Origin of the sequence: Duganella aquatilis (assembly GCF_009674565.1) — a bacterium.
In the GTDB taxonomy this organism is placed as follows: Bacteria; Pseudomonadota; Gammaproteobacteria; order Burkholderiales; family Burkholderiaceae_D; genus Rugamonas; species Rugamonas aquatilis.
Genome location: NZ_WKJL01000027.1, coordinates 1 through 57,427 on the forward strand (window position 1 = coordinate 1; position 57,427 = coordinate 57,427).

Here is a 57,427-nt window from a genome sequence, read left to right on the forward strand (position 1 = left end):
TGCAGCGCCAGCGGCGGCATGCTGGCGCCGTAGTCGGCGCGCAGTTCGCGCTCCAGCTGCATCAGCGCCAGGTCGGTGGCGGCGCGGCCGCGTTGCAGGCGCTGGCGCCGCGCCGGATCGGCCGGCGTGGCGTCGCCCAGCATGGCGTTGACCGGGCCGCGTTCGAACGACAGCTTCTCCGCCGCCACCATGGCCGCCTGCGTCAGGCGCAGCGCCTGCAGGCCGGTGCTGGTGGCGTCGTAGCGGCGCCAGGCGTCGTGCGCGATGTGTCCCAGCATGCCGCACACCAGCAGCGCCAGGACGGCGGTGGACAGTGTTAGCAGGCGGGTCAGCTTCATGAAAATAGTTGAATATGTTTACAAGGAAACAATATGCCACAAAGCGGCGAGGAGCGGGGGGAATACGGCGGCGCCAGGCGGCAAATGGTACAATGCCGCCCTCGCGTCGCTGCCTCTGCCTGGACAGGATGCAAAGTTTGAACGATTACTATCGAGGGAAAGAATTCTATGCAACGTATTATGCTGCGCTCCAAGCTGCACCGCGTGACGGTGACCCAGGCCGACCTGAACTACGAAGGTTCCTGCGGTATCGACGTGGACCTGCTGGAAGCCGCCGATATCAAAGTCAACGAACAGATCGAACTGTATAACGTCAACAACGGCGAGCGCTTCGCCACCTACGCCATTCCCGGCAAGCGCGGCAGCGGCGAGATTTCGCTGAACGGCGCCGCCGCCCGCAAGGCGCAGCTGGGCGACCTGCTGATCATCTGCACCTACGGTCCGATGACCGACCAGGAGATCGAGACCCACGTGCCGAAGCTGGTGTTTGTCGATGAAAACAACAAAATCAAAAGCATCAAGAAGTAAATAAAAAGCGCTCCCCGGAGCGCTTTTTTTTATGGCTTGCTGCCGTCCTGCCGCAGCAGCTGCGACATGTACTGCGGCGTGATGCCGAGGAACGACGCCACCACCTTCTGCGAAATGCGCTGCTCCAGTCCCGGATATTCGCGGCGGAAGGCGATCAGCCGGCCCTGCGCCGGCGAGGCGTTCAGGTACAGCCGGCGGCTCTGGTCGATGATGCTGCGCTGGGCGGCGCCCAGGTAGTAATCGCGCAGGTCGTTGTTGCTCTTGTACAGGGCGCTCACTTCCGCCCAATCCAGCCGATAGCCGTGAACGGCGGTTTCGGCCACCACGAAGTTCAGCGCCGGCACAGCGTCGCATGAACGCAACAGATCGTCGTGCGCGCCGACCGGTTCGCCGTCGCTCTGGAAGTGCAGCGTGACCTCGTTGCCGGCGTCCGTGATGAAACCGGTCCGCGTGACGCCGCTGTGCAGCCAGTGAATATAGTGAGCGGGCGTGCCGATGCGTTGCAGGTACTCGCCCTTGCGCATGCTGAAAGGCACCGCCAGCGGCGCCAGCAAACGCGACGCTTCATCGTACAGTTCGGGAGTCACGCCATAGCGGCGGGATACGACTTCGCGGTATTTCGCGCGGTGTTCTTGGAATGCGTTGCTCATCTCAGTTTTTTAGGAGTGGCGGATGGCCGTCCTGCAATGTTGTATTTAAAATCCAGCTATGTAAACGGCCGTACAAAAGGAACTTCAAAGTGTAAACGTTTTCACAGTCTGCGACACAATATTTGTTGCAGATTAGAATGAAAATTAAAATTTATTCCAAACTTCAATCAGTTGAACAAGTTGCTTTCATTCATGGTTTTGGCGTTACTATAGAAACACTATAAGCAACACTATGCGTACCGGAGACCTCGTATGAACATCAGTGACCTCAGCATCGGCAGGCGCCTGGCGTTGGGCTTTGCCATCATTCTTGCCGTCCTCATTCTCAACACCGGCCTCGGCATTTACCGCCTGCAGGGCGTCGCCTCGGCCACGCGCGACATGATGCAGACGCCGCTGGCCAAGGAGCGCCTGATTTCCGACTGGTACCGCACCGTGTTTGCCGGCATCCGCCGCACCACCGCCGTCGCCAAGAGCGCCGACCCGGCGCTGGCCACCTTCTTTGCCGACGAGGCCAAGGAAGGCACCAGCTACGCGCAAAGCCTGATCAAGCAGATCGAAGTGCTGACCAACGACACCGACAAGAAGCTGATGGATGAGCTGGTGGAGACGCGCAAGCTCTACGTCAGCTCGCGCGACAACGTGATGAAGGCCAAGAGCGCCGGCGACGCCGCCGAGGCCACGCGCCTGCTGGACCAGGTCTACCTGCCGGCGGCCAAGACCTATGAAGGCATGCTGCAGAAAATCCTCGACCACCAGCGCAAGGAAATCGACGCCGCCGCCGCCCGCATCGACGAGGTGGCGGCGCAGAGCCGCACCCTGCTGGTGCTGCTGGCGATCCTGGTGGTGGCGTTCGGTGTGGCCTTCGCCTGGTGGCTGACGGCCGGCATCACGCGCCCGATCAACGAGGCGGTGGCGCTGGCCGAGTGCGTGGCCGAGGGCGACCTGGTCGACCGCAGCGGCCGCGCGCACACCGACTACAGCAAGGACGAACCGGGCAAGCTGCTGCATGCCCTGAACCGCATGTCGCAAAGCCTGGTGACCATCGTCAGCGAGGTGCGCAGCGGCACGGATACCATCTCCACCGCCTCGACGGAAATCGCCGCCGGCAACCTGGACCTGTCGTCGCGCACCGAGGAGCAGGCCAGTTCGCTGGAGGAAACCGCGTCGTCGATGGAAGAGCTGACCAGCACCGTCAAGCAGAACGCCGAGAACGCGCGCCAGGCCAACCAGCTGGCGGCCAGCGCGGCCGAGGTGGCGCAGCGCGGCGGCGCCGAAGTGGCGGACGTGGTGCAGACCATGGCCTCGATCGATCAGTCGTCGAAGAAGATCGTCGACATCATCGGTGTGATCGACGGCATCGCCTTCCAGACCAACATCCTGGCCTTGAACGCGGCGGTGGAAGCGGCGCGCGCCGGCGAGCAGGGCCGCGGCTTCGCGGTGGTGGCGTCCGAGGTGCGCAACCTGGCCCAGCGTTCGGCCAGCGCCGCCAAGGAAATCAAGTCGCTGATCGACGATTCGGTCGGCAAGGTGGAAACCGGCACGCGGCTGGTCGGCCAGGCCGGCAGCACCATGGAGGAGGTGGTGCGCAGCATCGAGCGCGTGACCGCCATCATGGCGGAGATCAGCAACGCCAGCGTCGAGCAGACCCACGGCATCGAGCAGATCAACATGGCCATCTCGCAGATGGACCATGTGACGCAGCAGAACGCCGCCCTGGTGGAGCAGGCCGCCGCCGCCGCCGGCTCGATGCAGGAACAGGCCGCGCAGCTGGCCGAAGCGGTCAGCATCTTCAAGCTGGACGATGCGGCGGCGCCGCGCCGAGTCGGCCTGTCGCGCGCGAAGCTGCTGGCTTCATTCAGTTAAGCTGGATCGGCCTTGCCGATGAAGCGGTAGACCGCCGCGCCCAGCAGGGCGCCGGCGATCGGCGCCGCCCAGAACAGCCACAGCTGGCTCACCGCCCAGTCGCCGACGTACAGCGCCACGGCGGTGCTGCGCGCCGGGTTGACCGAGGTGTTGGTGACCGGGATCGAGATCAGGTGGATCAGCGTCAGCGCGAAACCGATCGGCAGCGGCGCGAAGCCTTTCGGCGCGCGGGCGTCGGTGGCGCCCAGGATCACCAGCAGGAACATCATGGTCATCACCACTTCCGACACCAGCGCTGCGGTCAGCGAGTAGCCACCCGGCGAGTGAGCGCCGTAGCCGTTGGCGGCGAAGCCGGCGCTGACATCAAAGCCGGCCTTGCCGCTGGCGATCACATACAGCACGCCGCCGGCGGCGATGCCGCCCAATACCTGCGCCACGATGTACGGCAGCAGCTGATTGGCCGGGAAGCGGCCGCCGGCCCACAGGCCGATCGACACCGCCGGATTCAGGTGGCAACCGGAGATGTGGCCGATGGCGTAGGCCATGGTCAGCACCGTCAGGCCGAAGGCCAGCGCCACGCCGAGCAGGCCGATGCCGACGCCGGGAAACGCCGCCGCCAGCACGGCGCTGCCGCAGCCGCCAAGCACCAGCCAGAAAGTACCAAAGAATTCCGCTCCATACTGCTTCATGTCCGACTCCAAAATGATGTTAAGTAATTTGCAAGCTTGCCAATGTACTAGCAAGCGCGCAAAAAGTCGAGCCCCCGCCGCTGGCGCATATGATGCAGTTGCGCAACAAGCGACTAGCAAGATGGATGCTGTTGCGATTAAAGGAGCCCTTTGCCTGCGAGGCTCCGTGGGCCGTGCCGCCGGGCGCGCCGTCGCTTGCATAATTGCGCGCCGCAGGCGATTTGCGCCGCTGCCGCGTGAAACTCCAGCTACAATGGATTCGCCTGTCGCACTGTGGCGTGGGCTGGGTTTCTGGGATACAGTTGGACTACCGGGGCATGCTGGGACGGCAGACTCCGAGATGACAGCGGGGTGGCGTCTAGTGAAGAACGATACCGGGTTGAACAGCAAAATTCTCGCGCCCTTCGGGCTGGCGATCGCCGGCGCCCTGGGCACCATCGTCGCGGGCTGGAGCGCCTGGGGCTGGTACACGCTGATCTGGGCCGCGCTGCTGCTGGCCGCCGCCGCGTGGCTGACGCGCGATACCGGTTTCGGCGTGGCCAGCGCCGCCGGCGACAATTCCATGATCGACCAGTATCTCGCCGGGCGCGAACGCTTCGGCGACGCCGTGCTGCCCGTGTGGTGCCGGCATATCGAAAACTCCCGCACGCAGATGGAGGAGGCGGTGTCCGACCTGGCGTCGCGCTTCTCCAGCATCGTCGACAAGCTGGATAACGCGGTGCACGTCTCCAGCGCCAACAACCAGAACGGCAGTTCCATGACCGAGGTGTTCGCGCACAGCGAAACCCAGCTTGGCTCGGTGGTGACGTCGATGAAATCGGCGATGTCGTCCAAGCAGGCCATGCTGGCGCAGATCAAGGACCTGGAACGCTTTACGCGCGAGCTGCGCGGCATGGCCGAAGGCGTGGCCAGCATCGCCGCGCAAACCAATCTGCTGGCGCTGAACGCCGCCATCGAAGCGGCGCGCGCCGGTCCGGCCGGCGCCGGCTTCGCGGTGGTGGCGCAGGAGGTGCGCATGCTGTCGATGCGCTCGGCCGAAACCGGCAAGGAGATCACCAACCGCGTGGGCCTGATCAGCAGCGCCATCCTGGCCGCCAGCCAGGCCGCCGAGCAATCGAGCGAATCGGAAGACAAGTCGATGCAGTCGGCCGAAGGCATGATCGATTCCGTGCTGGCCGAGTTCCGCCACATCACCGACGCGCTGGTGCAATCGTCCGAGCTGCTCAAGCAGGAGAGCATCGGCATCCAGGGCGAGGTGGGCCAGGCGCTGGTGCAGCTGCAGTTCCAGGACCGCGTCAGCCAGGTCATGTCGCACGTGCGCGAGAACATGGAAAGCCTGCCGGCGCTGCTGCGCGAGAACCGGGCGCAATACGAGGCCAGCGGCGTGCTGGAAGCGCCCGATCCGGACCGTCTGCTGCACGAGCTGCAGAAGACCTACGCCATGGCCGAGGAACACGCGGTGCACAGCGGCGCGCGCCTGGCCGCGCCGGCCGCTTCCGAAGCCGACGAAATCACTTTTTTCTGAGGGTAGATAAGATATGGGAAAAACCATCATGGTGGTCGATGATTCGGCCTCTCTGCGTCAGGTAGTGGGAATAGCGCTGAAGGGCGCGGGATACGATGTGATCGAGGGACGGGACGGCGTCGATGCGCTGTCCAAATGCACCGGGCAGAAAATCCACCTGGTGGTGTGCGACGTCAACATGCCCAATATGGACGGCATCACCTTCGTCAAGCAGTTCAAGCAGCTGCCCAACTATAAGTTCACGCCGGTGATCATGCTGACCACCGAGTCGCAGGAAAGCAAGAAGGAAGAGGGCAAGGCGGCCGGCGCCAAGGCCTGGGTGGTCAAGCCCTTCAAGCCCGAGGTGCTGCTGGGCGCCGTGGCCAAGCTGGTGCTGCCATAATCGATCGAGAGTGAGCTAATTGAGCGGAGGCTGCGATGGCGGACGACGTTACCCGGATTTCCCTTGACGGCGAAATGACGATCTACCGCGCCGCCGATCTGAAACTCAGCGTGCTGGAAGCGCTGCGCAAGACGCGCGTGCTGGAGATCGACCTGTCCGGCGTGACCGAGCTCGATACCGCCGGCCTGCAGGTGCTGATGCTGGCCAAGCAGGCCGCCGCCGCCGACCAGCGCGAGCTGCGCCTGCTGCAGCACAGCCCCGCCGTGGTGGAAATCTTCGAGATGCTGGACCTGGTCGCCTTCTTCGGCGACGCCGTGCTGATACACGCTTAGGGGGAAGCCATGAACCTGGATGACGCGCTACAGACCTTCATCGCCGAAAGCCGCGAGCTGCTGGAGGAGATGGAGAACGCGCTGCTGAATGTGGACCTGGCCGGCGACCAGGGCGAGGCGATCAACGCCATCTTCCGCGCCGCCCACACCATCAAGGGCTCGGCGGGCCTGTTCAGCCTTGACCACATCGTCGCCTTCACCCACGTGGTGGAAAGCCTGCTGGACAAGGTGCGCGACGGCAGCGTGACGCTCAACGATGAAATGGTGGTGCTGCTGCTGTCCTGCTGCGACTACCTGTCCGGCATGATCGACGCGCTGGCCGCCGGCCGCCACGACCAGGATCCCGACACCGCGCCGGAAGGCGAGATGCTGCAACAGCAGCTGCGCCGCCACATGGACGGCGAGGCCGCGCCGGCGATCGCTTCCGGCCTGGCGGTGCACGCGGAACCGGGCGTGGAGCGCATCGACCAGCAGCATGGTGACAGCGACTACTGGCACATCTCGCTGCGCTTCGGACGCGGCGTGCTGCAGAACGGCATGGACCCGATCGCCTTCCTGCGCTACCTGGGCAAGCTGGGACGCATCGTCGGCATCGCCACCATTCCCGATGCGCTGCCGCCCGCCGACGAAATGGATGCGGAGCTGTGCTACCTCGGTTTTGAAATCGCCTTCGACAGCACGGCCGACCGCGAGGCGATTGCCGGCGTGTTCGAGTTCGTGCAGGACGACTGCGAGATCCGCATCATCCCGCCCAACAGCAAGGTGTCGGAATACGTCAACCTGATCCGCGCCCTGCCGGAACTCGACGCCCGCCTCGGCGAGATCCTGGTCCACTGCGGCAGCGTTACCGCGCACGAGCTGGAAGGCGCCTTGCAGCAGCAGTCCGGCAAGCAGGAAGACGCGCCGCCGCAGCAGCTGGGCAGCATCCTGGTCGGCGCCGGCAACGTGCCGCCGGTGGTGGTGGAAGCCGCGCTGGCCAAGCAGAAGCAGGTCACCGAGCAGAAGGCGCAGGAGAGCCGCTCGATCCGCGTCGACTCCGATAAGCTGGATCGGCTGATCGACCTGGTGGGCGAACTGATTATCGCCGGCGCGCGCGCCAGCATGATCGGCCAGCAGATCCACAACACCGACCTGCTGGAATGCACCTCGACGCTGACCGGCCTGGTGGAGGACGTGCGCGATGCCGCGCTGGAGCTGCGCATGGTGAAGATCGGCGCCACCTTCAACCGCTTCCAGCGCGTGGTGCACGACGTGGCGCGGGAACTGGGCAAGGACATCGGCCTGATTGTCGACGGCGAGGATTCGGAACTGGACAAGACCGTGGTGGAAAAAATCGGCGACCCGCTGATGCACCTGGTGCGCAATGCCATGGACCACGGCATCGAGCCGGCCGACGTGCGCGTGGCGGCCGGCAAGCCGGCCAAGGGCATGATCAAGCTGAACGCCTTCCACGAATCGGGCAGCATCGTCATCGAAGTCAGCGACGACGGCGGCGGCCTGCGCAAGGAAAAGATCCTGGCCAAGGCCATCGAGCGCGGACTGGTGGACCCGGAGCGCAAGCTGACCGACAGCGAAATCTACAACCTGATTTTCGAGGCGGGCTTCTCGACGGCGGAGAAGATCACCAACCTGTCCGGGCGCGGCGTCGGCATGGACGTGGTCAAGCGGAATATCCAGGCGCTGCGCGGCAGCGTGGATGTCGGCAGCCGCGAAGGCCAGGGCACCACGGTCACCGTGCGCCTGCCGCTGACGCTGGCCATCATCGACGGCTTCCTGGTGCAGGTGGGATCGTCGGTGTTCGTCATCCCGCTCGACATGATCGAGGAGTGCATCGAATACGCCACCGAGCCGGGACAGGACTACACCGACCTGCGCGGCCAGGTACTGCCGCTGGTGCGCCTGCGCCAGCTGTTCCGCATCGACGGCGCGGCCACGCGGCGCGAGAGCATCGTGGTGCTCAAGTTCGGCAACCATCGCGCCGGGCTGGTGGTCGATACGCTGCTGGGCGAATTCCAGACCGTGATCAAGCCGCTCAGCCCCATGTTCAGCGAAGTGAAATGCATCAGCGGCTCCACCATCCTGGGCAGCGGCGAGGTGGCGCTGATCCTGGACGTGTCGGCGCTGATGCACACCGTGGCCGGCAAGGGCGCCGTGGCGGCGCTGGCCGCATAGGAGGATAAAACAGATGAGCGCCGCAATCGACAGTTCCAACGTGGTCACCTACGGCAGCAACGCCATCGTCGCGCTGCAAAGCGGCGCCGCGCTGCCCAGCCAGTTCCTGACCTTCATGCTGGGCGAGGAGCAGTTCGCGGTCGGCATCCTGCACATCAAGGAGATCATCGAATACGGCAGCCTGGCCACCGTGCCGATGATGCCGGACTGCGTGCGCGGCGTGATCAACCTGCGCGGCGCGGTGGTGCCGGTGATGGATTTGTCGGCGCGCTTCGGCCGCGCGCAAAGCATCATCGGCAAGCGCAGCTGCATCGTCATCGTGGAGACGGGCGGCGAGGACGGCGAGTGCAAGCAGGTGCTGGGCATGCTGGTGGACGCGGTCAACGCGGTGGTGGAAATCGCCGCCGGCGATATCGAGCCGGCGCCGTCGTTCGGCACGCGCATCCGGCCCGACTTCATCGCCGGCATGGGCAAGCTGACGGACAAAAATCGCGGCCGTTTCGTGATCCTGCTGGACATCGAGCGCGTGCTGTCGAGCGAGGAGATCGTCGAGATGGCACGCGGCACCGCCGCCGCTGTCGCCTGACTGGCGGTGTCCCATGAGCGTGGCGACCATCACCGAGCGCGAGTTCCTGCAGTTCCAGCGCTTCATCTTCGACGCCGCCGGCATCACCATGGCCGACGGCAAACAGGCGCTGGTCAGCGGCCGCCTGGCCAAGCGGCTGGCGCACTACCAGCTCGACAGCTATGGCGACTATCTGCGCCTGCTGGAGAGCCGCGCGCAGCCGGCCGAATTGCAGGTGGCGGTGGACCTGCTGACCACCAACGAGACCTATTTCTTCCGCGAGCCGAAGCACTTCGCGCTGCTGCGCGAGCTGGCGAAGGAGGCGCACGACAGGAACCGCGCGCTGCGCGTGTGGAGCGCCGCCAGCTCCAGCGGAGAGGAACCGTACAGCATCGCCATGGTGCTGGCCGATGTGATGGGCGACGAGGCGTCGTGGGAAGTGCTGGGCACCGACATCAGCACCCGCGTGCTGCAGCGCGCGCGCAGCGGCCACTATCCGATGGAGCGCGCCACGCAGATGCCGCCGGCCTACCTGAAGCGCTTTTGCCTCAAGGGCCAGGGCAGCGAGGCGGGCACCATGCTGATCGAGCGTTCGCTGCGCCAGCGCGTGCAGTTCCAGCACCTGAACCTGAACGCGCCGCTGCCCAGGGTCGGCACCTTCGACGTGATCTTTCTGCGCAACGTGATGATCTACTTCAGCCTGGAGACCAAGCGCCAGGTGGTGGCGCGCCTGCTGGCGCAGCTGCGGCCCGGCGGCTACTTCCTGATCGGCCATTCGGAAACGCTGAACGACATCAACGATACGCTGACCGCGGTCGCGCCCTCGATTTATCGCAAGCCATGAACGACGCCAAGCTGATCGATATCTTCCTGATGCCGGGCGATTATTTCGTCGGCGACGGACGCTATCGCGTGCGCACCTTGCTGGGTTCCTGCGTGTCGGTCACGCTGTGGCACCCGGCGCTGCGCATCGGCGCCATGTCGCACTTCCTGCTGCCGGGCCATGGCCGGCGCAAGGCGGACCGTCCCTCCGACAAGCCGGGCATGTACGGCGCCGACGCCATGCAGCTGCTGGTGGAAGGCATGGCGCAGCATGGCGTGCCGCTGGTGCAGTGCCAGGGCAAGATCTTCGGCGGCGGCGCCATGTTCCCGCGCAGCGACAAGGTGCGCGACATCGGCATGCAGAACGGCGACTATGCGCGCAGCATGTTGCAGCAGCACGGCATACACGTGGTGTCCGAAAGCCTGTTCGGCGAAGGACACCGTCAACTTATCTTCACCATCCGTAATGGCGAGGTGCTGAGCCGCCAGGTTCCGCCGGAGCCGGGATGGAGCAATGCAGGAGCAAGGACCCAGGCATGAGTGGAATAAAGGTCATGATCGTCGACGATTCGGCCGTGGTGCGGCAGGTGCTGAGCGGGCTGCTGAACGCGGCGCCCGGCATCACCGTCACCCATGCGGTGGCCAATCCGCTGCTGGCGATGGAGCGCATGAAGGTGCAATGGCCGGACGTGATCGTGCTCGACGTGGAAATGCCCAAGATGGACGGCATCACCTTCCTGCGCAAGCTGATGACCGAACATCCGACGCCGGTGGTGATCTGCTCGACGCTGACCGAGAAGGGCGCGCAGACTTCGGTGGAGGCGCTGACCGCCGGCGCCGTGGCCATCATCACCAAGCCGCGCCTGGACCTGAAGCAGTTTTTGCACGACAGCGCGGACGAACTGGTGTCCGCCGTGCGCTCGGCCGCCGGCGCGCACGTGGGCAAGCTGGCGGCGCGCGCCGCGATGCCGCCGCCGCCGGTGACCGTCAAGTTGAATGCGGACGCCATCCTGCCGCCGATCGATGCGCGGCCGATGACCGCCACCACCGAGCGCGTGGTGGCGATCGGCACCTCCACCGGCGGCACGCAGGCGCTGGAGGAAGTGCTGACGGCGCTGCCGCGCGTCTCGCCAGGCATTGTGGTGGTGCAGCACATGCCGGAGAAATTCACGGCGGCCTTTGCGGCGCGGCTGGACAGCGTGTGCGCGGTGCGCGTGAAGGAGGCGGAAAACAACGACCGCGTGCTGCAAGGGCAGGTGCTGATCGCGCCCGGCGGCAAGCACATGCTGCTGCGCCGCACCGGCGCGCAGTATTTCGTCGAAGTGGTGGACGGGCCGCTGGTGAACCGCCACCGGCCGTCGGTGGATGTGCTGTTCCGTTCCGCCGCGCGCGCGGCCGGCGCCAACGCGCTGGGCGTGATCATGACCGGCATGGGTGACGACGGCGCGGCCGGCATGCTGGAGATGCTGAAGGCCGGCGCGCGCACCGTGGCGCAGGATGAAGCCAGCTGCGTGGTGTACGGCATGCCGAAAGAGGCGGTCAAGCGCGGCGGGGTGGAGAAGTCGGTGCCGCTGAACGCGATCTATCGCGAAATCCTGCAACAGCTGCAGCACTGATCATGCAGATACCTCCGCCCAGCGCTACCGCTTCCCCGCCATGGGAAGGACGCCGCGTGCTGGTGGTGGAGGACAGCTCGGTGCAGCGCGGCTACCTGGTCGGCCTGCTGCGGCAACTGGCGTTCGGCGAGATCTTCGAAGCGGCCGACGGCAACGAAGCCTTGCAGCTGCTGGAGCGCGAACGGCACGACCGCATCTTCCTGGTGCTGACCGATCTTGAAATGCCGGGCATGGACGGCATCGAGCTGACCTGCCAGCTGCGCGACCGCAACCTGGCCGACAACCTGATCGTGGTCAGCGCGCGGGACCCGCGCCTGCTGGAGATCATCGAGAACATGGCGCGCGAGGACGCCGCCATCGGCCTGCTGGGAACGTTGCTCAAGCCGGTGCAGCTGGAATCGCTGGCGCAGCTGCTGTGCAAGGCCGGCGACCGCGATGGCGGTTGCGCGCCGGCGCCGCCGCCATCGTTGCCGGCCCAGGCTTCGCTGGAAGAACTGGCGCAGGCGCTGGCGCGCAAGGAGTTCCTGCCGCACTTCCAGCCCAAGGTCGCGATGCAGAACGGCCAGCTGAAAGGCGTGGAGGCGCTGGCGCGCTGGCAGCATCCGCAACGCGGCCTGCTATCGCCGGCTCACTTCATCGATACGCTGGAAGGCCAGCCGCTGATGGCCGAGTTCACGCTGGTGCTGGTGCAGCAGGTGCTGGAACACATCCAGCACTGGCAGCAGGCCGGCCTGCCGCCGCTGACGGTGTCGATCAACCTGTCCGCCGACAACCTGGCTGAACGCGCCTTCATCGACCGCCTGACGGCGCTGGTGAACGGTTCCGGCGTGGCGCCGGCGTCGCTGGTGTGGGAGGTCACCGAGACCAGCGTGATGCGCCAGCTGTCGCAGGCGTTGACCAATATGGGCCGCCTGCGGCTGATGGGCTTCGGCCTGGCGATGGACGATTTCGGCATCGGCTATTCGTCGATGCAGCAGTTCGCCCGCTGCCCGTTCACGGAACTGAAGATAGACCGCGCCTTCGTCAACGGCGCCGCGCAATGGCCGAACCGCCTGACCGTGCTGAAAAGCGCGCTCGATCTGGGGCAGAGCCTGGGCGTGGCGACGGTGGCCGAAGGCGTGGAAACGGTGGAGGACTGGAAGCTGTTGCGCGACCTCGGTTGCGACATGGCGCAAGGTTATCTGCTGGCCAAGCCCATGCCGGCCGAAGAACTGGTGGGCTGGATGCGGCAGGACCGGCGCCGCTTGCGCGCGCTGGCGGGATCGGAATAAACAACCATAACCATGCTGGGGGATCGTCATGCTGTCAACATTGCAGGTAAGGACCAAGATTCTGATTTTGCTGGCGGTGGCGGTCATCGCACTGATAACCATCGTGGGCGTCGCCTTCGCCGGACTGAAGACGCAGGGCGAGATGCTGGTGCAGATAGGCCGCAACCGCATGCCGTCGGTGCAGGCGCTGCAGGCCATCAGCGAGGGCCAGACGGCGCTGCGTTCGGCCAGCCGCTCGATCGATTCGACCTCGCAGTATCCCGACGAGTTGGACAACATCCCGCACGAGATCCAGCGCAAGCAGGAGGTCTGGGCCAATATCGACAAGGCCTGGAAAATCTACGACGCCTTGCCGCAGGAGCCGGAAGAGGCAACGCTGTGGAAGACCTTTGTCGCGCAATGGAACGCATGGAAGCAGCGGGATAGCGTCATCAACGACCTGGCCGGCCAGATCGTGCGCGCCGACGCGGCGAAGCGCAAGGAGCTTTACGCGGCGCTGCATAACACCCTCAAGGACAACCGCACGGCCTTCCACGACGCCGAGGAAAGCCTGAACAAGCTGGTGGTGCTGAACGCGGGATACGGCGACAGCGATGTCAGAAACGCGGAGAGCGCGTCGGCCGCCGCGCTCAAGACCATGTACCTGTCGTCCGGCATTGCGCTGGTGCTGCTGGTGGCGATCGGGCTGTTCATCCTGACCGGCATCATGAAGCAGCTGGGCGGCGATCCCGGCTACGCGGCCGACATCGTGCGCCAGGTGGCCGACGGCGACCTGACGGCGGACGTGCAGCTCAAGCCCGGCGACACCAGCAGCCTGCTGGCGGCGATGAAGGGCATGATCGACAAGCTGTCGAACGTGGTGCAGGAGGTGAACAACGGCGCCGAAGCATTGGCGTCGGCGTCGGAGGAAGTCAGCGCCACGGCGCAGTCGCTGTCGCAGGCCGCCAGCGAACAGGCCGCGGGCACGGAGGAAACCAGCGCCTCGGTGGAGCAGATGACGGCGTCGATCTCGCAGAACACCGAGAACGCCAAGGTCACCGACGGCATCGCCAGCAAGGCGGCGCTGGAAGCGGCCGAGGGTGGCGAGGCGGTCAAGTCCACCGTGGCGGCGATGCAGCAGATCGCCAAGAAGATCAGCATCATCGACGACATTGCCTACCAGACCAACCTGCTGGCGTTGAATGCGGCCATCGAGGCGGCGCGCGCGGGCGAACATGGCAAGGGCTTCGCCGTGGTGGCGGCCGAGGTGCGCAAGCTGGCCGAGCGCAGCCAGGTGGCGGCGCAGGAAATCGAGCAGGTCGCGGCCAGCAGCGTGGAGCTGGCCGACAAGGCCGGGCGCCTGCTGGACGAGATGGTGCCGAATATCCGCCGCACCTCGAACCTGGTGCAGGAGATTACAGCAGCGTCGGAAGAGCAGTCGGCCGGCGTGGGCCAGATCAATTCCGCCGTTACGCAACTGAGCCAGACCACGCAGCAGAACGCATCCAGCTCCGAGGAACTGGCGGCGACGGCGGAGGAGATGAGCGGCCAGGCGGAGCAGCTGCAGCACACCATGGCTTTCTTCAAATTGGCCGGCGGCGCGCGCGCGGTGCGCACGCCGGTGATGGCGCGCAAGCCGGCGCGTTCGCCCGGCGGCGTGGCGGCCATGCGCCGCATGAGCGAGATGAGCGAACCGGACGAATCGCACTTCGTCAAATTCTAAGCGAGGCAGCAGATGAATACCTTGGCCGCGGCCGGCACGCCGGCGCAATACCTCAGTTTCATGCTGGGGCAGGATATGTTCGCGATGGGCATATTGGCGGTGCGCGAAATTCTGGAATATGCCGGCGTGACGCCGGTGCCGCAAATGCCGCCGTCGATCTGCGGCGTGATCAACCTGCGCGGCACGGCGGTGCCGGTGCTGGACCTGGCGCGGCGGCTGGACCGGCAGCCTTCTCCCATCGGCAAGCGCACCTGCATCATCGTGGTGGAGGTGGACGGCGATGAAGGCCCGTTCGTGATCGGCATCCTGGTCGATGCGGTCAACGCGGTGATGGAGATTCCCGCCGTCGAGATCGAGCCGGCGCCGCGCTTTGGCGCGGTGAAGGCGGAACTGTTGCACGGCATCGGCAAGGTGAATGGCCGCTTCGTGCTGCTGCTGAACGTGCAGCACGTGGTATCGACCTTGCACTTGCAGGAATTCGTAGCGCACATCCACTAGGAGGCTTCATGTTCGCAAACATTACAGTCAGGACCAAGATCCTGGCGCTGATTGCTGTTGCAGTGCTGGCGTTGTTGCTGGTGGTGGTGATCGCTTTCCAAGGGCTGAAAAAAGAAAGCGAAATGCTGGCCGAAATCGGCAAGAACCGCATGCCTTCCGTGCAGGCGCTGATGACCATCAACGAAGGCAAGACCGGCATCCGTTCCGCCAACCGCGCGGCCGACGCCGGCGCCGGCTATCCCGAGAACATCGAGGAGATCACGCAGCAGATCAAGCGCCGCGCGGAGATCTTCACCCAGATCGACCAGGCCTGGAAAGTGTACGACGCGCTGCCGCAGGCGCCGGAAGAAGCGACGGTGTGGAAGACCTTCACCAAGGCCTGGGACACGTGGAAGCAGAAGGACGCGGAATTCGGCGGCTTGCTGACGCAGATCCAGGGCGCGGAACCGGGCAAGCGCAAGGAGCTGTTCCTCGCGCTGCACGCCAACCTGGCCGACAACCGTAACGCCTTCCACGACCTGGAGACCAATCTGGACAAGCTGGTGGAGCTGAACGTCAAATATGGCGATGACGCCGTGAAGGAAGCCGATGCCGCATCGGCTTCCGCCACATCCAGCATGTACACCGCGTCCGCTGTCGCGCTGGCGCTGCTGGTGGCGTTGGGATTGCTGATCCTGCGCGGCATCATGCAGCAGCTGGGCGGCGATCCCGGCTACGCGGCCGACATCGTGCGCCGCGTGGCCGATGGCGACCTGAGTGCGGAGGTGCAGCTCAAACCCGGCGACACCAGCAGCCTGCTGGCGGCGATGAAGGGCATGATCGAGAAACTGTCCGACGTGGTGCAGGAAGTGAACAACGGCGCCGAGTCGCTGGCGTCGGCGTCGGAGGAAGTCAGCGCGACCGCGCAGGCGTTGTCGCAGGCGGCCAGCGAGCAGGCCGCGGGCACGGAGGAAACCAGCGCCTCGGTCGAGCAGATGACGGCGTCGATTTCGCAGAATACCGAGAACGCCAAGGTCACCGACGGCATCGCCAGCAAGGCGGCGGTGGAGGCGGCCGAGGGCGGCGAGGCGGTCAAGTCCACCGTGGCGGCGATGCAGCAGATCGCCAAGAAGATCAGCATCATCGACGACATCGCCTACCAGACCAATCTGCTGGCGCTGAATGCGGCCATCGAGGCGGCGCGCGCGGGCGAGCATGGCAAGGGCTTCGCCGTGGTGGCGGCAGAGGTGCGCAAGCTGGCGGAGCGCAGCCAGGTGGCGGCGCAGGAAATCGAGCAGGTCGCGGCCAGCAGTGTGGAACTGGCCGACAAGGCAGGACGCCTGCTGGATGAGATGGTGCCGAATATCCGCCGCACCTCGAACCTGGTGCAGGAGATTACGGCGGCGTCGGAAGAGCAGTCGGCCGGCGTGGGCCAGATCAACTCCGCCGTCACGCAGCTGAGCCAGACTACGCAGCAGAACGCGTCCAGCTCCGAGCAGCTGGCGGCGACGGCGGAAGAGATGAGCGCGCAGGCGGAGCAGCTGCAGCAGGCGATGTCCTTCTTCAAGCTGGCCGGCGTGGCGCGCGCGGTGCGGCCGATGGTAGTGACACGCAAGCCACACAAGCCGGCACGGACCGGCGGCGTGCTCTCCAGCCGCCGCATGCCGGAAATGAGCGATCCTGATGAGACAAACTTCGTGAAGTTCTGACGCGTAGACACCGCACAGTTATTTTTGGTGAGAATTGGGGAGAAATATTGGTTCACAATGAAATGTGATCCGTCTCCCCAAGGAGTGTCCGCCCATGTTCAATCAGATGAAAATGGAGACTCGGCTGCACGCCGGGTTTGGCCTTGTTGTGCTGCTGGTGGTGCTGATGGGCGTGATCGCCTTCAGCAAGCTGACGTCCCTGCACGATCATTGGACCGATTTCGAAACCGTCACGCTGGCGCGCAAGAACGCCGTGCTGGAAGCGGTGACGGCGCATGGTCGCGCCGTGCGGCTGTTCAAGAACTACATCCTCCGTGGTCCCGACAGCAATGTGCAGTTCCGCACCGAACTGGCGGTCATCGAAAAAGAGATGACGTCTTATCGCGAGGCGGGAGGCCTTACGCCGGAAGAGCAGGCGTTGCTGGCCGAAGTGCAGGCCGGCGTCAAGGCGTACGACCATAGCATGTCGCAGCTGGAAGCCATGCACGAGAAGGGCATGACGGCGCTGGAGATGGACAAGAACATCAAGGGCGCCGACGAAGCCATTGCCGCCGCCTTCCGCAAGCTGTTGAAGGTGAACGACGCCGAGACCAGGAAGGAATCGGAAGCTATGACCGAGGTGACCAACTCCGCCAAGCAGATGATACTGGCGGCGGACGTGGTGATCGCGATCCTCGGCTGTGCGTTGGCGGTGTGGCTGGGCCGCAGCCTGTCCGGCATCGTGCGCGATGTGCAGATGGTGGTGGCCAGCCTGTCCGGCGCGGCGCAGGAGGTCAGCGCCACCGCGCAGTCCCTGTCGCAGGCGGCCAGCGAGCAGGCGGCGGGCGTGGAGGAAACCAGCGCGTCCATCGAGCAGATGACGGCGTCGATTGCGCAGAACACGGAAAACGCCAAGATCACCGACGGCATCGCCACCCAGGCGGCGGTGGAGGCGGCGCGCGGCGGCGAAGTGGTGAAGGCCACGGCGTCGGCCATGAAGCAGATCGCCGGCAAGATCGGCATCATCGACGATATCGCCTACCAGACCAATCTGCTGGCGCTGAACGCGGCCATCGAGGCGGCGCGCGCGGGCGAGCATGGCAAGGGCTTCGCGGTGGTGGCGGCCGAGGTGCGCAAGCTGGCCGAACGCAGCCAGGTGGCGGCGCAGGAGATCGGCGAGGTGGCGGAGGACAGCGTGAAACTGGCAGAGCAGGCCGGCGCCATGTTCGACCAGCTGGCGCCAAATATCCGCAAGACGTCGGAGCTGGTGCAGGAGATCACGGCGGCTTCGGAAGAGCAGAGTTCCGGTGTGCGGCAGATCAATGGCGCGGTGATTCAGCTGAGCGAGACCACGCAGGTGAATGCGGCCAGTTCGGAGGAACTGGCGGCGACATCGGAAGAAATGAGTGCCCAGGCGGAGCAGCTGCGGCGTTTGATGGCGGTGTTCAAGCAGTATGCTGTGGACGATGCGCCGCGCGTGGCTGCGCGGCGGCCGACAGCGATGAAACCCGCCACCGCAAGCCGCCCCGCGCGCAACATCGGGTTGGCGTCCGACAGCACGCCGGACGAAACCAAATTTACGCGCTTCTGATATAAACCCGCACGGCGGTCCGTCGCGGGGTCTGACCCCATGCGGGGTCAGACCCCTCTCACGTAGTGCGGGTTTAAGGCTTCACGAACTTGAGCGTCATGCGATCGCTTTCGCCGATCGCCTGATACTTCGCCCTATCCTCATCCTTGTTGGTATAAGTCGGCGGCAGCGCCCACACGCCGTTCTTGTGATCGGCCGTATCCTTCGGGTTGGCATTCACCTCCGACTTGCCGGCCAGCTTGAACCCCGCCGCTTCCGCCAGCTTGATCACATACTGCTCATGCATATAGCCGCTGCTGGCCGTCGCATCCTGCGTCTTCGACGCCGGTAGGCGATGCTCTTCCACACCCAGCACGCCGCCCGGCTTCAGCACCGTGTACAGGCTGCCGAACAACTCCTTCATCTTGTCCGGACCGAGCTCGATCCAGTTGTGGATGTTGCGGAAGGTGAGCACCATGTCGACGCTGTTGGCCGGCGCCATCTCGTATTTGCGGCCCGGCGAAAACACGCCGATGGCGACTTTGTTGTACACCTCCGGCTTGGCGTTCAGGCGCGCCAGGAAGCGCTCCGCGCCCTTGCGTTCACCTTCGTTCGGCGAGGCGATGTCATTGCCGCCGGTGATCAGCTTGCCGTGGTCGCGCAGGTAGGGCGCCAGGATCTCGGTGTACCAGCCGCCGCCCGGCGCCAGTTCCACCACCGTCATGTTCGGCTTGATGCCGAAGAAGGCCAGCGTTTCATACGGATGGCGGTAGACGTCGCGTTTGACGTTGTCCGGCGTGCGCGATGGCGCGGCGATCGCCGCCTTCAGCGCATCGTCGGCGTGCGCGGCGCTGGTGGCGCCGAACAGCATCGCAGTGGCCAAGGGGGCCAGGACCGCCAATACAAATGGTTTCATGCACAGTCTCCTCAAGTGTGGAAATTAGGCGACGCATCCGCGCGCCCTGCGCGATCATCGGCCAAGCACGCAAACAGGTCAAGCGAAATGCCATCCCCGCACCGGCTGGGTGCGCGGACAGTCAGCGGACACTTCGCGGACACCGGATCGGACACTCCGGACACCCGAATCAATCACTTGCAGAAGGCTTGTCGATGGCATACATTTTGCCTATTCGCTACGTAATCCGCCGCTAATATTGGCAAATTCACAGAACAGGCGACGGATATTCTGCCAAATGGGCGGCCCGCCCACAACAATGTTGGAGATACTATGGAACGACGTGCTTTCCTCAATATCAGCAGTCTGGCTCTGGGCACGATGCTGCTGCCCGCCTTCGGTCGCGCCATCGCGGCCGAGGAGTTGCTGGCGCCCGTGGATGTGAAATTCAAAAAAGCCCTGGCCGACACCGCGATGACGGCCGCCACCCAGGCCGGCGCTTCCTACTGCGACGTGCGCGTGGGCCGCTACCTGAACCAGTTCATCACCACCCGTGACCTGAACGTGGAAAACGTCACCAACACTGAATCTGCCGGTGTCGGCGTGCGCGTGATCGCCGGCGGCGCCTACGGTTTCGCCGCCACCAACGACATGACGCCGGACGGCGTGGCGGCCGCCGCGCGCCAGGCGGTCGCCATCGCCAAGGCCAATGCCAAGCTGCAGACCGAACCGCTGATCCTGGCGCCGGTCAAGGGCGTGGGCGAAGTGTCCTGGGCCACGCCCATCGTCAAGGACTGGCGCACGGTCGCCATCAAGGACAAGGCCGAGCTGCTGATCGCCGCCAACAAAGCCGGCATGGACGCCGGCGCCAGCTTCATGCAGTCCTTGCTGTTCCAGGTGAACCAGCAGAAGTACTTCGCCTCCACCGATGGTTCCTACATCGATCAGGACGTGCACCGCCTGTGGGTGCCGTTCTTCGCCACCGCCGTCGACAAGAAAGAGAACAAGTTCCGTTCGCGCCAGGGCCTGTCGGCGCCGGTCGGCATGGGCTATGAATACCTCGATGCGCGCCCCGAGCACAAGCTGCAGGCGGCCGGCAACGTGACCACGCTGTACACCAAGTCCTACGACATCATCGAAGACGCGCGCCTGGCCGGCAAGCAGGCCAAGGCCAAGCTGAAAGCCAAGTCGGTCGAACCGGGCAAGTACGACCTGGTGCTGTCGCCGGAACACCTGTGGCTGACGATTCACGAATCGGTGGGTCACCCGACCGAGCTGGATCGCGTGCTGGGCTACGAAGCCAATTACGCCGGCACCAGCTTCGCCACGCTGGACAAATGGCAGTCGAAGAAATTCAAGTACGGCTCGGACCTGGTCAACATCGTCGCCGACAAAACCACGCCAGGTTCGCTGGGCGCGGTCGGCTACGACGACGAAGGCGTCAAGTGCAAGAACTGGGACATCATCAAGGACGGCATCCTGGTCAACTACCAGGCCACGCGCGACCAGGCGCACATCATCGGCGAGAAGGAATCGCACGGCTGCTCGTATGCGGACAACTGGGCCAACGTGCAGTTCCAGCGCATGCCGAACGTCTCGCTCAAGGCCGGCGCCAAGAAGATGACGCCGGACGAAATGATCAAGGACGTCAAGAAGGGCATCTACATCGTCGGCGACGGCTCGTTCTCGATCGACCAGCAGCGCTACAACTTCCAGTTCGGCGGCCAGCTGTTCTACGAAATCAAGAACGGCAAGATCGGCCAGCAGCTGGAGGACGTGGCTTACCAGTCCAACACCCAGGAGTTCTGGAACGCCTGCGTCGGCATCTGCGACGAGCGCGATTGGCGCATGGGCGGTTCCTTCTTCGACGGCAAAGGGCAGCCGCCGCAAGTGTCCATCGTGTCGCACGGCGCGTCGACCACGCGCTTCAACGGCATCAACGTGATCAACACCGCCCGCAAAATCGGCTAAGTCCTGGAGAGAGACAAGATGAAATTCCTGAGTCAAGAAGAGACCAAGCGTATCAGCGACAAGGTGCTGGCGCTGACCAAGGCCGACCAGTGCGAAGTGACCATCAACGGCAGCCGTCGCGGCAACATCCGCTACGCGCGCAACGCCGTGTCGACCGCCGGCCTGATTGAAGACACGCAGATGGTGGTGTCAGTCGCCTTCGGCAAGAAGCAGGGCACGGCGTCGATCAATGAATTCGACGACAAGTCGCTGGAAAAAGCCGTGCGTCGCGCGGAAGACCTGGCGCGCCTGGCGCCGGAAAATCCGGAGTTCATGCCGACGCCGTCGAAGCAGGAGTACAAGGCGTCGCAGACCTTCTTCCAGAAAACCGCCGACATCGATCCTGAATTCCGCGCGCAGGTAGCGGCCTACAGCATCGAGAACTCGCGCAAGAACAAGCTGGTGGCGGCGGGCTTCTTCACCGATGCCACGCAGTTCACCTCCATCGCCAATTCCAACGGCGTGTTCGGCTACCAGCAGGATACGGGCCTGGACTTCACGCTGACCGTGCGTACCGAAGACGGCCGCGGTTCCGGCTGGGTCAAGCGCAGCGTCGGCGACGTCAGCAAGTTCGACGCACGGGCCGCATCGGACGTGGCGATCGAGAAGGCGCTGAAATCGGTGGACGCCAAGGCGCTGGAGCCAGGTCGCTACACGGTGATTCTGGAGCCGGCCGCGACCTCCGACGTGCTGGCGTATATGTTCAATTCCTTCGATGCGCGTTCGGCCGACGAGGGCCGCAGCTTCCTGTCGAAGAAGGGCGGCGGCAACCGCCTGGGCGAGAAGCTGTTCGACGAGCAGGTCAACGTGTGGGCCGACCCATGGGACAAGGACGTCGCCGTGCTGCCATGGGATAACGGCAGCATGCTGGCGCGCGAACGCCAGGACATCATCAAGAACGGCAAGATCGCCAATATGGACTACTCGCAGTACTGGGCCAAGAAGATGGGCAAGCGCGCCATCGGCACGCCGGGCAATATCATCATGGCCGGCACCAGCAAGTCCACCGAGGAGCTGATCGCCAATACCAAGAAGGGCATCCTGGTCACGCGTACCTGGTACATCCGCATGGTGGACCCGCAGTCGCTGCTGCTGACCGGCTTGACGCGTGACGGCACCTTCTACATCGAGAACGGCAAGATCAAGCATCCGATCAAGAACTTCCGCTTCAACGAAAGCCCGGTATCGATGCTGAACAATATCGACGAAATCGGCAGGCCGGAAATCCTGTCGGGAGACGAGTCGCAGTTCCAGTTGCTGATCCCGGCGATGAAGGTCCGCGACTTCAACTTCACGTCGCTGTCGGACGCGGTGTAATCATGGAACGCCGTTCATTCCTGAAAATAGGCGCCGCTGCCGGCGGCAGCCTGCTGGTGCCGGTCTTCGGCAACGCGATTGCCGCCGAAGAGCTGCTCAATCCCATCGCCGTGCAGTTCAAGAAGTCGCTGGCCGACGCCGCGATGAACGCGGCCACCAAGGCCGGCGCGTCGTACTGCGACGTGCGCATCGGCCGCTACCTGAACCAGTTCATCACCACGCGTGACCTGAACGTGGAAAACATCGTCAACACCGAGTCGTCCGGCGTCGGCGTGCGCGTGATCGCCAACGGCGCCTACGGCTTCTGCTCGACCAATGTGATGACGCTGGACTCGGTGGCCGATGCCGCGCGCCAGGCGGTCGCCATCGCCAGGGCCAACGCCAAGCTGCAAACCGAGCCGGTGGTGCTGGCGCCCGTCAAGGGTGTGGGCGAGGTGGCGTGGGCCACGCCGTTCACAAAGGACTGGCGTGCGGTGGCCATCAAGGACAAGGCGGACATGCTGCTGGCGGCGAACAAGGCCGGCCTGGATGCCGGCGCCAGCTTCATGGCGGCCAACCTGTTCCAGGTGAACCAGCAGAAGTACTTCGCCTCCACCGACGGCTCGTACATCGACCAGGACATCCATCGCCTTTGGTCGCCGTTCACCGCCACGGCGGTCGACAAGGCCAGCGGCAAGTTCCGCACGCGCGACGGCCTGTCGTCGCCGGCCAGCATGGGCTTCGAATTCTTCGACTGCAAGCCGGAGAACCGCGTCAAGGCCGCCGGCGGCGTCACCACGCTGTACAAGGGCGCCTATGACCTGATCGAGGATGCGCGCGCGGCGGGCCGCCAGGCGCGCGAGAAGCTGACCGCGAAATCGGTCGAACCGGGCAAGTACGATCTGGTACTGTCGCCGGAACACCTGTTCCTGACCATCCACGAATCGGTCGGTCACGCCACCGAGCTGGATCGCGTGCTGGGTTACGAGGCCAATTACGCCGGCACCAGCTTTGCCACGCTGGACAAGTGGAAGTCGAAGAACTTCAAGTATGGCTCGGAGCTGGTCAACATCGTCGCCGACAAGACCTCGCCGGGATCGCTGGGCCTGGTCGGCTACGACGACGAAGGCGTGGCGTCCAAGCGTTGGGATCTGATCCGCAACGGCATCCTGGTCAACTACCAGGCCACGCGCGACCAGGTGGCCATCATCGGCGAGAAGGAATCGCAGGGTTGTTCGTACGCGGACAGCTGGAGCAGCGTGCAGTTCCAGCGCATGCCCAACGTGTCGCTGGAAGCGGGCAAGAAGCGCATGACGCCGGACGAAATGGTCAAGGATGTCAAGAAGGGCATCTACATCATGGGCCGCGGTTCGTATTCGATTGACCAGCAGCGCTTCAACTTCCAGTTCGGCGGCCAGCTGTATTTCGAGATCAAGAACGGCAAGATCGGCCAGCAGCTGGAAGATGTGGCCTACCAGTCGAACACGCAGGAATTCTGGAACGCCTGCACGGCGCTGTGCGATGAACGCGACTGGCGCATGGGCGGCTCGTTCTTCGACGGCAAAGGCCAGCCTAGCCAGGTCAGCGCCGTGTCGCACGGTTCGCCGACGACGCGCTTCAACGGCGTCAACGTCATCAACACCGCTCGCAAGATAGGATAAGACAGATGAAGATGCTGAATCAGGAAGAAGCAAAACGCATTTGCGACAAGGTCATGTCGCTGTCCAGGGCCGACGAGTGCCGCGTGCAGATCAGCGGCAGCCGTAATGGCAATATCCGCTATGCGCGCAACGCCGTGTCGACCGCCGGCCTGGCGGAGAACACGCAGCTGACCGTGAGCGTCGCCTTCGGCAAGAAGCAGGGCACGGCGTCGATCAATGAATTCGACGACAAGGCGCTGGAGCGAGTGGTGCGCCGTGCGGAAGATGTGGCGCGCCTGGCGCCGGACAATCCGGAGTTCCAGCCGGCGATCAAGAAGCAGGACTACAAGCCGTCCACCACCTTCAGCGACGCCACCGCCGCCATCGATCCCGAGTACCGCGCGGAAGTGGCGGCGCTCAGCATCAACTCGGCGCGCAAGCAGGGACTGGTGGCAGCGGGCTTCTTCAGCGACACCACCGGCTTTGAAACGGTCGCCAATTCGAACGGCGTGTTCGGCTACCAGACCTTGAGCAACCTGGGTTTCACCGTCACCACGCGTACCGAGGATGGCCGTGGTTCCGGCTGGGTGACGCGTTCCGCCAACGACGCACGCAAGTTCGATGCGCGCGAGGCGTCGGAGATCGCTATCGAGAAGGCGTTGAAATCGGTGGACGCCAAGGCGCTGGAGCCGGGCCGCTACACGGTGATCCTGGAGCCGGCGGCGACGTCGGAAATCATCGGCCGCATGTTCGGCGCCTTCGATGCGCGCCAGGCCGACGAAGGCCGCAGCTTCCTCTCGAAGAAAGGCGGCGGCAATCGCCTGGGCGAGAAGCTGTTCGATGAACAGGTCAATATCTGGGCCGATCCGTGGAATCCGGATGTGCCGGTGTTGCCATGGGATGGCCAGGCCATGCTGGCGCGTGAGCGTGCGGACGTGATCAAGGGCGGCAAGGTCGCATCGCTGGACTACACGCGCTACTGGGCCGAGAAGCAGGGGCAGCGCGCCACGGGCCGTCACGGCAACATGATCATGTCCGGCGGCACCAAGTCGACCGAGGAGCTGATCGCGTCGACCAAGAAGGGCATCCTGGTCACGCGCACCTGGTACATCCGCATGGTCGATCCGCAGTCGCTGCTGCTGACCGGCCTGACGCGCGATGGCACCTTCTACATCGAGAACGGCAAGATCAAGCATCCGGTGAAGAACTTCCGCTTCAACGAAAGCCCGGTGTCGATGCTGAACAACATCGATGAACTGGGCAAGCCGGTGGTGATCGGCGGCGACGAAGTGCGCTACCAGATGCTGATCCCGGCGATGAAGGTACGCGACTTTAACTTCACGTCCCTGTCGGACGCGGTGTAAGGACGGCAGTGGCCTCGTACGATTTCTATTTCACGCGCCTGACATACGAGTCGGGTGACTGGGATGTGGACGTCCGCATGCCCAGCAACGTGCTTAACTCGCTGGTGGAATACACCACCTTGCGGGTCGATCCCGTTGAGCGCATCGTCGCGCTGTCCGATCCGAAGATGCTGGAGGCGCCGTTCTGCTATTTCGCCGGCCACAAGCTGGTGCAGTTCACGGCGGCCGAGCGCAAGAACCTGGAGCGCTACATCAAGGGCGGCGGCTTCCTGTTCGTGGACGACTGCAACCACGATATCGACGGGCTGTTCGCGAAATCGTTCGAGGCTGAAATCGGCCGTATCTTCGGGCCGAAGGCGCTGCACAAGATCCCCAACAACCACGCGATCTATTCGAGCTTCTTCAAGTTCGAGGACGGTCCGCCGAATACCGCCGTGGAACTGAACGGCTGGGGCGACGATCTGGTGCACGACTACCTGAAGGCGATCGAGATCGGCGGCCGCGTGCGGCTTTTGTACAGCAACAAGGACTACGGCTGCGAGTGGGATTACGACTTCCGCAACAAGCGGTTTCTCGCGATCGACAACACCCGCTTTGCGGTCAACATCATTCAATATGCGTTGGGAGCGTAGTTATGGCTGAAGGTATCGCCTGGAGCGAAAATGAAATCGGCGAACTGACCGCCAAGGTGAAGGCGCTGAAGGCCAGCATGGCGCGCGTGATCATCGGCCAGGAAAATGTGATTGACTCGCTGATCATCTGCTTGCTGGCCGGCGGCCATGCGCTGGTGGAGGGCGTTCCTGGACTGGGCAAGACGCTGCTGGTCAAGTCGCTGTCGCAGGCGACGGAGCTGGACTTCCATCGCGTGCAGTTCACGCCGGACCTGATGCCGTCCGATATCGTCGGCACCGAAATCCTGGAAGAGGACCATGCGACGCGCAAGCGCGAGTTCCGCTTCCAGCAAGGGCCGGTGTTCACGCAGGTGCTGCTGGCGGACGAGATCAACCGCGCACCGCCGAAGACGCAGTCGGCGCTGCTGGAGGCGATGCAGGAGCGTTCCGTCACCTTCGCCGGCCAGACGCACAAGCTGCCCAAGCCTTTCTTTGTGCTGGCGACGCAGAATCCGATCGAGCAGGCGGGCACTTATCCGCTGCCGGAGGCGCAGCTGGATCGCTTCCTGTTGCGCATCGATGTTGTGTACCCGACCGAGGCGGAGGAAATCGCCATGGTGTCCGCCACCACCAATGCGGGCCTGAAGGATGCCGAGCCGGTGATGGATGTGGCGACCTTGCTGCGCTTGCAGCAGCTGGTGCGCGATATCGAGATCGGCGATCACCTGGTGGCTTATGCCACGCGGCTGGTGCGCGCGACACGGCCGTCGCTGACGACGGTGCCGGCGGTAACCCGGCATATCGGCTGGGGCGCTGGGCCGCGTGCGGGGCAGGCGCTGGTGCTGGCCTCCAAGGCGCGCGCGCTGATGCAGGGCCGCCTGGCGGTCACGCGCGAGGACATCGGCGAAATGCTGCTGCCGGTGCTGGCCCATCGCGTGCTGCGCAACTTCGAGGCGGAGGCGGACGGCGTGGCGATTGCCGACATCCTGCAATCGCTGCGCGAGCATATCCGCCCGGACTAAGCTGCCGATGCAACCGATTTCGAAGCCGCCTGCCGCCGCGCCGGCCAGCGCCATGACGGCCATGATGGCCCAGACCAGGGATCTGGAGCTGGTGATTCGTCACGTCCTTGCAGGTCTCGGCCACGGTATCCACGCGGGCCGCGAGCGCGGCGCCGGCGTCGAGTTCTCGGAATATCGCGCCTACGCGCCCGGCGACGAATGGCGCCGCGTGGACTGGAAGCTGCTCGCTCGCGCGGACCGCTACTTTGTCCGCGAGGCGGAGCGCGACAGCCACGTCGCCACTTGGTTGTGGCTGGACGCCACGGCGTCGATGGCGGAGCCTAGCCGGGAAATCAACGGCGTCGATAAACTCTGGTTCGCGCGCACGGTGCTGGCCTGTGTCGCCGCCATCGCACAGCGGCAGGGCGATGCTTTCGGCCTGGTGATCTGCACCGATGGTAAAGTCGAATTCACGCAAGCCTCACGCGGACCGCGCCAGTTGCAGCGCGTGCTGGCTGCATTGGCCAAGGCCAAGCCGGAAGGCCGGCTGCCGACTGCGGAGGTGTTGAAATCCAATCTGCACTTCGCCCGCGCGCCGAGCATGATTTTTGCCGCCAGCGATTTCCTCGACTGGCCGTCGCCATTGAGCGAAGCCTTGCTGCGGCTGCGGAATATGCGCCACGATGTGCGGTTGCTGACGCTGCGGACGCAGGCCGAAGTCGATGCCAGTTTCAAGTCCGGCGCCGGTTACCGCGACCCGGAGCGCGACGATGGTCTGCACCGCATCAGCAATGCGGACCGTGCATACTACAAGCAGCAAAGCCGTGCGCACTTCGATGCGGTGGCGGGCAGCTGCCGTCAGAATAATATCGTCCACTACGAAGCGCGCATCGAGCAGCCGCTGAGTGGCGTCTTGCGCAGCTGGTTGCAGCTGACGGGGGCGCGGGCCAAATGATGCTGAGTTCTTATCCTCTGTGGTGGCTGGCGTTACCGGTGCTGCTGCTGCCGATCTGGTGGCACCGCCAGAAGCGCCAGCGGCTGAAGGCCGAACCACTGGCCACCGCGCGCTTCCTGCCTTCCGCGCCGCCGGAACAACTGCGCGTCTGGCAGTGGCGCGACAAGCTGTTGCTGCTGGTGCGCTGCCTGCTATTGGTGACGTTGATTGCGTGGCTGGCCGCGACGATCTTCCCATGGCGTGGTGATACGGTGCTGGTGGATGCCGGCGTTGACAAAGCTTGGGCAGAAAAGGAAATCGCCGCCGCAGGCTTTGCCTCCGCCGCGCGCATCGATATGCCGCCGGCCGCGCTGTCATGGCTGCGACAGAACGAACGCGATTGGCGCGTGGACGCCAGATTGCTGATCATCGCCCGTGCCGAAAAAATCGCCATGTCCGCGCGCCTGCCGCAACTCAGCCACCAGCTAGAACTGCGCACGCAAAACGCCAGCTTGCCTTTACCCCCTACGGCCACCGAGCAAATCGTGCTGCCCGCCGACACCGCCCATCTGCCGGGATGGCAGGCACTATTCGCCGCCTTCAGCAGCGCAAGCCCGCGCTACACAATCGCCGCCGAGCCGACCGCCAAGACCTCGCTCATCATCTGGGACAAGCCCACCGCCGCGCCACCCGCCAACTGGCGCGCCACAAATTGGTGGGTCGCCGCATCCGCGTCCGCTGCCGCTGCTTTCCCCGAGTTGGCCAACGCTGCCACGCTGACAATCAATGGCATCACGCTGAAGTACGCCGATTCGCCGCGTGGCCGCTTGTGGGCATCGGACGCGTTTCCGTCGCGCGATGCCGACACCGCGCGTGCGCTGTACGAAGCCTGGCAGCTGCTGGCAGCGGCTCCCGCGCCAGCCTACGCCACGCCATCCCAAACCTTCGCCGCCGCCCGCAGCGCGTTGCCGCCCGCCGCCGCCAAGCCGGCCAACTGGCTCGCACTGGCCCTGCTGGCGCTCTTCATCCTGGAACGGACCCTGACTCATGCCCGGCGAAACTGACCACCTGCGCCGCCGCCTCTGGACCGCCATCTGGCGCCGTCGCGGCCCACAATGGCTGGCCGCAGCCGTGCCGCTGGCATTGGCCATCTGCCTGTTGCCCGCCACACACCCGGCCATGGCCGTCGCCATCGCCGTATGGGGCATCTGGGCTGTCGCCGACGGATACCGCTGGCGCCACCGCATCAGCCAGCAATGGACATCCTGGCTCAACGCCGCCATCCCCTCGCTGGAAGACAGCAGCGATCTGCTGGCCGTCGACGCCACTACGCCCATCGCCAGACTCCAGCAACAACGCCTGCAAGCCCGCCTTGCCAGCGCATTGACCGACGACGACTACCGCAGCATCGCCCACACGCGCGCCGGCTACATTATTCTGCCGCTCGCTCTCAGCCTGCTGACCGCCGGCGCAGCCGCAGCCTGGCACGGCCGGCAAGCCGCATCATCTGCACCACCACCGGCCACGCAAACCACAAAGCCGATCGTCGACGGCGAAGTCTATCTGCGCGTCACGCCGCCAGCCTACACCGGCGTCGCCGTCTTCGACACCGGCGCCCGCGACATCCAGATCCCGCAATACTCTGAAGTCCGCTGGTGCGTGCGCAACCCAAGCGGCGCGCAGCCAGTGGTAGAACTGGGCGACGGCCAAACCCTCGCCATCGATAAAGACTGCGCCAAACTCCGCGTTGAAGACTCGCTGTTCTGGCGCACGCGCGGCGCATCCACCACCCGCTACAATATCCGCGTCACGCCGGACCAGCCGCCGCAAGTCACCATCATCGAGCCGACGGAACTGATCCACCTGCTGCAAAAGGACGCCAAGTCGGTACAAATCTCGGTGAATGCACGCGACGACTACGCCATCGTCCGCGCCAGCCTGCATATGACCCTCGCACGCGGCAGCGGCGAAAACATCCGCTTCAGCGACAAGGAAGTGCCGCTGCCGCAATCCAGCGACCCGAAATCGCGCTCATGGAAAAAGCAGTGGACGCTGACGGAGCTCGGCATGGAACCCGGCGATGAACTCTACTTCTTCGTCCGCGCCACCGACAACGCGCCGGATAATCCACACACCACGCAATCGCCGACCTACACGCTGCGCCTGCCCGGCCCCGAAGCCGAAAGCCTGGACTCCACCGCATTGCCTTCCCTGAGCAAGCCGGAAAACCTGCGTAGCCAGCGTCAGATCATCATCGACACCGAACAGTTAGTCGCCGACCTGCAAGCGCATCCGAACATGCCGGCCGCCACGCTGCGCTCACGCAGCGAAAGCGTCGCTGCCGATCAGGCCGCGCTGCGCCTGCGTTATGGCCAGTTCCTCGGCGAAGAATCCAGCCTGTTCGGCGACGAGGAGCACGAACATGAACACGAGCACCATGGCAGCGAAAAAGCCGGCGGTGAAATCGCCGTCATGAAGGAATTCGGCCACGCCCACGACCAGGAAGACAACGCCACCATCTTCGATCCGCAGACCAAGGCGGTCCTCAAGCGCGCGCTGGCTGCGATGTGGGATGCCGAGAAGTCGCTACGCGCCATCGCGCCGAAGACCGCGCTGCCGCCGGAGTACAAGGCGCTGGACGCCATCAAGGAATTGCAGGCGGCGGAACGCGTCTACCTGCACCGTACATCCTTTGTGCCGCCGGCATTAAAGGAAGAGAAGCGCATGACCGGCGACATCGTCGGCGCCATGAGTTACAAGCGTGAGCAGGGAGCGGCCAGCGACACGGTGCCAGCCGAAGTGCGCGACCTGGTGCAAGCGCTTGCGCAGGACGGCGCCTTGCCGGCTTTGTGGAGCAAGTCCGCGCGCGATACCATCGCTGCCCGCATCACCGATCAGGAACAGAAGCTGAACGCGCAGCGCGCGGTGCAGGATGTACAGGATGGCTGCGTGCCATGTCGCGCCGAATTGCGCGCCTGGTTGCGCGGTACGCTGACCGATGCACCGGTACTGCTGCAGGCGCATCCTTCGGCGGATACGCCATTCCGGCAGGCGTGGCGCGGCAAGGAGCAAGCCAAATGATCATCTCCACTGAACTGATGACGATTGCGCCGCCACTCGCCGCCCTGACCGTCGGCGTGATTAGCGCCGCGCTGTATGCCCGCAAACGGCGCTGGATCAATGCCTTGCTGGCCGGCGTTGCCAGCGTATCGCTGGCGGTATCGATCGCCAATGTGCGACTGTCTGCCGAAGCGGCCGGTCCGCTGACGGTCGGCACGGAAGCGGGCCGCATCAGCGTAGCGGACATGGCTGCGATTCCCGCAGCATCCGGCATCGTCCTGAGCGGCGACGGTGTGCGCGAAGCCGAGTGGCGCGACCTGCCTGCGCGTCCGCTGCAATGGAAACCTGCGGCAACGGATTTGCTGTGGCTGGACTTTCCGCGTTCGATGTCATTGGGCCGCATCTTCACGTTGACCGTACGGCGCTCGCCAACGCAGTCGGGATGGCGCTTGCAGCTGCTGGCAGAGAACCAACAGGTGCTGGCCGATTCCGGCATCGCGGCCGCGTCGCAGCTTTCCGTGCAATGGCTGCCGCCAGTGGCAGAGACGATGCTGCTGCAAGCGCGTCTGCTCGATGCGAACGGCAAGACCATCGCGCAAGGTCCGATACCGCTGCAGGTAAAAGATGCGATGCCCTTGCAGATACGGGGCCGCTTCGATGCGCCATCGTTCGATGCGCGGACCTTGAATCAGCTGCTGTCCGATGGCAGCGCGATCCTGGACTGGGATGTTACGCTGGGTAAGGCGATCAAGCGCAGCGAAACGGCGCGCGCGCCGTTGACTGTGCCGAACGCAGTGTTTGTCGATGCGGCGTATGTGGAGCATTTGATTCCATCGGCGCGCGCCGGCTTGCTGGCGCAGGCGGGCAAGGGCGTGCCGCTGGTGATCCTCGGCGGGAATGCTGCGGATGCCGGCATGTGGCAGCGGGATTTCGGTTTGTCACTGCATCCGCAATCGCCGACCACGGAAAAAGAGGATGTGCGACAGTTTGGCGGCGCGCTGTCCATGCCGCTGGCGAACTTGAATCCTGCCGCGACTGCGGGTGAACCGTGGTCGGTGCTGGCGCGCGACGGCAAGCAGCAGCCCTGGTTATGGCAGCGCGGTGTCGGTCAGGGCCGCGTGGTGTGGATAGGCGTGTCGGATTGGCATAAGTACGCGATCAGCGCGCCGCAGGCGTTGGCGTTGTGGTGGCAAGCGGCGATGGATTTGATTGCGCTGGATGGCGTGCAGAAAACGGTTTGGCAGATGAACGATCCAATGCCGGTGCCGGGCCTGCGCAGTGAGGTCTGCGCGCAGGGCGTGAAGGCCGGGACAGCGTTGGCCGCCGCCGGCTATGCTGCGATGACGTTGCAGGCGCGGACGGACAAGGCGGATGGCGTGTGCGCGGCATTCTGGCCGCAGAAGGCTGGCTGGATAAAATTCAGCGCGGAGGGTATGGCGGAGCATGGCATGGAGTACGTCTATGCCGCCGGCGACTGGCCTGCGTGGCAGAAGGCGCTGCGCCGTGATGCGACGGCGCAGTATGCGGCCCGCGCCGCCCGCGTCGCCCGTCCGGCAGTGCCGGCGGCAGACGTCACGAGCGAAGCGCCAGGGCCGAAGCTGCCGGCGGCGCCGTTTGCCGTGCTGTTTGCGCTGTCGATGCTGGCCTTGTGGTGGCTCGAGCAATCTCAACGACATGGCGCCGCAGCCGGCTGATGCTGCGCTGAATTACGGCTGGCGCCAGCGCTGTACATAGGGCGGCGCCTCAATGGTGCAGTCCTCATGCCTGACCGGCGCTTGCGCAACGCGGGCAAATGGCAGCACGCCTGCCCACGCCGGCCAGCCCAGGTCTTCCTCGTCGTCGTTCGGCGCGCCGGTGCGCATCTTGCAGGCCGCTTCTGCCAGCGGGATGCGCATGACGGTGGTGGCGGCGTACTCCTTGTCCGAACCGGGACGCACATCGGCCTGGCGGCCTGGTACCAGTTTTTCCATGAAAGTCTCCATCGCGTGACGCGCGGCGTCGCCTTCCACCACTTCAAAGCGCCCATATACCATGGCCGAGCGGTAGTTCATCGAGTGGCTGAACGCCGATCGCGCCAGCACCAGTCCATCCAGATGCGTGATGGTCACGCAGCACTCACCTTCCACCAGGCGCTTCAGCATGCGGCTGCCGTTGGAGCCATGGATGTACAGGTGGTCGCCATCGCGCCAGCACGCTGTCGGGATGCAGTGCGCGCCCTTGCCGTCGCTGAAGGCGATGTGGCACAGGTAGGCATCGTCGATGATCGCGTGCAGCGTGGTGGCGTCGTAGCGGGCGTTGGTGGCAACGCGGCGGACACGGGTGCGGTCGGTAGGTGCTTCGTTCATGGCTCTCCTCGTAAAAATCCTAATATAATGAAATGCTGGCTCCATAAGTAGAGCCATGGATAGGTATTTTTATGGAGCCATGAATGGATCTCGCCCTGCTGATCAACGGATATGCGGAACAGCACAACCATCGCGGCTGGCCGCGCCAGCGCATGCTGCACGAGTGCCTGCGGGCGGCGATCCGCAACGGCACGCTGGCTGCCGGCGCGCGGCTCGCCGCTTCGCGCGCGCTGGCGGAGGAGCTGGGCGTGGCGCGCAACACCGTGCTGTATGCCTATGAGCAGCTGGCCAGCGAAGGTTTTGTGGTAACCGACCGCCGTGGCACGGTGGTGGCTGCGGTGACGCCGGAGCGTGCGCCGACCGAGCGTGTAGTTGCGGCGCCACATGCCGGCTTGTCGCAGCGCGCACGCAGCCTGCGCGCAGTGCCGGGACCGGCCGACCGCATGGGCGCCTTCGTGCCCGGCGTGCCGGCGCTGGAACAGTTTCCGATGGCGCTGTGGCGGCGCATGCTGGAACGCGCGCTGCGGGCCATGACGGTGGTGCAGCTGAATTATGGCGATCCGGCCGGCGAGCCGCAGCTGCGCGAGGCCATTGCCGATCACCTGCGCGCCTCGCGCGGCGTGGTGTGCGACGCTGCGCAGGTCTTCATTACGGACGGCACGCAGAGCAGTCTCGATCTGTGCATGCGTGCGCTGGCAGACGACAGCGACACGGTCTGGATCGAGAATCCCGGCTACGGCGGCGCACTGGCCGCCGCACGCGGCGCCGGTCTGGCGGTGGCCGGCATCGATGTCGATGACGAGGGCATGGCGCCGACAGCGGAAGACTGGCTGCTGCGGCCTCCGCGCCTGATCTACACCACGCCGTCGCACCAGTATCCGATCGGCAGCGTATTGAGCCTGCGCCGCCGCCTGGCGCTGATCGAGGCGGCGCGTGCGGCCGGCGCACTGATCATCGAGGATGACTACGACAGCGAGTTCCGTCACGACGGCGCACCGCTGCATGCGATGCAAGGGCTGGCGGCGGATGCGCCGGTGGTCTATCTCGGCACCTTCAGCAAGACGATGTTCCCGTCGCTGCGTATCGGCTTTGTGGTGGTGCCAGCATCACTGGCGGAGGCGTTCGCGCAGATGCGCGCGCAGTCGTCGTCGCGTGGCCGCGTGGCGGAGCAACTGGCGCTGGCCGAGTTCCTGCGCAGCGGCCAGTTCGTGCTGCATCTGCGGCGCATGCGGCGACTGTATCGCCAGCGGCGCGATGCGCTGGTGGCCGCGCTGGAACAGCATCTTGGTTCGGTGGCGACGGTGCACGGCGGTTCCGCCGGCATGCACCTGTCCTTGCGCTTTCAGGATGCGCGCATCGATGACGTGGCCATCGTCGCGCAGGCACTGCAGCGCGGCATTGCCGTCAACGCGCTCAGCACACATGACACGCAAGGTGATTCAGGCTGGAAGGGACTGATGCTCGGCTACGCACAGGTGCCGGCCGAGCAGATGGAGGGACTGGTGAAGCAGTTGGCGGCGCTGGTGCACCTTGCGGCCTACGCCGCCAACTGTTCAGCCGCCGGAGCGGCGCAGCTTAAAACGCCGTATCCGCCCGCACGTAGAACGAACGGCCGTTCACGCCGATAGGGCAGGTTTCCCAGCAGCGGGTGAAGCCCAGTTTCGGGAAATCGCCGCCGTTGGCCCACAGGTTGGGCAGCTGGTTGAAGGCATTGTTCACGCCCACGCTGAGGAAGGTGCGCTTGCTGAAGCCATAGCGCACCGACGCATCCACCAGCCAGCGCGCATCCCACTTCTGCAGGGGGCTGAAGTTTTCCGCCTCCACCGGACCGTAGTAGTTGGCGCGGGTGTTCAGGTTCCAGGCGCCGGTGGTGTAGTCGGCTGCCACCACGTGGTGCTTGCGCGGCTGGCCGTGCTCGATCAGCGTCACCTGCGATTTGTCGAACAGCTTCTCGCCGCTCAGTACGGACGATGTCGAATGGCGCTTGGTCACCTCGGTCTTGTTGAAGCCCAGTTGACCCGACAGCACCAGCGTCGACGAATCGAACTTGGTGGTGTTCTCGGCCACCACGTCCAGGCCGCGCGTGCGCGTATCGACCGCGTTGGTGAAGAACTGCGCCTGGCCCACGCCCAGCGGACGCAGGATGTTGGCGACCGGGCCGCCGCCGGCCTCCGGCGCGATCTCGCTGGAGAAGACGATGCGGTCCTTGATCTTGATCTCGTAGGCATCGGCCGTCAGCGAGAAGTTCTTCACCGGCCGCAGCACCACGCCGATGCTGCCGTTGGTCGAGGTTTCCTCCTTCAGCGGCTTGATGCCGAAGGCCTGCGTGACGGCGCTGCCCTGGCGCGCGGTCAGCGTTTCGGTCAGCACGCCGTTATTCAGGTTGGTGGAGACGGAGCTGTAGAACTCCTGCTGCACGCTTGGCGCGCGGAAGCCGGTGGACAGGCTGGCGCGGATGCCCACTTCCTTGGTCGGGTCGAAGCGGCCACTCAGCTTGCCGGTGACGGTGCTGCCGAAGTCCGAGTATTTTTCGTAGCGCACCGCGCCGCCCAGCGTCACCGTATTCACCGGTTTGGTTTCGGCGTCGAGGAACAGCGCGATGTTGTGGCGGCCCGAATCCACCGCCGTTCCAGGCGTGTAGCCGGGGAAGCCCTGGATGCCGGCAGCGGCGGTGGCGCCGCTCGGCGTGGTGATGGCGATGGCCGGATTGTTGGTGCGGCCGTACTGGTACGAGACCGGATCGCCGGCAATGATCTGGTAGTTGTCCTGGCGGTACTCGAAGCCGGTGGCCAGCGACACTTCGCTGTCGCCGACCTTGACCGGGCCCTTGATGTCGGCATTGAAGGTCAGCTGCGAGAAGCGCAGCGTGCCGGTATCGGCTTCGCGCGGCGAGTCGGCGTAGATGCCGCCGCCGGTTTTCGGCTCGTACCAGTAGCTGACGTTCAAGCTGTTCGATTCATGGAAGGCCAGCTCGCTGCGGCCGTAGTTGATGCTGACGTCGGCCTTCCAGTCGCGCGGCAGGTCGTGGCGGTAGCCGAAGGCGAACGAGGCGTCCTTGATGTCGGTGCTGATCGCCGGCAGGAAGCCGTTCGGATACACCGACGACACGGTGCGGTCGTCGCCGGCCGAACGGAAGAAGCCATACGAATCGCTCTTGCGCTTGGAGACGCCGCCGAAGGCATAGAACTCGCTCTCCTTGTCGATCGGCAGGGCGCCGTTCCACCAGAAGTAGCCGTCCTTGGTGTTGCTGTCGCCGATGTGCTGCGTCACGCGCGGCGGATTGACGCGCAGCGAATCCGGGCCGGCGCGGTTGGTCTCGCCGCGCTTGCGGCCTTCCAGCGTCAGGTTGATGTAGCCGCCGTTTTCGCCCAGCGCGAAGCCGCGGTTGGCGCTGGCCGAGTACAGGTCGCCGTCGCTTTCCGAAGTGGTGCCCAGCTGGCCGCTGAGCGACGTTTCGCCGATGTTGGACTTGAGGACGATGTTGATCACGCCGGCGATCGCATCCGAGCCGTATTGGGCGGCGGCGCCGTCGCGCAGCACTTCGATGTGGTGGATGGCGCCCAGCGGAATGGCGTTGATGTCGGTGCCGGCCGAGCCACGGCCGACGGTCTGCTGCACGTTGACCAGCGCCTGCTGGTGACGCCGTTTGCCGTTGATCAGCACCAGCACCTGGTCCGGCCCCAGCGAGCGCAGGGTGGCGGGGCGGATCGAGTCGGTGCCGTCGCTGATGAAGGTGGTGGAGAAGTTGAACGACGGGTCCAGCGTTTGCAGCAGCTTGCCCAGTTCCAGCGGGCCGGCGGTCTGCAGGTCCTTGAGGCCGATCAGGCCCACCGGCGACGAGGTGTCCAGCGCCGTCTTGGCCACCGAGCGCGAGCCCAGGACCACGACGGTTTGTTCATCGGCCTTGGCGCTGCCGTCGGTGGACGTTTGCGCCTGGGCGGTTTGCGCTGCCAGCAGCAGGATGGCGCTGGCGAGCAGGGTGCGTTTGAATTGGGGTGCTCGGGTCATTGTGCTCTCTCTTAGTTTTTTTGGAAACGGCCCATGGGGGTAAGGCCGTTGGAAAAATACTAAGTCGGCGCGTGCAAAGACGACAACGCCGCATGCACCAAAATGTTGCGAATTATGCACATTTGCACATAAGTCGTGCACTGTAACGTAATGTATCGTAAGCTGGGCGGCGGCCCGGTACGCACCCGCCACATGCGGGTGCAAAAGTGTGGCGTGTACGCATCGGTGTGGTGCGCACCTATTGGTGGTCGCGCATCCACTCTTTCAGGCCGTTGACCCACGACTTGGCCGGCAGGTTGAGGCTTTTCTTGATTTCGCCGGCGCGCTCATACAGTTCACTGAAGTCCAGCGACGGCGCGTTCTTGAAGGCGATAACGACGATATTGGCGTCGTGGACCTCCGGCAGCCACACCACGGCGTCGAACACCAGTTCCATGGTTTGCAGGTTCTTGTCGTAGTTGGAGAAGTCGTCGCCGAAGACGTTGGTGGTCATGATGCCGCCGTCGCGCAGCACGTCGGCGCAGCCCTGGTAGAACTCCGGCGAGTCGAGCACCGGACCGCGCGCTTCCTCGTCGTACAGGTCCACCTGCAGTACGTCGACCGTGTTGCGGTTGGCCGGATCGAGCACGAAGTCCATGGCGTTCATTTCGCGCACGTCCAGGCGGTCGTCGTTGGACGGCAGGCCGAATTGCGACTGGCACATGGCGATCACGTTGGGATTGAGTTCGATGGCGGTCACGCGCGCCTGCGGCAGACGGCGGTAGCAGAACTTGGTCAGCGCGGCGCTGCCCAGGCCCAGTTGCACGATGTGGCGCGGCTGGTCTTTGAAGAGCAGCCACATCATCATCATCTGTACGTATTCCAGCTCGATGTTGTCGGGCTTGGCGATGCGCATGGCGCCCTGCACCCAGGAGGTGCCGAGGTGCAGGCTGCGCACGCCCTGGAATTCGGTGATGGTGGCGGGCGGGTGGCCGGGTTGGTCGAATTTGATAGGTGTACTCATTTGGGTAGTTTACCAGCAGGCTGCGGATTGAGCCTCGCTGCAACCCTCCGGCCTGGTTCGCCGCCTTGCGGAGTAACAGAGCCGCCGGCCCTTCAGCCTATCAGCGGCAGCATCATGGTGACTGTCAACCCGCCGCCTTCGCGGTTGGTCAAGGTGATGCGGCCACCGTGGGCTTCGGTGATTTCGCGCGCCAGGGCCAAGCCCAAGCCGGTGCCGCTGCGTTTCGTGGAGTAGAACGGCACCAGGGCGTTGGTCAGCACCGTTTCGCTCATGCCGGGGCCGCGATCCAGCACGTCGATGCGGACCGCGTCGTACAGGCGGCGCACTTCCAGGCAGACCTGGTCGGCGGGGGAGCCGGATTCGTGGGCGTTCTTCAGCAAATTCAACAGCGCCTGTTCCAGCTGGGCCGGATCGAAAGCGCATGGTTCGGCCGGCGGTTCGCCGATCAGCTGGAACACCACCTGTTCACCCAGATGCGTCAGGAAGGCTTGCCAGTGCTGGGTTTCCAGCCGTGGCGCCGGCAGCTTGGCGAAGCGCGCGTAGCCGAGGATGAAGCTCTCCAGGTGGCGCGTGCGCTCCTCTATCGTCGCCAGGATCTGCGGCAGGCGTTCGGTCTGGCCGCGCCGCACCAGCTCCGCGCCGGAATGCGCCAGCGAGGTCAGTGGCGCCAGCGAGTTATTCAGTTCGTGGCTGATGACGCGGATGACTTTTTTCCACGTCTGCACTTCCTGCCGGCGCAGCTCCATCGTCAGCTGGCGCAGCAGCAGCAGTTCGTGATTGCGGCCATTCAGCTTGAAAGTGCGGCGCGCCAGGTGGTAGACGTCTTCTTCCTCGACGTCGGCGCCGGCCGCCTTGGTGGTGAACAGGCCGTCGCCGCCGCGCGCCAGGGCTTCCAGCAGCGCCGGCGACACCTTGGCCAGCACCTCGTCCAGCTTGTGGCCTTCCAGCCGGCGGCCTTCGTGCAGCAGCTGGCGCGCGGCGACGTTGGCGTAGACGATGGGGCCGGACTCGCTGATCAGCAGCATCGCCACCGGCGTGTTCTGCACCATGGTGTCGAGCAGCAGTTCGCGCTGCACCAGGTCCAGGCGCTGGGTGCGCAGCACGTCGCCCAGCTTGTTGTGCGCGGCCACCAGGTCGCTCAGTTCATCGTTCTGCGGCCAGTGCAGGCTGAAGGAAAAATCGCCGTCCTGGTAGCTGGTGACGGTGCCGGTCAGCGCGCGGAACAGCGACAGCATGCGTTCCAGCTCGGCGCGGATGGTGATGATGGAGATCGGCAGCACGCACAGCAGGCAGATCGCCAGCACCAGGCTGGAATTATTGGGGAATACGCGCGTCAGCTCCAGCGCGATCAGGATGCCGACCGTCAGCAGCGTGCCGATCAGCGCGGTCCAGCGCGTCAGCAGCGAAAGGCGCAGGCCACGCGGCTGGCGTCCTTCCTGTTGCGGCGGTTCTTCGCGCGCCATCACGGACGGACGATGCCCAGCCGTTCCATGCGGCGGTACAGCGCCTGGCGCGACAGGCCCAGTTCCGCCGCCGCCTGCGCCACCACGCCGCCGGCGCGGCTCAGCGCCAGGCTGATGGCGTCGCGGTCCGGTTCGCGGCTGCCGTCGTCGGCGGTGGGCGTGCCCGGCGATGGTGCGGCCGGCAGGCCGAGGTCGGAGACCTTGATGATGTCGCCGCTGGCCAGCAGGCCGGCGCGCATCATGACGTTTTTCAGTTCGCGCACATTGCCCGGCCACGGATGCGCCAGCAACGCGGCCTGCGCGTCTGCATGCAGCTGGAGGCGTGGATGGGCGCCGAGGAAGTGCATGGCCAGCGGCAGGATGTCGAGCGGCCGCGCCGCCAGCGGCGGCAGGCGCAGTTCGATCACGTTCAGGCGGTAGAACAGGTCTTCGCGGAAGGTGCCGGCGCGTATCATGGCCTGCAGGTCGGCGTTGGTGGCGCTGACCACGCGCACCTTGACCTGGCGCTCGCGGTTGGAACCGAGGCGCTCGAAGCGGCCGGTCTCCAGCACCCGCAGCAGTTTCATTTGTCCGGCCAGCGGCAGGTTGCCGATTTCGTCGAGGAACAGCGTGCCGCCGTCGGCCGCTTCGAACTTGCCCTCGCGCGCCTTGGCGGCGCCGGTATAGGCCCCGGCGTCGGCGCCGAACAATTCGGCCTCGATCAGTTCCGACGGAATGGCGCCGCAGTTGAGCACCACGAACGGGCCGTCGCGCACCGAGGAATTGGCCTGGATGATTTCGGCGATGCGTTCCTTGCCGGTGCCGTTGGGGCCGGAGATCAGCACCGCCACGTCGGCGCGCGCCACCTGGCAGGCCAGGTGGATCACGCGTTCGGTGGCCGGGTCCTGGTACACCATGCCGCGCAGGTCATGGCCGTTTTCCAGTTCGCGGCGCTGGCGCAGTTCCGCCTGCACGCGCTGCTGCAAGGCGCGCTTGGCCTGTCCCAGTTCGATCAGGTTGTTGACCGTGGCGATCAGCTTGTTGTCGTCCCACGGCTTGGCCAGGTAGTCGGCGGCGCCGGCCTTGATCAGGTCCACCGCCGCATCCAGGTGGGTCCAGGCGGTGAGCAGGATCACCGGCAGGTCCGGGTGGCGGTCGCGGATGGCGCGGAACAGCGCCGTGCCTTCCTCGCCCGAGGTGGTGTCGGCGGTGAAGTTCATGTCCTGCAGGACCAGGTCCACGCTGTGTTGTTCCAGCAGGGCCAGGCCGGCTTCGGGCGAAGCGGCGCGCAGCGCTTCGATGCCGTGCAATGAGAACAGCACGTCCAGGGCCACGGAAACGGCGGCGTTGTCGTCGATGATGAGTACAGTAGGCATGCCGCAAGCATAACATTGTCGCGTCATGCCCTGTACTCCGAATGCTCCGCTCACGCGGTGCGGGTGGCGGTGGCCGGTGAAATGCTGGCCGCGCGCCATGCCGGACCGTACACCGCGATGACGCCCAGCGCCCAGAAGATCAGCGATCCGCCCACCAGGTAGCTGGCCGGCAGGCGCGCCATTTCCAGTTTGCTGACGATCAGCTGGTTCAGGCCCAGCGCCAGCAGCACGCCGGCGCCGATGCCGGCGCTGGTGATCAGCACGTTCTCGGTGATGAAGTAGCGCAGGATGTCGATCCGACGCGCGCCGAGGGCGCGGCGGACGCCGATCTGCTTGCGGCGCTGCGTTACCCACAGGCTGGCCATGCCGACGATGCCGCTGGCGGTGATCAGCAACAGCAGCACGCTGACGGTGACCAGCATCCAGGCCAGCGCCAGGTCGGCGCGGTAGCGTGTTTTGCGCAGTTCCGTCATCGGCTTGATGCGGACCACGATCGGCTCCGGCGAGGCGGCGCGCAGCGCGGCTTCGGTTTCCTTGATCACGCGGTCCAGCTGGCCCGGTTCGGCGCGCGCCGTGTAGCCGTAGCCGGCCTCGCCGGTGCTGCGCATCGGCACGATGAATGATTGCTCGCCGCGGCCGTCGATCTGCGCCCACGGCGTTTGCAGCTTCTCGACCACGCCCACCACGCGCAGCGGGTTGGCGTCGCTGCCGGTGCCGTTCAGCAGCTCCTTGCCGACAAAGCTGGTGGCGCCGGGCCACAGCTTTTCGCCCAGCACGCGGGTGATGATGGTGGCCTTGGGGAATTCCTTGCTGGTGTTGTTGTCGATTTCGATCAGCTCATTGGGCAGGAAGTCGCGCCCTTCCACCAGTTGCAGGCCCCAGGTCTTGACCAGCGATTCGGCGCTGTAGTAGGTCGAGCCGAGCGTCACCGAATTGACTTGCTTGCGGTCGGTGGCCAGGCCGGTGTTGTTGCCGGAACGGCTCAGCGGCATCTGGCTGGTCTGGGCCACCGACAGCACGCCTGGCACTGAGCGGATGGTGGCGATTTCGCCGTGCTGGCTGGCCAGGCTGGCCTCGTGCGGCAGCACCTTGAGGTGGCGCACCTGGATGTTGAACACATCGGCTTCGTCGGCGATGCCGCTGGTGCGCGCCGACATGGCCGCGCGATTCTGCACGATGTAGATGGCGTTGGACAGGATGGCCAGGCTGAGGGCCACCTGCACCGCGACCAGGATCGGCCCGGTTTTATTGCGCAGCAGCGCGGACAGGATAGGACGGATTTCCATGATGGCTCTCGCTTATTGGGATTTGAGTTGCAGCGCCGGCGTCACTTGGCAGGCGCGCCAGGTCGGCAGCAGGCCGGCCACGACGGCCGAGACGATCGCCAGCGCAAAGGTGGTCAGCAGCATGACCCAGTCCATCTGCGCCACCGTGGCCAGGGCTTTCGACTGCATCGCGATCAGCGCCAGCGCGCCGAACGCCAGCAGCAGTCCGAGCACGCCGCCGACCAGGCCGACCACCGTGGTCTCGATCAGGAATTGGGTGAAGATCTCGCGACGCGAGGCGCCCAGCGCGCGGCGGATGCCAACCTCACTGGCGCGTACCGAGAATTTCGCCAGCAGCAGGCCGATGGTGTTGACCAGGCAAATCAGCAGGAAGCCGAACGACAGCCACACCGACAGCTTGTTGTCGTTGTCGACCACCTTGTTAAATTCCAGCCACTCCATCACGTCGTACAGCTTGTTGGGCGAGTTGCGTTTCAGGCGGCCCAGCTTGCGCTGTTCGGCGGTGTAGCTGTCCAGGTAGCTCTGCAGGGCGTCGCGATCGCGCGCGCTGGCGGTCTCGAACCAGAACTGGATCCAGGTGCATTCCGAATCGAGGAAGCCCTGGTAGCCCGGTTCCACATTGCCGGTGCAGCCGACGCTGCCGTTGCGGTCGATCTGGTGGCGGATGGCGGTGGCGAACGGGATGTAGAACTCGTCCTCGTCGCCGAAGAAGCTCTCGGAGCCCAGCAGGCGCTGGTAGCGCGGCAGCACGTCCCAGGTATTCAGCACGCCGACCACCTGGTAATCGAAGCCGCCCATGCGCACGCGGCGACCCACCGGATCGGCGTCGCCGAACAGTTTTTCCGCTAGCTTGCGGCTAAGGACCGTGACGTCGTCGCCGCGCTGGTCGGCCTCCGGCGCCCAGCCCTGGCCGCGCATGAACGGCGCCTCGAACATATTGAAGTAGTCGCCGCCGGTGGCGGTGCCGCGCACAATGAACACGCCCAGATCCTTGCGCTCCGGTTCCAGCGCCATGCCGACGCCGAACACCGCGGTGCGGCGCTCGCCGGCCTTGCTGTTCATGAAGTTGACGGCGTCGCGGTAGGTCAGCTGCTCGTCGTTCGCCTTGTCGCCCGGCTTGTAGCTTTCGATCGGGCCGTTGTCGAACTGCGGCACGAACAGGCGGTCGCTCTTGGACGGGATCGGATTGCCGGACATGACGTGCAGGATGGTCAGCGTGGCCACGCTGGCGGCCACGCCGATGGCCAGCGTCAGCACCATCAGCGCGGTCAGCGCGGGGTTGCGGCGCAGGCTGCGCGCGCCGAGCAGGAAATAGTATTGGAACATGCTGCGCTCCTTACGCTTGGGCGGCGTGGCCGACGGTGCTCAGCGACGGCGACTTGCGCACCAGGTCGGATACCTGGCCGTCGATGATGTGGACGTTGCGCTGGGTGCGCACCGCCAGTTCCGGATCGTGGGTCACCATCAGGATGGTGGTGCCGGCGGCGTTGATCTCTTCCAGCAGCTCCATGACGCCGCGCGCCATCTGCGTGTCCAGGTTACCGGTCGGTTCGTCGGCCAGCAGCAGTTTCGGCGAACCGGCCAGCGCGCGCGCGATCGCCACGCGCTGCTGCTGGCCGCCGGACAGCTCGGCCGGGTAGTGCTTCATGCGCGAGGCCAGGCCGACCTTGGCCAGCGCATCCTCGATGCGTTCCTTGCGCTCGGCGGTGTTGAAGCCGCGGTAGCGCAGCGGCACGTCGACGTTATCGAACAGCGACAGGTCGGGAATCAGGTTGAAGCCCTGGAAGATGAAGCCCAGCTTTTCGTTGCGCAGGCGCGAGCGGGCGTTGTCGTCCATGCCCTTGACGTTGACGCCATCGAGCACGTACTCGCCGTCGGTGAACTCCTCCAGCAGGCCGGCGATGTTGAGGAAGCTGGTCTTGCCGGAACCGGATGGACCGGTCACGGTGACAAATTCGCCTTGCTGGACATCGATCTCGAAGCCGCGCAGCGCGTGGGTTTCGATCATGTGGGTGCGGTACACTTTGCTCAGGTTTTTCATGCGCAGCATAATGGGCCTCTAGAAGAAGTTATTGATTGATCGAGACGCGTTCGGCGTTCTCAAAGGTTTCGGTGCCGGAGATAACAATTTTGTCGCCAGGTTTCAGCCCGCCGAGGATTTCCACGGAGGAGACGCTGGTGGCGCCCAGCTTGACCGGTGTGCGGATGGCGGTGCCGTCGCGCACCACGTAGGCGTAACGGCCGCCTTCGGATTCGAGGAACGGGCCGCGCTGCACCATCAGCACGTCGCGCTTTTCGTCGATCAGCAAACGCGCGGTGATGCGCTGGCTCTGGCGCAGGCCGGCCGGCTGCTCGCCGTTGAAGCGCACGCGCGCCAGCACCTGGTTCTTCACCACTTCCGGCGACAGCGCCGACAGCTTGCCGGTGGTGGTGCCGGAACCGTAGTTCACTTCCGCCGTCATGCCCAGGCCAAGGTCGGACACATAGGTCTCCGGCACTTCCAGCTCCACTTCCAGGCGCGACAGGTCTACCAGCGTCATCAGCGGCGTATTGGCCGGCACCACGCTGCGGTTGGCCACCGACAGCGTGCCGATGAAGCCATCGACCGGCGCGCGCACCGTCAGTTCGTCGACGCGGCGCTGGGCGTTGGACAGCGTGCTGCGTTGCTGCTCCAGCTGCTTGATCTTCGATTCCAGCTCCAGCGCCACGTTGTCGCTTTCCAGCGCCGACGCCTGATCGGCGTGCTTGGCGCGGATGGCGGCGGAGTTCAGCGCGTCCTTGGCCTTCTGGTATTCGATCTTGGCGATGATGCCTTCGTTGGAGACGGCGTCGTAGCGCTCCAGCGTGCGCTGGGCGGACAGGCGCTCGATTTCGGCGGTGTCGGCGTCGCGCTGCGCCAGCAGCTTCTGCTTGCGCGCCAGGATGCGCTGGCGCGCCACGTCGGCTTCGATCTGGGCGTAGGCGGCCTGCTCCTTCTTCAATGCGTCGGACAGGTCTGGCGATTCCAGGACCGCCAGTACCTGGCCTTTTTTGACGGTGTCGCCGGCATGGGTTTGCAGCGTGACGGTGGCCAGCGACGGTGCATACAGCGTCGGGCTGACGGCGGCGACGATGCGGCCGTTGACGGCGGCGTCGCGGATTAGCGTGCCGCGGCCCACTTCGGCGATGCGCAGGCGCGAGACGTTGACCGAATGGTCGGTGTCGCGCCAGGTGTGGAACAGGTAGCCGCCCACGGCCAGCAGCACGAGGGCGCCGGCGGCGATGATCAGGCGGCGCCTGGTGGCCTGGCCCTTGGGCGCGGCGATGACGGCGTCTTGGCTGGAGGTGTCACGTATCATGATGGCTTTGCTGTGTATGGATACGCAACGTTATGCAGAAAGCGTGCCAGATGCTAAGTCGTTGATTTATAGGGAATAGTTCGCGTGTGTCCGCTGTCCGCGAGCGTCCGGTTTGTCCGCCTTGTCCGGCCGGACTTGAAAAAACGGCAATCTGCGCCATCTGCCGGCGTATGAACGATTATCCCTTTGTGCCCAGCGACGTCGCCCTGTACCGTCGCACCCTGTCCGACGCGGACACCATGCTGGACAGGCAAACCTGGGACGATCTGCTGCTGCCCGCCTATAGCGCGCAGCTGGCGCGCGAGACCAGCATCTTCGGCCAGCAGGAACTGCACCGGCGGCTGCATGCGGACGAAGACGTGAGCGCATCGTCCGCCCGCGTCCGGGCGCTGCTCGCGGACGACGGACAACGCCAGCGCCTGACGGCCATCAACAGCTGCCTGCGCGGCGCCGACCGCGAAATCAGCGAGACCTTGTTTGGCGCCGAACTGCCGGCGTCGCCGCGCTGGCTGCCGGCACTGGGCTGGCTGGCGCCGGCGCTCCTGCTGTCGGCCGCGCTGGCGCTGGCCATGAACTGGCTGTGGATGTGGATGTGGATCGTGGTGCTGGCCCTGTTCCTGACGTTGTGCGGGATACAGGCGCGCCATTACGACGCGGTGCAGGAATGGGAGCGCATCCTGCACGGCACCCAGCTGATGCTGCGCGCGCACGGCTTGCTGGCGTGGGAAGACAGCGCTGCTGCGGCGGCGCTCAACCACCGCCTGAGTCGCTCGCTGCTGGCGGAGCTGCCGGGCGCGCGCGACTACGCCGACTGGATGTTCCTGCAAAACGTGCGCCATTACTTCCGCAGCCGCGACGTGGTGCGCACCAATATCAGCTTCCTGCGGTCGAGCTTTGAACGCGTGGCGGCGCTGGATGCGGACCTGGCGCTGGCGCGCCACCTGTCGCAGGCGCCGCTGCACTGCTGGGCGGAGCAGGGCGACGAGGTGGCGCTGGACGACGTCGTGCATCCGCTGCTGGAAGATGCCGCGCCGCTGACCTTCGGCATGGCGAAGCAGGGCGTGTTCATCTCCGGCCAGAACGGCATCGGCAAAAGCACGCTGTTGCGCACGATAGGGCTGAACCTGATCACGGCGCGGGCCTTCGGCTTCTGCTACGCGGCGCGCGCGGTCACGCCGCTGCAACCGGTCTATACCAGCATGCAGAACGAAGACACGATGGACAACGGCGAAAGCTTCTACATGGCCGAACTGCGGCGCGGGCAGGAGCTGCTGGCATTGGCCGCGCAACGGCCGGCCATCTTCATCGTCGACGAGATTTTCCGCGGCACGAATTATCTGGAGTCGGTATCGGCGGCCGGCGCGGTGCTGCACACGCTGGCGCGGCAGGGGCGGGTGGTGGTGGCGTCGCACCATCTGGTGCTGGCCTCCTTGCTGTCGGATTGCCTGCGGCCGTGGTGCGTCAGCCGCCGCGACGGCCGCTGGCAGCTGGCGCCCGGCCTGCTGCAGGATACCAACGGCCTGGCGCTGCTGACCGAGCGCGGTTTCGACGCGGCCGTTGTCGCCAGGGCCGGCAGCATCCATGCGCGGCTGCTGGCGCATGAATTGTCGCTATAGATTCAGGGCGTGCCGAAATTGAAGGCGACCGACACGCGCGGCCGGTTGCCGTGGAAAGGATCGACCGCATGCAGCAGCCAGGATGGAAACACCACCAGCAGTCCCGATTGCGGCGTGATCTTTTCGGTGTAGCCGGCGGTGACGCAGCCTTCGATGCGGAAGCGCAGCAGCGGGTCGTGCATGGCCGGCAGCAGGCCGCGCGGATCGTGGAAGAATAGTTCGCCGCCGTTGTCGCCGCCGGCGTCGCCGTCATCGACGTAGTACACGGCCGACCAGAAGGCGCCGGCGTGGCCGTGCAGGGCATTGCTGGCGCCGGGCGGATTGACGTTGACCCAGGCGTTCACGCGCATCGGCAGCGATGCTTCCACCAGCCCGCCCGGCGTCAGCACCGCCGTGGCGGATTGCACCACGCCGCTAACGATCCTGCACAGTTCTTGCGCCGCCGGCAGTTCGGATAACTGGAAGTCGTCGTCCGACTGCCAGCCGCCGAGGTTGGTGTGCTTGCGGCCGGATTCCTGATTGGCCTTGGGCAGGAAATGCGCCAGCAGTGCCTGGTTGATGTGCGCCGCCTCGTCGACGTTGGTTAGCAAAAGCGGTGTGCTGAACAGCTTGTGCACGGTAAGTTCGGATGTGGACATGGAGAGCGTCGACCAAACTTGAATAGTCGGCCCGCGCGCGGGCAGCGTCAATGACCGGGCGGGTAAAACAGTGTAAAGACTTGCGTTGACTTTAACGAAAACCCGGCCTAATATTTCTGTATTGACAGAAATTAGAGAAAATCATGGAACTGACGCCGACCATCCAGAAATACATCCTGCACTGGGGCGAGATGGGCGCGCGCTGGGGCGTGAACCGCACGGTGGCGCAGATCCACGCGCTGCTGTTCCTGGCCAACCAGCCGCTGAACGCCGAGGAAATCGCCGAGACGCTGAATGTGGCGCGCTCGAACGTCAGCAACAGCCTGAAGGAGCTGCAAAGCTGGGGCCTGGTGCGCATCACCCACATGGCCGGCGACCGCCGCGACCACTTCCTGGCCTTGCAGGACGTATGGGAGATCTTCCGCGTCATCGTCGAGGAGCGCAAGAAGCGCGAGATCGATCCGACGCTGACCGTGCTGCGCGCCTGCGCGGTGGAGGCCGAGAGCGATCCGCAGCTGGAGCAGGCCACCAAGGTCAAGATGGAGCAGGTGCTGGCCTTCCTGGAAATGCTGACCACGACCTACGACGACTACAAGCATTTGCCGCCGGCCACCATGCAGCGCTTCCTGAAAATGGGCGGCAAGGTGGCGCGTCTGCTGGGCGGCGACTAAAAAAATTTGACCAATAATTTCTGTTTCGACAGAAATAACAGACGGAGGCGGTATGAAAATCCTGATACTCGGCGCCACAGGTTTGATCGGCAGCCATGCCTTGCAGGCCCTGCGCGGCGCCGGTTGCGCGGTGACGGGCCTGAGCCGTCGCCGTCCCGAAGGCGAGCGCGATTGGCTGGAGGCGGACTTCGGCGGCATGACGGCGGAGCGCGACTGGCTGCCGCTGCTGGCCGGTTTCGATGCGGTGGTCAACTGCGTCGGCATCATCCGCGAAAGCCGCGACGGCGATTTCGACCGCCTGCACCGCGCGGCGCCGGTGGCGCTGTTCGCCGCCTGCGAGCGGCTCGGCGTGCGGCGCGTGGTGCAGGTGTCGGCGCTGGGCAGCCATCCCGATGCGGCCACCGGCTACTGGCGCAGCAAGGGCGCGGCCGAAGCCGATCTGCTGGCGCGCGATCTGGAGCTGTCCATCATCCGGCCGTCGCTGGTGTATGGCGAGGAGGGCGCCAGCAGCGTGATGTTCCGCATGCTGGCCACGCTGCCGGCGCTGATGATGCCGATGGCGCATCGCGCCAGGGTGCAGCCGGTGCACGTGGACGACCTGGCGGCTGCCATCGTCAAGCTGGTGACGGCGGAACAGGCGCCGCCGCGCGAGCTGGCCGTGGTCGGGCCGCGCGCATCCACCATGGCCGGCTACCTGGACGATCTGCGGCGCGGCATGCAGGCCGCGCCGGCGCTGGTGCTGGCGTTGCCGATGCCGGTCGCGCGCATCGTGGCGCGCGTGGCGGCGCTGATACCATCGAGCGCGCTGACGCCGGAGTCGCTGCTGATGCTGGAACTGAGCGCCGACGGCAGCAATACGGCGGACGCCAGCGCCGCCGCCGCCCTGCTGGGCCGTCCGCTGCGCGATCCGGCCGGCTTTGCCCAAGCGGCGCAGCGCATCGTCGCAGTGTGGGCGTGGGCCGGCACGCTGATCACGCTGGCCATGGCGGCCCTGTGGCTGTGGACCGCCGCCGTGTCGTGGTTCGGCTGGCCCCATGCGGAAAGCCGCACGTGGCTGGCGGCGTGCGGCGTGCCGGCAGCCGCTCAGGAGCCGGTGCTGCTGGCCGCGAGTCTGGCCGACGCGGCGATCGGCCTGCTGCTGTTGCTGCGTCTGCGCCGCTGGTTGTGGGCGGCGCAGCTGGCGCTGGTGGGCGGCTATACGGCGGCCATGAGCGCGTTCCTGCCGGCCTTCTGGCTCCATCCGTTCGGTCCCTTGAGCAAGAACCTGCCCTTGCTGGCGTTGATGTTCCTGATGTGGAGAGCGAGCAGATAATGGACTACCTGGCGATCAAATGGCTGCATATCCTGTCGGCCACGGCGATGTTCGGCACCGGCTTCGGCACGGCGTTTTACATGTTCTTCACCAACCGCACGCGCAACGTCGCCGCCATCGCGGTGGTGACGCGGCTGGTGGCGCGCGCGGACTGGTGGTTCACCACGCCGTCGATCGTCATCCAGCCTCTGTCCGGGCTGTGGATGATACACCTGGCCGGTTTTCCGTTCAGTTCAAGCTGGATCGTCTGGTCGATCGCGCTGTATCTGCTGGCCGGCGCCTGCTGGCTGCCGGTGGTGTGGCTGCAGCTGCGCATGCGCGACATGGCGCAGCAGGCCGCGCGCGATGCGGCGCCGTTGCCAGCGCGCTACTGGCGTCATGAAAAAATCTGGACCGCGCTCGGCGTTCCCGCCTTTGTGGCGCTACTGGCCGTATATTGGCTGATGGTGCACAAGCCAGTATGATTTTGGTATAGTGTTTCTATTTAGAAACATCCAATTTGGAGGCGACATGAATAAGGTCACGGTGCGGGCAAGCCTGCTGGGCGTGCTGGTGTTGTTTACAGTGATGTTGCTGGCTGGCGCGGGACTGGGCATCTTTGCCTTGCAACAGTCCAACCAGTCGATTGCGCAGGTGCATACCATCTCGACGCAGATCATTACCATCAACGACGCCTACAAGGACACCACCCGCACCCGCTCGGCGCTGACGCGCGGCTACGCGGCGCTGAAGGAAAACGACAACAAGGCCGACCGCGACTCCGCGCTGACCAACGGCAAAAAATCCTACCAGCGCACGCTGGACTTCCTCGACAAGTTCGAGAAGGCGCCGGCTTTCCCCGGCCAGGATGACCAGCTCAAGAAAGACCTGGTCGATTCCGGCCGCAAGCTGTCGGCGGTGCTGGACCGCGCCTTCGAGGCGCTGGCCAAAGATGACACGGCCGCCTACTCGGCCATCAATTCCAAGGAGCTGACGCCGGTCGGCGCGGCGTTCTCGGCGTCGCTGGAAAAATTCCAGAAGCTGGGCGATGAGCAGATCAACGAACTGGCCAGCAAGCGCGCCAGCGAATACACCATCGTCATGTGGCTGGTGGCGCTGGGCCTGCTGATCGCGCTGGGCGTGGTGTTCGGCACCCACCTGATGCTGCGCTCCACCGTGCTGCTGCCGCTGGAAGGGGCCGTCAGTCAGCTGGACCGGGTGGCCAGCGGCGACCTCACCGCCCATATCGAAGCCAACGGCGACAATGAAATCCAGCGCCTGCTGAAGGCGATCCAGCGCATGCAGGGCGATTTGCTGTCGACCGTGTCGCGCGTGCGCAATGGCGCCGACATCATCAACACCGGTTCGCAGGAACTGGCGGCGGGCAATATGGAACTGTCGTCGCGCACCGAGACGCAGGCCAGCTCGCTGGAGGAAACCGCCGCCTCGATCGAGGAGCTGACCAGCACCGTCAAGCAGAACTCCGACAACGCCCAGCATGCGCGCTCGCTGGTGGAAGGTGCGTCCAGCACGGCGGCGCAGGGCGGCAAGGTGATGACCCAGGTGGTTAGCACCATGAACGACATCAACGACGCCTCGCGCAAGATCGTGGACATCACCAGCGTGATCGACGGTATCGCCTTCCAGACCAATATCCTGGCGCTCAACGCGGCGGTGGAAGCGGCGCGCGCCGGCGAGCAGGGACGCGGTTTCGCGGTGGTGGCCACCGAGGTGCGCAATCTGGCCCAGCGTTCGGCGGCGGCGGCCAAGGAAATCAAGGTGCTGATCGACGACTCGGTGCACAAGATCCAGCTCGGCACCACGCTGGTGGAGCAGGCCGGCACGACGATGACCACGCTGGTCGGCAACGTGCACCAGGTGACGCAGATCGTCGGCGAAATCGCCAACGCCAGCCGCGAGCAGAGCGAGGGCATCGACCAGGTCAACCAGGCGGTGGCGCAGATGGACCAGGTCACGCAGCAGAATGCCGCGCTGGTGGAAGAAGCCGCCGCCGCTACGCAGTCGCTGCAGGATCAGGCCAGCGAGTTGCAGCAGACGGTTAGCGTGTTCAAGATCAACGACAGCGCACCGGGCCGGCAGCTGGCGCTGCGCTGATCAGGCCGAGTGCAGGCTGGGCGCCGTCCGCAATTCCTGCAACGGACGGTGGTCCACCCACTGCGCGATGTCCACGCTGTTATCCAGGAAGCCGCGCGCCAGCAGGAAGTCGTTGAATGAGGCCAGCCCCGCCAGCGATTCGGGCGCCAGATCGACGCGCAGCTTGCGGTGCAACTGCGGGCCGTAGGCGGCCCGCACCAGCTGTGGCGCCGAGCCGGTTTCGTTGGCGATATAGCGGATGGTCTCCAGCGGATGCGACGCCGCCCAGTTGCCGGCATCGACCACCAGTTGCAGGAAGCCGCTGACAATATCGGGAAATTCGCGCAGCGTCGCACCGCTGACCGTCAGCGGGCGCGGCGTGCCGTTATTGTTGCGGATCGCCGGATCGGGATGAAAGCCGATGTCGGCCACCACCAGCGCATTCAGCATCTGCGCAATCTCCAGCCCTGCCGAACCGCGCACGTAGATGGCGTCGACCTGTCCCGCCAGCAGCGCGTGGGCTTCGGCCAGGTAAAGCCGCCGCTGGTCGCGCGCCACCTCCACCAGCGTGACATCGCCGTCATCCAGACCTTCCAGGCTCAGGGCATTGAGTACGCCGCGCAGGGTGGTGGCGCGGAACATGTCGATCTGGTCGGCGTCGCAGCGCGGGATGGCGATGCGCTGCCCGCGCAGGTCGCCGATGGTGCGGATGTGCGACTGTTGCAGGGTGACGATCTGCTGCACTTCGTCGGTCCACGTCAGGCCGATCACCCGCGTGTCGGCGCCGCGTGCACGCGCCCACAGGGCCGGCGCGCTGCTGCCCTGGCGGAAGGCGTGACTCAACATGTATTCCAATTGCTGCGTGGCGTCGGCCATCGGCTGGCGCGTGCGCAGCGAGCGGATCGCCACGCCGTCGGCCGATGGCTCGCCATTGAGCCAGCCGAGATGCACGGCGATGCTGAGTGGCGTGGGTACCGGCGAGCGCTCGTACCAGAATTGGGGAAGGGCTTGAGTCATGAGGAGCGGTCCGTGTTTTTGATCCGTCCATCGCCTGCAAGAGCCATGCCAAGGCTCGGCGCGCGCATCCGTGTCGTGGGGCGCGCCGGGCTGCTGCGCCAGCAGCAACGGATCACCAGCTTTTTGCGTCCAGGGCAGCAGGCGGGCTGCGGGCAGTTGGATTCTTTCTATTCTTATGCAAAACCGTCGCTTCCATCATGGCGGCTGTCATGTTAACTTGAACAGCTCATGATGCCATTGAAAGTCCGCCATGGAGGTGCTCAGCTTACCCAATCCCGCCCATCACGCGATCTCGATCCGCGCCAAGGCGCTCGCGTTTGAGGACGCCGCGTCCAAGGTGCTGCTGGAGCGCATCCGGCTGATCGCGCCCAGCGATGCCACGGTGTTGGTAACCGGCGAAAGCGGCACCGGCAAGGAACTGATCGCGCGCCTGGTGCATAGCCTGTCGGAGCGGGCCGAGCGTCCTTTCATCGCCGTCAACTGCGGCGCCTTTTCCGAAACGCTGATCGAGAGCGAGCTGTTTGGCCACGAGCGCGGCGCCTTTACCGGCGCGCTGGAAAGCCGCGCCGGCTGGTTCGAGGCCGCCAGCGGGGGCACCTTGTTCCTCGATGAAGTGGGCGATCTGCCGCCGGCGGCGCAGGTCAAGCTGCTGCGCGTGGTGCAGGAGCGCGAGGTGGTGCGGGTCGGATCGCGCAAGCCGGTGAAGATCGACGTGCGGCTGGTGGCCGCCACCAATGTGCGGCTGGAAGAGGCGGTGCGCGCCGGGCATTTTCGCGAAGACCTGTATTACCGTTTGAACGTCGCCAAGCTGGTGCTGCTGCCGTTGCGCGAGCGTGCCGACGACATCGCGCCGCTGACGCGCCACTTCATCGACCTGTACAGCAAACGCCTGCGCATCGCCGCCCCGGTGCTGGAAGCGGAAGCCTTGCTGCGCCTGAAGCGCTACTCGTGGCCCGGCAATATCCGCGAACTGGAAAACGTCATCCACCATGCGCTGCTGATCAGCCGTGGCGGCAAGGTGACGGCCACCGACCTGCATTTCTCGTCGCTGGGCGAGCTGTCTTCCGGCAGCGCGCCGGCCGGTGGCGCAGTGGCGCCGGCCGCCGCCAGCACGCCGCAGCAGGCGTTGCGCGAGGCGCTGTTACGCCTGTTCGACGAACCCCATCCCGACCTGTGGCAAGCCATCGAGGGTGAGGTGTTTGCCAGCGCCTACGAATACAGTGGCCATAACCAGTTGCAGACATCGCGTCTGCTTAACCTCAGCCGCAACATTGTGCGCGCGCGCCTGGCCGACCTGGGCATCATCAAGGGCAGCGCTGGCGGTGCGCTGTAATGCCTCGCCGTTGCTGATGCACTGCTGCTGCGGCAGCAATGTGCTGATTTTTCGATGATCATTCCGCGCAGCGATTGTTGCGTCTTTCCCTTGTAAATAAAGGCTTTCTGCCGTTTACAAGGCGGTGGCATGCTTCCTGCAAACAAGTCTCCCGACAAGTCCTTTTTAAATCACCGGGAGTGGCAATGAGAGCAGCAATAACAGGCAAGGCGGTACATGATCTGACGGCACGACGCGGCAAGCGGCACTGCATGGCGCTGGCGCTGCTCGGCGCATTTGGCGCGCCGGCCTGGGCCGCTGATGACGTGCCGTCGGCGGCAGTTGAAGCCAGCGCGCCCAAGACCAGTGCCAACGCCGAGGAAGATGGCGCGGTGCTGCAGCGGGTGGTGGTGACCTCGGAGAAGCGGCGCGACAATGTGCAGTCGATCGCCTCGGCGGTGACGGTCATCGGCGGCGATACGGTGGAGAACAGTGAAGTGCGTAATGCCGGCGACATCATCCGCTTTGTGCCGAACATGACGGCCGACACCACCGATGGCCACGGCCGTCCGAAATTTTATATCCGCGGCATCGGCCTGTCCGACGCTTCGGTGTGGAACACCAATCCGATCGGCACCTATCTCGACGACGTGTATATCTGGAATGCCTCCACCGTCGGCTTCCCGTTGTTCGATCTGGAGCGGGTGGAAGTGCTGCGCGGGCCGCAAGGCACCTTGTGGGGCAAGAACACCACCGGCGGCGCCATCAACTTCATCTCGCGCAAGCCGACCTTCAGCAACGACGGCTACCTCAAGGCCAGCGTCGGCGACAAGGGCAGCACCCTGGTGGAAGGCGCGGTTGGCGGCGCGCTGAAGGAGGACGTGCTGGCGGCGCGCGTGTCGGTGCATCGCGAAGAGTCGGATCGCTACGCGCAGAACAGCTTCGTGCCCGGCACCGAGAAGTGGCGCGACCTGGCGCTGCGCACCCAGTTCCTGCTGAAGATATCCAATAGCTTCGACGCACTGCTGAATCTTCACTACCGCGACTTTGACGGCCCGGTGCTGTTGAGCGGCACCACTACCGTGCCGACCCAGACCCGCTTCGATATTCCAGCGCTGGTGGAGCCGACCGATAATCTGAAGCAGAAGGGCGGGGCGCTGACCTTGAACAAGGAGTTCGCCAGCGGCGTGACGCTGACCTCCATCACCGGCTATGAAAAATTCGACCGCAGCCAGACCAGCGCCGATTCGGTGACCTATGAATCGAGCCGCGGCCGCACCGTATTCGCGGTCGACCAGTTCAGCCAGGAGCTGCGCCTGGCGTCGCCGAAGACCGGGCCGCTGTCATGGCTGGTGGGCGCCTACTACTTCGACGGCAAGCTCGATTTCAGCTCGCAGACCGGCGTGCTGCCCGGCTCCCTCACCGCCAGCGGCGGCAACAAGGCGCGCAGCTACAACACCACCGACTACACGCTCAAGTCGACCAGCTACGCCTTGTTCGGCAACGCCGACTACAAGTTCAGCGACCGCGTCGACGTGGCGCTGGGCCTGCGCGAAACCAGCGAGAAGAAGGATATCGATTATCTCTACCGCACCGCGCCGGCCGGCGTCGCCTACACCAACGTGGCGCAGTGGTGGCTGCCGTCCAGCCTCGGTGCCGGCCTGAGCACGGCGGCGGCGCAGGATGCGTCGAAAACCTGGTCGGCCTTCACCTACGACATCACGCCGTCGTACCAGGTCAGCGAGGATGTGCGGGCCTACTTCCGCTACTCGAAAGGCTTCAACGGCGGCAGCTTCAACGCCGGCGCCACCACGCAAAGCCAGGTCACCACCATCCAGCCGGAATATCTGAAGTCATATGAGCTGGGCGTGAAGAGCGAATGGTGGCAGCACCGTCTGCAGGTCAACGTGGCCGGCTTCTACTACGACTATACTGACATCCAGCAGAAAGCCACCACCCTCAATCCGCTCAATCCGAGCCAGCAGGTGCTGACCTTCATCAACGCGCGCGGCGGCGATGTCAAAGGCCTCGACATCGAAGTGGCGCTGGTGCCGGTCAAGGATCTGCGGCTGGCGGTCAATCTCGGCCTGAATCACACGGAGTTCACCGACTTCCAGGACACGCTGACGCACAACTCGGCCGGCAACTGGTTCAACCGCGTGCCGCGCGTGATCGGCAACGTGCAGGCCGAGTACAAATACCGCTTGAATAACCGCGGCGCGCTGGTGTTCAATACCGACTGGGGCTACCGCAGCAAGGCCTACTTCAACGCGGTGGACCAGACCAGCGCCTTCCTGACCGAGAAGGCCTACTGGCTGGGCAACCTGTCCGCCGGCTATGTGGCGCCGCAGCAGCAGTACGAGCTGCGCGCCTATGTGCTCAACGCCACCGACAAGGTGTACCGCAACACGGCGCTGATCACCGGCCTGTATTCGTATGGCGCGCCGCGCACCTACGGCGTATCGGCCACTTACCGCTTTTAAGGAACCGTCATGGGCCAGATCTTGAATTCCACCGCACGTCCCCGCAGCTTGCGCTGGGCCGGTGCCGCCGCGGTTGGCGTCATGCTGCTGGGCGGCGTGCTGTGGCTGGCACTGCGTCCCGGCGCGGCGCCAGCTGCGGCGGCGCCAGCGGTCGGCTTCCGCATCGCCGCCTCCGCCATCGGCAATCCGGAGAAAATCAGCAAGGAGCTGCAGACCGCCGGCCCGCTGGGCTATGCGATTCACCTCGGCGTATTCCAGCGTGAGCTGGCGCGCGACGGCTTCCGCTTTGACGGCGTGGTGGGTTTCCAGCGCACGGCGGCGGCGCTGCTGGGCATGATGAGCGGCCAGGCTGAACTGGCCAGCACCGGCGATTCGCCGGCCGTACTGTCGCGTGCACGCGGCGAGCAGCAGCGCGCGCTGTATGTCACGCCGCCGAGCGACACCCAGTCCGGCTTCTGGGTGGTGGGCCGCAAGGGCGGTCCGGCCACGCTGGATGCGCTGGG

Annotated in this window: 48 protein-coding genes and 1 pseudogene (1 of these 49 cut by a window edge); 34 read left to right on the top strand and 15 right to left on the bottom strand. The window is 65.1% G+C overall.

Translation table 11 applies throughout. The features are described from left to right. A pseudogene (locus GJ698_RS25450) lies at positions 1 to 338 on the bottom strand (GGDEF domain-containing protein); the annotation flags it as partial. Positions 339 to 506: 168 nt separating this feature from the next. On the opposite strand from GJ698_RS25450, the gene panD reads away from it, so the two are divergent. Further along, a complete protein-coding gene (gene panD, locus GJ698_RS25455) occupies positions 507 to 866 on the top strand; it encodes an aspartate 1-decarboxylase (protein ID WP_110846333.1) in 360 nt (119 codons plus the stop codon). A 29-nt stretch (positions 867 to 895) separates the two neighbouring features. Here panD and GJ698_RS25460 read toward each other — a convergent pair whose 3' ends face one another. Then, a complete protein-coding gene (locus tag GJ698_RS25460; RefSeq protein WP_229260167.1) occupies positions 896 to 1,516 on the bottom strand; it encodes a Crp/Fnr family transcriptional regulator in 621 nt (206 codons plus the stop codon). A 252-nt stretch (positions 1,517 to 1,768) separates the two neighbouring features. On the opposite strand from GJ698_RS25460, the gene GJ698_RS25465 reads away from it, so the two are divergent. After that, positions 1,769 to 3,382, top strand: coding sequence for a methyl-accepting chemotaxis protein (locus GJ698_RS25465; protein ID WP_154360669.1), 1,614 nt, complete (start codon positions 1,769 to 1,771; stop codon positions 3,380 to 3,382). Here GJ698_RS25465 and aqpZ read toward each other — a convergent pair. Further along, the gene (aqpZ, locus tag GJ698_RS25470; RefSeq protein WP_154360670.1) at positions 3,379 to 4,071 is read right to left on the bottom strand and encodes an aquaporin Z; all 693 of its coding nucleotides are present in this window, start codon (positions 4,069 to 4,071) and stop codon (positions 3,379 to 3,381) included. The genes GJ698_RS25465 and aqpZ overlap by 4 nt on opposite strands. Positions 4,072 to 4,450: 379 nt before the next feature. On the opposite strand from aqpZ, the gene GJ698_RS25475 reads away from it, so the two are divergent. The 13 genes from GJ698_RS25475 to GJ698_RS25535 all read left to right on the top strand — a co-directional run bounded on the left by GJ698_RS25475 (position 4,451) and on the right by GJ698_RS25535 (position 18,214). Next, on the top strand, positions 4,451 to 5,596 hold the full coding sequence (locus tag GJ698_RS25475; protein ID WP_229260168.1) for a methyl-accepting chemotaxis protein: 1,146 nt from the start codon (positions 4,451 to 4,453) through the stop codon (positions 5,594 to 5,596). Between the two features lie 13 nt (positions 5,597 to 5,609). Next, complete coding sequence (locus tag GJ698_RS25480; RefSeq protein ID WP_090192355.1) at positions 5,610 to 5,978, top strand: response regulator; 369 nt, start codon at positions 5,610 to 5,612, stop codon at positions 5,976 to 5,978. 35 nt (positions 5,979 to 6,013) lie between these two features. After that, positions 6,014 to 6,310 (top strand): STAS domain-containing protein, encoded by a 297-nt coding sequence (locus GJ698_RS25485; RefSeq protein ID WP_154360672.1) that lies wholly within the window; start codon positions 6,014 to 6,016, stop codon positions 6,308 to 6,310. A 9-nt stretch (positions 6,311 to 6,319) separates the two neighbouring features. Next, positions 6,320 to 8,482, top strand: a complete 2,163-nt coding sequence (locus GJ698_RS25490) for a chemotaxis protein CheA (RefSeq protein ID WP_154360673.1) — start codon at positions 6,320 to 6,322, stop codon at positions 8,480 to 8,482. 13 nt (positions 8,483 to 8,495) lie between these two features. Further along, the gene (locus GJ698_RS25495; RefSeq protein WP_154360674.1) at positions 8,496 to 9,068 is read left to right on the top strand and encodes a chemotaxis protein CheW; all 573 of its coding nucleotides are present in this window, start codon (positions 8,496 to 8,498) and stop codon (positions 9,066 to 9,068) included. Positions 9,069 to 9,081: 13 nt separating this feature from the next. Continuing rightward, a complete protein-coding gene (locus GJ698_RS25500; RefSeq protein ID WP_154360675.1) occupies positions 9,082 to 9,891 on the top strand; it encodes a CheR family methyltransferase in 810 nt (269 codons plus the stop codon). Further along, entirely contained in the window at positions 9,888 to 10,409 is a 522-nt protein-coding gene (locus GJ698_RS25505) for a chemotaxis protein CheD (RefSeq protein WP_154360676.1), read from the top strand. The genes GJ698_RS25500 and GJ698_RS25505 overlap by 4 nt, the downstream gene beginning before the upstream one ends. Next, positions 10,406 to 11,485 (top strand): protein-glutamate methylesterase/protein-glutamine glutaminase, encoded by a 1,080-nt coding sequence (locus tag GJ698_RS25510; protein WP_154360677.1) that lies wholly within the window; start codon positions 10,406 to 10,408, stop codon positions 11,483 to 11,485. Before GJ698_RS25505 ends, GJ698_RS25510 begins: the two co-directional genes overlap by 4 nt. A gap of 2 nt (positions 11,486 to 11,487) precedes the next feature. Beyond that, positions 11,488 to 12,756, top strand: coding sequence for an EAL domain-containing response regulator (locus GJ698_RS25515; RefSeq protein WP_154360678.1), 1,269 nt, complete (start codon positions 11,488 to 11,490; stop codon positions 12,754 to 12,756). Between the two features lie 28 nt (positions 12,757 to 12,784). After that, positions 12,785 to 14,458, top strand: a complete 1,674-nt coding sequence (locus tag GJ698_RS25520; protein ID WP_154360679.1) for a methyl-accepting chemotaxis protein — start codon at positions 12,785 to 12,787, stop codon at positions 14,456 to 14,458. Positions 14,459 to 14,470: 12 nt separating this feature from the next. Next, a complete protein-coding gene (locus GJ698_RS25525; protein WP_154360680.1) occupies positions 14,471 to 14,956 on the top strand; it encodes a chemotaxis protein CheW in 486 nt (161 codons plus the stop codon). A gap of 8 nt (positions 14,957 to 14,964) precedes the next feature. Continuing rightward, a complete protein-coding gene (locus GJ698_RS25530) occupies positions 14,965 to 16,644 on the top strand; it encodes a methyl-accepting chemotaxis protein (RefSeq protein WP_154360681.1) in 1,680 nt (559 codons plus the stop codon). A 112-nt stretch (positions 16,645 to 16,756) separates the two neighbouring features. Then, the gene (locus GJ698_RS25535; protein ID WP_229260169.1) at positions 16,757 to 18,214 is read left to right on the top strand and encodes a methyl-accepting chemotaxis protein; all 1,458 of its coding nucleotides are present in this window, start codon (positions 16,757 to 16,759) and stop codon (positions 18,212 to 18,214) included. Positions 18,215 to 18,287: 73 nt separating this feature from the next. Here GJ698_RS25535 and GJ698_RS25540 read toward each other — a convergent pair whose 3' ends face one another. After that, complete coding sequence (locus tag GJ698_RS25540) at positions 18,288 to 19,109, bottom strand: class I SAM-dependent methyltransferase (RefSeq protein ID WP_154360683.1); 822 nt, start codon at positions 19,107 to 19,109, stop codon at positions 18,288 to 18,290. A gap of 312 nt (positions 19,110 to 19,421) precedes the next feature. Here GJ698_RS25540 and GJ698_RS25545 point away from each other — a divergent pair, with 312 nt between their 5' ends. The 10 genes from GJ698_RS25545 to GJ698_RS25590 are packed head-to-tail and all read left to right on the top strand — an operon-like array spanning position 19,422 to position 32,698. After that, positions 19,422 to 21,059 (top strand): TldD/PmbA family protein, encoded by a 1,638-nt coding sequence (locus GJ698_RS25545; protein ID WP_154360684.1) that lies wholly within the window; start codon positions 19,422 to 19,424, stop codon positions 21,057 to 21,059. 18 nt (positions 21,060 to 21,077) lie between these two features. Beyond that, positions 21,078 to 22,415 (top strand): TldD/PmbA family protein, encoded by a 1,338-nt coding sequence (locus GJ698_RS25550; RefSeq protein ID WP_154360685.1) that lies wholly within the window; start codon positions 21,078 to 21,080, stop codon positions 22,413 to 22,415. A gap of 2 nt (positions 22,416 to 22,417) precedes the next feature. Beyond that, positions 22,418 to 24,055, top strand: coding sequence for a TldD/PmbA family protein (locus tag GJ698_RS25555; protein WP_154360686.1), 1,638 nt, complete (start codon positions 22,418 to 22,420; stop codon positions 24,053 to 24,055). A 5-nt stretch (positions 24,056 to 24,060) separates the two neighbouring features. Continuing rightward, complete coding sequence (locus tag GJ698_RS25560) at positions 24,061 to 25,398, top strand: TldD/PmbA family protein (RefSeq protein WP_154360687.1); 1,338 nt, start codon at positions 24,061 to 24,063, stop codon at positions 25,396 to 25,398. A gap of 8 nt (positions 25,399 to 25,406) precedes the next feature. Next, positions 25,407 to 26,030 carry a DUF4159 domain-containing protein gene (locus GJ698_RS25565; protein ID WP_166455094.1) on the top strand — a complete coding sequence of 208 codons (624 nt, stop codon included), beginning with the start codon at positions 25,407 to 25,409 and terminating at the stop codon, positions 26,028 to 26,030. Between the two features lie 2 nt (positions 26,031 to 26,032). Then, the gene (locus GJ698_RS25570) at positions 26,033 to 27,031 is read left to right on the top strand and encodes an AAA family ATPase (protein ID WP_154360688.1); all 999 of its coding nucleotides are present in this window, start codon (positions 26,033 to 26,035) and stop codon (positions 27,029 to 27,031) included. Between the two features lie 7 nt (positions 27,032 to 27,038). Beyond that, the gene (locus tag GJ698_RS25575) at positions 27,039 to 27,965 is read left to right on the top strand and encodes a DUF58 domain-containing protein (RefSeq protein WP_154360689.1); all 927 of its coding nucleotides are present in this window, start codon (positions 27,039 to 27,041) and stop codon (positions 27,963 to 27,965) included. Beyond that, a complete protein-coding gene (locus GJ698_RS25580) occupies positions 27,962 to 29,008 on the top strand; it encodes a BatA domain-containing protein (RefSeq protein WP_229260171.1) in 1,047 nt (348 codons plus the stop codon). Before GJ698_RS25575 ends, GJ698_RS25580 begins: the two co-directional genes overlap by 4 nt. Further along, the gene (locus tag GJ698_RS25585) at positions 28,992 to 31,025 is read left to right on the top strand and encodes a DUF4175 family protein (RefSeq protein WP_154360690.1); all 2,034 of its coding nucleotides are present in this window, start codon (positions 28,992 to 28,994) and stop codon (positions 31,023 to 31,025) included. The genes GJ698_RS25580 and GJ698_RS25585 overlap by 17 nt, the downstream gene beginning before the upstream one ends. Beyond that, a complete protein-coding gene (locus tag GJ698_RS25590; protein ID WP_154360691.1) occupies positions 31,022 to 32,698 on the top strand; it encodes a hypothetical protein in 1,677 nt (558 codons plus the stop codon). Before GJ698_RS25585 ends, GJ698_RS25590 begins: the two co-directional genes overlap by 4 nt. A 12-nt stretch (positions 32,699 to 32,710) precedes the next feature. Here the strand turns inward: GJ698_RS25590 and GJ698_RS25595 are convergent, their stop codons facing one another. Then, positions 32,711 to 33,349 carry a pyridoxamine 5'-phosphate oxidase family protein gene (locus GJ698_RS25595; RefSeq protein ID WP_154360692.1) on the bottom strand — a complete coding sequence of 213 codons (639 nt, stop codon included), beginning with the start codon at positions 33,347 to 33,349 and terminating at the stop codon, positions 32,711 to 32,713. Positions 33,350 to 33,432: 83 nt separating this feature from the next. On the opposite strand from GJ698_RS25595, the gene pdxR reads away from it, so the two are divergent. Further along, the gene (gene pdxR, locus GJ698_RS25600) at positions 33,433 to 34,977 is read left to right on the top strand and encodes a MocR-like pyridoxine biosynthesis transcription factor PdxR (protein ID WP_154360693.1); all 1,545 of its coding nucleotides are present in this window, start codon (positions 33,433 to 33,435) and stop codon (positions 34,975 to 34,977) included. Here the strand turns inward: pdxR and GJ698_RS25605 are convergent. The 8 genes from GJ698_RS25605 to GJ698_RS25640 all read right to left on the bottom strand — a co-directional run bounded on the left by GJ698_RS25605 (position 34,925) and on the right by GJ698_RS25640 (position 45,802). Continuing rightward, on the bottom strand, positions 34,925 to 37,357 hold the full coding sequence (locus tag GJ698_RS25605; RefSeq protein WP_154360694.1) for a TonB-dependent receptor plug domain-containing protein: 2,433 nt from the start codon (positions 37,355 to 37,357) through the stop codon (positions 34,925 to 34,927). The two genes, pdxR and GJ698_RS25605, sit on opposite strands and share 53 nt — an antisense overlap. A gap of 238 nt (positions 37,358 to 37,595) precedes the next feature. After that, positions 37,596 to 38,360, bottom strand: a complete 765-nt coding sequence (locus GJ698_RS25610) for a spermine/spermidine synthase domain-containing protein (RefSeq protein ID WP_154360695.1) — start codon at positions 38,358 to 38,360, stop codon at positions 37,596 to 37,598. 92 nt (positions 38,361 to 38,452) lie between these two features. After that, positions 38,453 to 39,823: a sensor histidine kinase gene (locus GJ698_RS25615; protein WP_154360696.1), complete on the bottom strand. Its 1,371-nt coding sequence runs from the start codon at positions 39,821 to 39,823 to the stop codon at positions 38,453 to 38,455. After that, complete coding sequence (locus tag GJ698_RS25620) at positions 39,823 to 41,178, bottom strand: sigma-54-dependent transcriptional regulator (protein WP_154360697.1); 1,356 nt, start codon at positions 41,176 to 41,178, stop codon at positions 39,823 to 39,825. The genes GJ698_RS25615 and GJ698_RS25620 overlap by 1 nt, the downstream gene beginning before the upstream one ends. 50 nt (positions 41,179 to 41,228) lie before the next feature. Continuing rightward, a complete protein-coding gene (locus GJ698_RS25625; protein WP_154360698.1) occupies positions 41,229 to 42,464 on the bottom strand; it encodes an ABC transporter permease in 1,236 nt (411 codons plus the stop codon). 12 nt (positions 42,465 to 42,476) lie between these two features. Then, complete coding sequence (locus GJ698_RS25630; RefSeq protein WP_154360699.1) at positions 42,477 to 43,790, bottom strand: ABC transporter permease; 1,314 nt, start codon at positions 43,788 to 43,790, stop codon at positions 42,477 to 42,479. Positions 43,791 to 43,800: 10 nt separating this feature from the next. After that, entirely contained in the window at positions 43,801 to 44,514 is a 714-nt protein-coding gene (locus GJ698_RS25635; protein ID WP_154360700.1) for an ABC transporter ATP-binding protein, read from the bottom strand. A 19-nt stretch (positions 44,515 to 44,533) separates the two neighbouring features. After that, entirely contained in the window at positions 44,534 to 45,802 is a 1,269-nt protein-coding gene (locus tag GJ698_RS25640) for an efflux RND transporter periplasmic adaptor subunit (RefSeq protein ID WP_154360701.1), read from the bottom strand. Between the two features lie 170 nt (positions 45,803 to 45,972). Between GJ698_RS25640 and GJ698_RS25645 the strand changes: the two genes are divergently transcribed. Further along, positions 45,973 to 47,418 carry a MutS-related protein gene (locus tag GJ698_RS25645; protein WP_154360702.1) on the top strand — a complete coding sequence of 482 codons (1,446 nt, stop codon included), beginning with the start codon at positions 45,973 to 45,975 and terminating at the stop codon, positions 47,416 to 47,418. A gap of 2 nt (positions 47,419 to 47,420) precedes the next feature. On the opposite strand, the gene GJ698_RS25650 is transcribed toward GJ698_RS25645, so the two are convergent. Beyond that, positions 47,421 to 48,056, bottom strand: a complete 636-nt coding sequence (locus GJ698_RS25650) for a TIGR02466 family protein (RefSeq protein ID WP_154360703.1) — start codon at positions 48,054 to 48,056, stop codon at positions 47,421 to 47,423. A 143-nt stretch (positions 48,057 to 48,199) separates the two neighbouring features. Between GJ698_RS25650 and GJ698_RS25655 the strand changes: the two genes are divergently transcribed. The 4 genes from GJ698_RS25655 to GJ698_RS25670 are packed head-to-tail and all read left to right on the top strand — an operon-like array spanning position 48,200 to position 52,133. Further along, on the top strand, positions 48,200 to 48,727 hold the full coding sequence (locus GJ698_RS25655) for a GbsR/MarR family transcriptional regulator (protein WP_154360704.1): 528 nt from the start codon (positions 48,200 to 48,202) through the stop codon (positions 48,725 to 48,727). Between the two features lie 52 nt (positions 48,728 to 48,779). Beyond that, positions 48,780 to 50,039 (top strand): SDR family oxidoreductase, encoded by a 1,260-nt coding sequence (locus GJ698_RS25660; RefSeq protein ID WP_154360705.1) that lies wholly within the window; start codon positions 48,780 to 48,782, stop codon positions 50,037 to 50,039. After that, the gene (locus GJ698_RS25665) at positions 50,039 to 50,503 is read left to right on the top strand and encodes a DUF2269 family protein (protein ID WP_154360706.1); all 465 of its coding nucleotides are present in this window, start codon (positions 50,039 to 50,041) and stop codon (positions 50,501 to 50,503) included. Before GJ698_RS25660 ends, GJ698_RS25665 begins: the two co-directional genes overlap by 1 nt. A gap of 46 nt (positions 50,504 to 50,549) precedes the next feature. After that, entirely contained in the window at positions 50,550 to 52,133 is a 1,584-nt protein-coding gene (locus tag GJ698_RS25670) for a methyl-accepting chemotaxis protein (RefSeq protein ID WP_154360707.1), read from the top strand. Here the strand turns inward: GJ698_RS25670 and GJ698_RS25675 are convergent, their stop codons facing one another. Continuing rightward, positions 52,134 to 53,129, bottom strand: coding sequence for an ABC transporter substrate-binding protein (locus tag GJ698_RS25675; protein WP_154360708.1), 996 nt, complete (start codon positions 53,127 to 53,129; stop codon positions 52,134 to 52,136). 250 nt (positions 53,130 to 53,379) lie between these two features. On the opposite strand from GJ698_RS25675, the gene GJ698_RS25680 reads away from it, so the two are divergent. From GJ698_RS25680 to GJ698_RS25690, 3 genes are all read left to right on the top strand, one after another. Beyond that, on the top strand, positions 53,380 to 54,462 hold the full coding sequence (locus GJ698_RS25680) for a sigma-54 interaction domain-containing protein (protein WP_154360709.1): 1,083 nt from the start codon (positions 53,380 to 53,382) through the stop codon (positions 54,460 to 54,462). Between the two features lie 185 nt (positions 54,463 to 54,647). After that, positions 54,648 to 56,924: a TonB-dependent receptor gene (locus tag GJ698_RS25685; RefSeq protein WP_154360710.1), complete on the top strand. Its 2,277-nt coding sequence runs from the start codon at positions 54,648 to 54,650 to the stop codon at positions 56,922 to 56,924. A 9-nt stretch (positions 56,925 to 56,933) separates the two neighbouring features. Beyond that, positions 56,934 to 57,427: the 5' end (the start) of an ABC transporter substrate-binding protein gene (locus GJ698_RS25690; RefSeq protein WP_154360711.1), read on the top strand. The gene runs 550 nt beyond the window's last position; only the first 494 of its 1,044 coding nucleotides appear in the window; the start codon lies at positions 56,934 to 56,936; its stop codon lies beyond the right edge, outside the window.

Excerpts from the sequence above, each read along its gene's own strand:
- GJ698_RS25495 (WP_154360674.1), top strand. The coding sequence starts at position 8,496 with ATGAGCGCCGCAATCGACAGTTCCAACGTGGTCACCTACGGCAGCAAC.
- GJ698_RS25460 (WP_229260167.1), bottom strand. The coding sequence starts at position 1,516 with ATGAGCAACGCATTCCAAGAACACCGCGCGAAATACCGCGAAGTCGTA.
- GJ698_RS25615 (WP_154360696.1), bottom strand. The coding sequence starts at position 39,823 with ATGGCGCGCGAAGAACCGCCGCAACAGGAAGGACGCCAGCCGCGTGGC.
- GJ698_RS25530 (WP_154360681.1), top strand. The coding sequence starts at position 14,965 with ATGTTCGCAAACATTACAGTCAGGACCAAGATCCTGGCGCTGATTGCT.
- GJ698_RS25540 (WP_154360683.1), bottom strand. The coding sequence starts at position 19,109 with ATGAAACCATTTGTATTGGCGGTCCTGGCCCCCTTGGCCACTGCGATG.
- GJ698_RS25480 (WP_090192355.1), top strand. The coding sequence starts at position 5,610 with ATGGGAAAAACCATCATGGTGGTCGATGATTCGGCCTCTCTGCGTCAG.
- GJ698_RS25665 (WP_154360706.1), top strand. The coding sequence starts at position 50,039 with ATGGACTACCTGGCGATCAAATGGCTGCATATCCTGTCGGCCACGGCG.
- GJ698_RS25630 (WP_154360699.1), bottom strand. The coding sequence starts at position 43,790 with ATGTTCCAATACTATTTCCTGCTCGGCGCGCGCAGCCTGCGCCGCAAC.
- GJ698_RS25500 (WP_154360675.1), top strand. The coding sequence starts at position 9,082 with ATGAGCGTGGCGACCATCACCGAGCGCGAGTTCCTGCAGTTCCAGCGC.
- GJ698_RS25465 (WP_154360669.1), top strand. The coding sequence starts at position 1,769 with ATGAACATCAGTGACCTCAGCATCGGCAGGCGCCTGGCGTTGGGCTTT.
- GJ698_RS25505 (WP_154360676.1), top strand. The coding sequence starts at position 9,888 with ATGAACGACGCCAAGCTGATCGATATCTTCCTGATGCCGGGCGATTAT.
- GJ698_RS25655 (WP_154360704.1), top strand. The coding sequence starts at position 48,200 with ATGGAACTGACGCCGACCATCCAGAAATACATCCTGCACTGGGGCGAG.
- GJ698_RS25670 (WP_154360707.1), top strand. The coding sequence starts at position 50,550 with ATGAATAAGGTCACGGTGCGGGCAAGCCTGCTGGGCGTGCTGGTGTTG.
- GJ698_RS25595 (WP_154360692.1), bottom strand. The coding sequence starts at position 33,349 with ATGAACGAAGCACCTACCGACCGCACCCGTGTCCGCCGCGTTGCCACC.
- GJ698_RS25640 (WP_154360701.1), bottom strand. The coding sequence starts at position 45,802 with ATGATACGTGACACCTCCAGCCAAGACGCCGTCATCGCCGCGCCCAAG.
- GJ698_RS25625 (WP_154360698.1), bottom strand. The coding sequence starts at position 42,464 with ATGGAAATCCGTCCTATCCTGTCCGCGCTGCTGCGCAATAAAACCGGG.
- GJ698_RS25580 (WP_229260171.1), top strand. The coding sequence starts at position 27,962 with ATGATGCTGAGTTCTTATCCTCTGTGGTGGCTGGCGTTACCGGTGCTG.
- GJ698_RS25660 (WP_154360705.1), top strand. The coding sequence starts at position 48,780 with ATGAAAATCCTGATACTCGGCGCCACAGGTTTGATCGGCAGCCATGCC.
- GJ698_RS25675 (WP_154360708.1), bottom strand. The coding sequence starts at position 53,129 with ATGACTCAAGCCCTTCCCCAATTCTGGTACGAGCGCTCGCCGGTACCC.
- GJ698_RS25575 (WP_154360689.1), top strand. The coding sequence starts at position 27,039 with ATGCAACCGATTTCGAAGCCGCCTGCCGCCGCGCCGGCCAGCGCCATG.
- GJ698_RS25520 (WP_154360679.1), top strand. The coding sequence starts at position 12,785 with ATGCTGTCAACATTGCAGGTAAGGACCAAGATTCTGATTTTGCTGGCG.
- GJ698_RS25555 (WP_154360686.1), top strand. The coding sequence starts at position 22,418 with ATGGAACGCCGTTCATTCCTGAAAATAGGCGCCGCTGCCGGCGGCAGC.
- GJ698_RS25680 (WP_154360709.1), top strand. The coding sequence starts at position 53,380 with ATGGAGGTGCTCAGCTTACCCAATCCCGCCCATCACGCGATCTCGATC.
- GJ698_RS25560 (WP_154360687.1), top strand. The coding sequence starts at position 24,061 with ATGAAGATGCTGAATCAGGAAGAAGCAAAACGCATTTGCGACAAGGTC.
- pdxR (WP_154360693.1), top strand. The coding sequence starts at position 33,433 with ATGGATCTCGCCCTGCTGATCAACGGATATGCGGAACAGCACAACCAT.
- GJ698_RS25635 (WP_154360700.1), bottom strand. The coding sequence starts at position 44,514 with ATGCTGCGCATGAAAAACCTGAGCAAAGTGTACCGCACCCACATGATC.
- GJ698_RS25485 (WP_154360672.1), top strand. The coding sequence starts at position 6,014 with ATGGCGGACGACGTTACCCGGATTTCCCTTGACGGCGAAATGACGATC.
- GJ698_RS25610 (WP_154360695.1), bottom strand. The coding sequence starts at position 38,360 with ATGAGTACACCTATCAAATTCGACCAACCCGGCCACCCGCCCGCCACC.
- GJ698_RS25685 (WP_154360710.1), top strand. The coding sequence starts at position 54,648 with ATGAGAGCAGCAATAACAGGCAAGGCGGTACATGATCTGACGGCACGA.
- GJ698_RS25535 (WP_229260169.1), top strand. The coding sequence starts at position 16,757 with ATGGAGACTCGGCTGCACGCCGGGTTTGGCCTTGTTGTGCTGCTGGTG.
- GJ698_RS25650 (WP_154360703.1), bottom strand. The coding sequence starts at position 48,056 with ATGTCCACATCCGAACTTACCGTGCACAAGCTGTTCAGCACACCGCTT.
- GJ698_RS25525 (WP_154360680.1), top strand. The coding sequence starts at position 14,471 with ATGAATACCTTGGCCGCGGCCGGCACGCCGGCGCAATACCTCAGTTTC.
- GJ698_RS25605 (WP_154360694.1), bottom strand. The coding sequence starts at position 37,357 with ATGACCCGAGCACCCCAATTCAAACGCACCCTGCTCGCCAGCGCCATC.
- GJ698_RS25570 (WP_154360688.1), top strand. The coding sequence starts at position 26,033 with ATGGCTGAAGGTATCGCCTGGAGCGAAAATGAAATCGGCGAACTGACC.
- GJ698_RS25645 (WP_154360702.1), top strand. The coding sequence starts at position 45,973 with ATGAACGATTATCCCTTTGTGCCCAGCGACGTCGCCCTGTACCGTCGC.
- GJ698_RS25490 (WP_154360673.1), top strand. The coding sequence starts at position 6,320 with ATGAACCTGGATGACGCGCTACAGACCTTCATCGCCGAAAGCCGCGAG.
- GJ698_RS25590 (WP_154360691.1), top strand. The coding sequence starts at position 31,022 with ATGATCATCTCCACTGAACTGATGACGATTGCGCCGCCACTCGCCGCC.
- GJ698_RS25545 (WP_154360684.1), top strand. The coding sequence starts at position 19,422 with ATGGAACGACGTGCTTTCCTCAATATCAGCAGTCTGGCTCTGGGCACG.
- panD (WP_110846333.1), top strand. The coding sequence starts at position 507 with ATGCAACGTATTATGCTGCGCTCCAAGCTGCACCGCGTGACGGTGACC.
- GJ698_RS25585 (WP_154360690.1), top strand. The coding sequence starts at position 28,992 with ATGCCCGGCGAAACTGACCACCTGCGCCGCCGCCTCTGGACCGCCATC.
- aqpZ (WP_154360670.1), bottom strand. The coding sequence starts at position 4,071 with ATGAAGCAGTATGGAGCGGAATTCTTTGGTACTTTCTGGCTGGTGCTT.
- GJ698_RS25510 (WP_154360677.1), top strand. The coding sequence starts at position 10,406 with ATGAGTGGAATAAAGGTCATGATCGTCGACGATTCGGCCGTGGTGCGG.
- GJ698_RS25620 (WP_154360697.1), bottom strand. The coding sequence starts at position 41,178 with ATGCCTACTGTACTCATCATCGACGACAACGCCGCCGTTTCCGTGGCC.
- GJ698_RS25515 (WP_154360678.1), top strand. The coding sequence starts at position 11,488 with ATGCAGATACCTCCGCCCAGCGCTACCGCTTCCCCGCCATGGGAAGGA.
- GJ698_RS25550 (WP_154360685.1), top strand. The coding sequence starts at position 21,078 with ATGAAATTCCTGAGTCAAGAAGAGACCAAGCGTATCAGCGACAAGGTG.